41 protein-coding genes, 1 pseudogene and 1 riboswitch (1 of these 43 running past the window's edge) are annotated in these 57671 nt (G+C 66.9%); of the genes and pseudogenes, 19 read left to right on the forward strand and 23 right to left on the reverse strand.

The window, feature by feature from the left end; genetic code table 11:
* Nucleotides 1-133: 133 nt before the first annotated feature.
* The 3 genes from ASD15_RS32235 to ASD15_RS32895 all read right to left on the reverse strand — a co-directional run bounded on the left by ASD15_RS32235 (nt 134) and on the right by ASD15_RS32895 (nt 2049).
* Nucleotides 134-745, reverse strand: coding sequence for a pyridoxamine 5'-phosphate oxidase family protein (locus tag ASD15_RS32235; protein WP_057154783.1), 612 nt, complete (start codon nt 743-745; stop codon nt 134-136).
* A 3-nt stretch (nt 746-748) separates the two neighbouring features.
* Nucleotides 749-1795, reverse strand: coding sequence for a ribonuclease I (locus ASD15_RS32240; protein WP_157200892.1), 1047 nt, complete (start codon nt 1793-1795; stop codon nt 749-751).
* Nucleotides 1796-1872: 77 nt separating this feature from the next.
* Entirely contained in the window at nt 1873-2049 is a 177-nt protein-coding gene (locus ASD15_RS32895; protein WP_200953953.1) for a hypothetical protein, read from the reverse strand.
* Nucleotides 2050-2221: 172 nt separating this feature from the next.
* On the opposite strand from ASD15_RS32895, the gene ASD15_RS10405 reads away from it, so the two are divergent.
* The 7 genes and pseudogenes from ASD15_RS10405 to eno (ASD15_RS10435) all read left to right on the forward strand — a co-directional run.
* Complete coding sequence (locus ASD15_RS10405) at nt 2222-2725, forward strand: (2Fe-2S)-binding protein (RefSeq protein WP_057154784.1); 504 nt, start codon at nt 2222-2224, stop codon at nt 2723-2725.
* The gene (locus tag ASD15_RS10410) at nt 2722-3780 is read left to right on the forward strand and encodes a xanthine dehydrogenase family protein subunit M (RefSeq protein ID WP_057154785.1); all 1059 of its coding nucleotides are present in this window, start codon (nt 2722-2724) and stop codon (nt 3778-3780) included. Before ASD15_RS10405 ends, ASD15_RS10410 begins: the two co-directional genes overlap by 4 nt.
* On the forward strand, nt 3777-6074 hold the full coding sequence (locus tag ASD15_RS10415) for a xanthine dehydrogenase family protein molybdopterin-binding subunit (RefSeq protein ID WP_057154786.1): 2298 nt from the start codon (nt 3777-3779) through the stop codon (nt 6072-6074). Before ASD15_RS10410 ends, ASD15_RS10415 begins: the two co-directional genes overlap by 4 nt.
* Before the next feature lie 235 nt (nt 6075-6309).
* Nucleotides 6310-9177: a phosphoenolpyruvate carboxylase gene (gene ppc, locus ASD15_RS10420; protein WP_057154787.1), complete on the forward strand. Its 2868-nt coding sequence runs from the start codon at nt 6310-6312 to the stop codon at nt 9175-9177.
* A gap of 39 nt (nt 9178-9216) precedes the next feature.
* Entirely contained in the window at nt 9217-10695 is a 1479-nt protein-coding gene (pyk, locus tag ASD15_RS10425) for a pyruvate kinase (RefSeq protein ID WP_229418142.1), read from the forward strand.
* 26 nt (nt 10696-10721) lie between these two features.
* Nucleotides 10722-11791, forward strand: a 1070-nt coding sequence (gene eno, locus ASD15_RS33800) for a phosphopyruvate hydratase (RefSeq protein ID WP_057154923.1), incomplete at its 3' end; no start/stop codon positions are given.
* A gap of 1 nt (nt 11792) precedes the next feature.
* Nucleotides 11793-12145 (forward strand): annotated as a pseudogene (gene eno, locus ASD15_RS10435) (phosphopyruvate hydratase); the annotation flags it as partial.
* Here the strand turns inward: eno (ASD15_RS10435) and ASD15_RS10440 are convergent.
* From ASD15_RS10440 to ASD15_RS10460, 5 genes are all read right to left on the reverse strand, one after another.
* Nucleotides 12142-14346 (reverse strand): hypothetical protein, encoded by a 2205-nt coding sequence (locus tag ASD15_RS10440; protein WP_157200893.1) that lies wholly within the window; start codon nt 14344-14346, stop codon nt 12142-12144. The pseudogene eno (ASD15_RS10435) and the gene ASD15_RS10440 overlap by 4 nt on opposite strands.
* Before the next feature lie 100 nt (nt 14347-14446).
* Nucleotides 14447-16237 (reverse strand): HAMP domain-containing sensor histidine kinase, encoded by a 1791-nt coding sequence (locus ASD15_RS10445; protein ID WP_057154790.1) that lies wholly within the window; start codon nt 16235-16237, stop codon nt 14447-14449.
* A 75-nt stretch (nt 16238-16312) separates the two neighbouring features.
* Nucleotides 16313-18514 carry a TonB-dependent siderophore receptor gene (locus ASD15_RS10450; protein ID WP_057154791.1) on the reverse strand — a complete coding sequence of 734 codons (2202 nt, stop codon included), beginning with the start codon at nt 18512-18514 and terminating at the stop codon, nt 16313-16315.
* 146 nt (nt 18515-18660) lie between these two features.
* Complete coding sequence (locus tag ASD15_RS10455) at nt 18661-22221, reverse strand: pectinesterase family protein (protein WP_082551735.1); 3561 nt, start codon at nt 22219-22221, stop codon at nt 18661-18663.
* A gap of 58 nt (nt 22222-22279) precedes the next feature.
* Nucleotides 22280-22900: a PEP-CTERM sorting domain-containing protein gene (locus tag ASD15_RS10460; protein ID WP_057154793.1), complete on the reverse strand. Its 621-nt coding sequence runs from the start codon at nt 22898-22900 to the stop codon at nt 22280-22282.
* 339 nt (nt 22901-23239) lie between these two features.
* Between ASD15_RS10460 and ASD15_RS10465 the strand changes: the two genes are divergently transcribed.
* The 4 genes from ASD15_RS10465 (at nt 23240) to ASD15_RS10480 (ending at nt 25963) form a co-directional block, all read left to right on the forward strand.
* Nucleotides 23240-23740, forward strand: a complete 501-nt coding sequence (locus ASD15_RS10465) for an RNA polymerase factor sigma-70 (protein WP_057154794.1) — start codon at nt 23240-23242, stop codon at nt 23738-23740.
* Between the two features lie 102 nt (nt 23741-23842).
* Nucleotides 23843-24112 (forward strand): hypothetical protein, encoded by a 270-nt coding sequence (locus ASD15_RS10470; protein ID WP_057154795.1) that lies wholly within the window; start codon nt 23843-23845, stop codon nt 24110-24112.
* Nucleotides 24102-24371, forward strand: a complete 270-nt coding sequence (locus tag ASD15_RS10475) for a hypothetical protein (protein ID WP_057154796.1) — start codon at nt 24102-24104, stop codon at nt 24369-24371. The genes ASD15_RS10470 and ASD15_RS10475 overlap by 11 nt, the downstream gene beginning before the upstream one ends.
* Nucleotides 24368-25963, forward strand: a complete 1596-nt coding sequence (locus ASD15_RS10480) for a PepSY domain-containing protein (RefSeq protein WP_057154797.1) — start codon at nt 24368-24370, stop codon at nt 25961-25963. The genes ASD15_RS10475 and ASD15_RS10480 overlap by 4 nt, the downstream gene beginning before the upstream one ends.
* Before the next feature lie 2 nt (nt 25964-25965).
* On the opposite strand, the gene ASD15_RS10485 is transcribed toward ASD15_RS10480, so the two are convergent.
* Nucleotides 25966-28098, reverse strand: a complete 2133-nt coding sequence (locus ASD15_RS10485) for a TonB-dependent siderophore receptor (protein WP_057154798.1) — start codon at nt 28096-28098, stop codon at nt 25966-25968.
* Nucleotides 28099-28177: 79 nt separating this feature from the next.
* Complete coding sequence (locus ASD15_RS10490; protein WP_057154799.1) at nt 28178-29122, reverse strand: LysR family transcriptional regulator; 945 nt, start codon at nt 29120-29122, stop codon at nt 28178-28180.
* 88 nt (nt 29123-29210) lie between these two features.
* On the opposite strand from ASD15_RS10490, the gene ASD15_RS10495 reads away from it, so the two are divergent.
* The gene (locus ASD15_RS10495) at nt 29211-30515 is read left to right on the forward strand and encodes an NAD(P)/FAD-dependent oxidoreductase (protein ID WP_057154800.1); all 1305 of its coding nucleotides are present in this window, start codon (nt 29211-29213) and stop codon (nt 30513-30515) included.
* Nucleotides 30516-30981: 466 nt separating this feature from the next.
* Nucleotides 30982-32355 (forward strand): MATE family efflux transporter, encoded by a 1374-nt coding sequence (locus ASD15_RS10505; protein WP_057154802.1) that lies wholly within the window; start codon nt 30982-30984, stop codon nt 32353-32355.
* Between the two features lie 15 nt (nt 32356-32370).
* Here the strand turns inward: ASD15_RS10505 and ASD15_RS10510 are convergent, their stop codons facing one another.
* A complete protein-coding gene (locus tag ASD15_RS10510; protein ID WP_057154803.1) occupies nt 32371-33369 on the reverse strand; it encodes a 2-dehydropantoate 2-reductase in 999 nt (332 codons plus the stop codon).
* 88 nt (nt 33370-33457) lie between these two features.
* Between ASD15_RS10510 and ASD15_RS10515 the strand changes: the two genes are divergently transcribed.
* The gene (locus ASD15_RS10515; protein ID WP_057154804.1) at nt 33458-34957 is read left to right on the forward strand and encodes an AMP nucleosidase; all 1500 of its coding nucleotides are present in this window, start codon (nt 33458-33460) and stop codon (nt 34955-34957) included.
* A gap of 65 nt (nt 34958-35022) precedes the next feature.
* Here ASD15_RS10515 and mmsB read toward each other — a convergent pair whose 3' ends face one another.
* From mmsB to ASD15_RS10555, 8 genes are all read right to left on the reverse strand, one after another.
* Nucleotides 35023-35910 (reverse strand): 3-hydroxyisobutyrate dehydrogenase, encoded by an 888-nt coding sequence (gene mmsB, locus ASD15_RS10520; RefSeq protein ID WP_057154805.1) that lies wholly within the window; start codon nt 35908-35910, stop codon nt 35023-35025.
* Entirely contained in the window at nt 35907-37046 is a 1140-nt protein-coding gene (locus ASD15_RS10525) for an enoyl-CoA hydratase/isomerase family protein (protein ID WP_082551738.1), read from the reverse strand. The genes mmsB and ASD15_RS10525 overlap by 4 nt, the downstream gene beginning before the upstream one ends.
* Nucleotides 37043-37825, reverse strand: coding sequence for an enoyl-CoA hydratase (locus ASD15_RS10530; protein WP_057154806.1), 783 nt, complete (start codon nt 37823-37825; stop codon nt 37043-37045). The genes ASD15_RS10525 and ASD15_RS10530 overlap by 4 nt, the downstream gene beginning before the upstream one ends.
* Nucleotides 37826-37834: 9 nt before the next feature.
* Nucleotides 37835-38995 (reverse strand): acyl-CoA dehydrogenase family protein, encoded by a 1161-nt coding sequence (locus tag ASD15_RS10535; protein WP_057154807.1) that lies wholly within the window; start codon nt 38993-38995, stop codon nt 37835-37837.
* A 10-nt stretch (nt 38996-39005) separates the two neighbouring features.
* On the reverse strand, nt 39006-40511 hold the full coding sequence (locus ASD15_RS10540) for a CoA-acylating methylmalonate-semialdehyde dehydrogenase (protein WP_057154808.1): 1506 nt from the start codon (nt 40509-40511) through the stop codon (nt 39006-39008).
* A gap of 151 nt (nt 40512-40662) precedes the next feature.
* Nucleotides 40663-40881, reverse strand: a riboswitch (cobalamin riboswitch).
* Between the two features lie 399 nt (nt 40882-41280).
* Nucleotides 41281-41694 carry a RidA family protein gene (locus ASD15_RS10545; RefSeq protein WP_229418143.1) on the reverse strand — a complete coding sequence of 138 codons (414 nt, stop codon included), beginning with the start codon at nt 41692-41694 and terminating at the stop codon, nt 41281-41283.
* Between the two features lie 142 nt (nt 41695-41836).
* Nucleotides 41837-43624, reverse strand: coding sequence for a thiamine pyrophosphate-requiring protein (locus tag ASD15_RS10550; protein ID WP_057154810.1), 1788 nt, complete (start codon nt 43622-43624; stop codon nt 41837-41839).
* A gap of 65 nt (nt 43625-43689) precedes the next feature.
* Nucleotides 43690-44916, reverse strand: a complete 1227-nt coding sequence (locus tag ASD15_RS10555; protein ID WP_057154811.1) for an MFS transporter — start codon at nt 44914-44916, stop codon at nt 43690-43692.
* A 141-nt stretch (nt 44917-45057) separates the two neighbouring features.
* On the opposite strand from ASD15_RS10555, the gene ASD15_RS10560 reads away from it, so the two are divergent.
* On the forward strand, nt 45058-46371 hold the full coding sequence (locus tag ASD15_RS10560; protein ID WP_057154812.1) for an HD-GYP domain-containing protein: 1314 nt from the start codon (nt 45058-45060) through the stop codon (nt 46369-46371).
* On the opposite strand, the gene ASD15_RS10565 is transcribed toward ASD15_RS10560, so the two are convergent.
* Complete coding sequence (locus tag ASD15_RS10565) at nt 46368-46997, reverse strand: response regulator transcription factor (RefSeq protein WP_307188274.1); 630 nt, start codon at nt 46995-46997, stop codon at nt 46368-46370. The genes ASD15_RS10560 and ASD15_RS10565 overlap by 4 nt on opposite strands.
* A 112-nt stretch (nt 46998-47109) precedes the next feature.
* On the opposite strand from ASD15_RS10565, the gene ASD15_RS10570 reads away from it, so the two are divergent.
* On the forward strand, nt 47110-48645 hold the full coding sequence (locus ASD15_RS10570) for a winged helix-turn-helix domain-containing protein (protein ID WP_082551740.1): 1536 nt from the start codon (nt 47110-47112) through the stop codon (nt 48643-48645).
* A 145-nt stretch (nt 48646-48790) separates the two neighbouring features.
* Here ASD15_RS10570 and ASD15_RS10575 read toward each other — a convergent pair whose 3' ends face one another.
* The 3 genes from ASD15_RS10575 to ASD15_RS10585 all read right to left on the reverse strand — a co-directional run bounded on the left by ASD15_RS10575 (nt 48791) and on the right by ASD15_RS10585 (nt 52542).
* A complete protein-coding gene (locus tag ASD15_RS10575) occupies nt 48791-49540 on the reverse strand; it encodes a tetratricopeptide repeat protein (protein WP_082551753.1) in 750 nt (249 codons plus the stop codon).
* A gap of 8 nt (nt 49541-49548) precedes the next feature.
* The gene (locus ASD15_RS10580) at nt 49549-51681 is read right to left on the reverse strand and encodes a bifunctional 2',3'-cyclic-nucleotide 2'-phosphodiesterase/3'-nucleotidase (RefSeq protein WP_057154815.1); all 2133 of its coding nucleotides are present in this window, start codon (nt 51679-51681) and stop codon (nt 49549-49551) included.
* A gap of 69 nt (nt 51682-51750) precedes the next feature.
* Nucleotides 51751-52542, reverse strand: a complete 792-nt coding sequence (locus ASD15_RS10585; protein ID WP_157200894.1) for an ABC transporter substrate-binding protein — start codon at nt 52540-52542, stop codon at nt 51751-51753.
* A 269-nt stretch (nt 52543-52811) separates the two neighbouring features.
* On the opposite strand from ASD15_RS10585, the gene ASD15_RS10590 reads away from it, so the two are divergent.
* The 3 genes from ASD15_RS10590 to ASD15_RS10600 form a co-directional block, all read left to right on the forward strand.
* Complete coding sequence (locus ASD15_RS10590) at nt 52812-55373, forward strand: TonB-dependent receptor (protein ID WP_229418145.1); 2562 nt, start codon at nt 52812-52814, stop codon at nt 55371-55373.
* A 116-nt stretch (nt 55374-55489) separates the two neighbouring features.
* Nucleotides 55490-56842 (forward strand): MFS transporter, encoded by a 1353-nt coding sequence (locus ASD15_RS10595; RefSeq protein ID WP_057154818.1) that lies wholly within the window; start codon nt 55490-55492, stop codon nt 56840-56842.
* 37 nt (nt 56843-56879) lie between these two features.
* Nucleotides 56880-57671, forward strand: the 5' portion of a protein-coding gene (locus ASD15_RS10600) for a glycoside hydrolase family 43 protein (RefSeq protein ID WP_057154819.1). It continues 153 nt past the right edge of the window; 792 of the gene's 945 nt are visible here — the first part of the coding sequence; the start codon lies at nt 56880-56882; its stop codon lies off the right edge, out of view.

Below are 57671 nucleotides of genomic sequence, written 5' to 3' on the forward strand. Positions count from 1 at the left end.
TATGCAGACGCCATCAACCTGGGCAACTCGCGCATGCACGAGTACGCGCTGAACGAGTCCCAGTTCCTGACACTGGAAGACGTGGGCCGCCGGGTCAACCTCGGCCTGAGGATGGCGTTCTGAACCAGCGCGCCTAGTACAGCGTGCCGCGCTGGCGCGCAGGGAGGGCCTGGTCGTAGGCTGCGCCGTCGATCTCGCCCTTGGTGAGCGCCGTCAGCATGGCGCCGGCCGACGGCACCGCGCCGGCGGGCTGCCGGCCGGCGGCATCCCACAGCCCGGAGCGCAGGATGGCGCGCGCGCACTGGAAGTACGCCGCGTCCACCTTGATCTCGATCACGCATTTCGGTTCGCGCCCGTCAACCGCGAAACGCTGCAGCAATGCCGGCGCGACCAGTATGCGCGCCGTGCCGTTTACGCGCAGCGTTTCTCCCACCCCCGGTATCAGGAACAGCAGCGCCACGCGCGGATCTTCGATGATGTTGCGCAGGCTGTCGGCGCGGTTGTTGCCGCGCCGTTCGGGCAGCAGCAGGGTGTGCTCGTCCTCGACCGCGACGAAGCCCGGCGCGTCGCCGCGCGGCGAGGCATCCAGGCCATCCGGGCCGCTGGTGGCCAGCATCGCGAACGGCGATGCTTCGATCATCGCGCGATAATGCGGATGGATGAAGGAAATTTCCTTCAGCTTCGACGGCGCCGCGATTTCGCCGAACAGCGACTCAAGCTGCGCCAGGCTGGTGATGGTGTCCATGGCTCAGTTCCTTCCGCTGGCTTCAACCCGGATCTCGCTGCCGCAGCGCGAAGTCTGCGGGCCCTGGCCGGGCGTGGCGCCCACCAGGCCGGCCAACCCCTTGTCCACGCTGAAGTCGAGCGGCAACTGCACGCGGATCTCCTGCAGGTAGCTCTGCCCGGCGCACACCAGCATCACGCGGCTGGCGGCCGCTTCGCCGTACTGGCTGCGCAGCGTGGCGAAGAACTTGTCGGCATTGAAGGAGCCGCCGATGTTCTTCAAGATCTGCTCGCCGATGGCGGAGCTGTTTACCAGCTGCACGGCGGCGACGGCCTTGGTAAAGTAGGCGTCCGGGTCCAGCGCCTGGCAGGTGCCGTGCTTGTTCCACTCGTATTTGCCGAAGCTGTTTTCGTAGTAGAAGTTCGGCATCCATGGTGCCACCAGCGCCACGGTTTCCTTCTTCAGCGCGAAGGGCTTGCCATCGCAATTGCCATAGCTGGTGCCGCAGGCCTTCTTGTTCGGCCACAGGCCGTGCAGGGTCAGGTTGGATACCACCAGGCTGCCCTTGTCCATGGCCGCGCACTCCGGCTTGCCGGAAGTGCGCGGCGTGTGCTCGCAGAAACCGGGTTGCCAGCTCATGGCCAGCAGATAGCTGTCCTGCTGGTTGGCGGTGGAGCACATTTCGCGCTTGCCGCCTGGGCTGTCCTGCGGGCCGTCCTGGCCGCCCCGGGAGGATGGAGCTGGGGATGGGGCTGCCGGAGCCGGCGCATTCGCGCCCAGCGAGGCCGCGCCGCAGTCACGGTCCACCCAGCGCAGCGGCGGCGAGGCGCCGGGCACTTCCACGCGCAGGCGTTCGTAGTTGCCCGGCCGGTTGATCTCGCGCACCTGGTAGCTGGTGCCCGGCTGGAGCTGGACCGCGCCGGGATTGGTGCCTTTGGCGAAGGAAGCGAAAGCGTCGCAAGCCTTGCTGGCGGTGAAGCTGCCGCTGACGGTTTCACTGGCCAGTGCCGGCAACTGGAGTGCCGGCAGCAGGGTAATCAGGCATGCGCCCAGGACTGTGGTTTTTTGCATCGCGCGCTCCGGCGTTAATCTTGGGGCACATGATAAAGCCAGATCGAAGCGTTGCAAAACTTATTTATTTAATACTTCTAAAAGGCTTGCGCCGCCTGGGCGGCGGAGATGCGCCCCTTCACCTCGTTGCGGTACTTGGCCTTGGCGGCGGCTTTTTTCACCGCTTCCATCTCGATATTCGAACGCTTGATGCGCGCCTTTTCTTCCTTGCTGCGTTGCTGAGCTACGTCCTTGTTGCCGATGCGGTTGGTCATGATGCTCTCCTGTGGTTGATTGATCTGGCGTCAGCATGCCGCAGCGCACGCCCGTCATCCGTACGCTGACGCACATCCAACCGCCGTGTGAGCGGACGTTATGTGAGCTGCCGCACGGCTGGCCGCCGATGGCTGGTCTAAGGTTTAGGCTCACTGCCGCCGGAGGAATGCCATGGAAAGCCCTGAACGTTATCCCGTGGTGCTGCATGTCAATGGCAGCACCCACCGCATCGAAGTCGAAGCCTGGGTCACGCTGCTGGACTTGCTGCGCGAGCGGCTGCACCTGACGGGCAGCAAGAAGGGCTGCGACCATGGCCAGTGCGGCGCCTGCACAGTGCTGGTGGAGGGCAGGCGCATCAACGCCTGTCTCACGCTGGCGGTCATGCAGGACGGCCGCAGCGTCACCACCGTCGAAGGGCTGGCGCGGGATGGCGAACTGCACCCGCTGCAGCAGGCTTTCATCCGGCACGATGCCTTCCAGTGCGGCTACTGCACGCCCGGCCAGATCTGTTCGGCGGTCGGCCTGCTGGCCGAAGGCCGGGCGCGCACGGTGGCCGATGTGCGCGAGCTCATGAGCGGCAACATCTGCCGCTGCGGCGCCTACCCGCAGATCGTCGAGGCGGTGCGGCAGGCGGCGCGCATTGCGCCCGATCCGCTGGAAAAGGCGCCGCTATGAGGCCGCTGACCTTCATCCAGCCCCGGGACGTGGCGGCCGCCATCGCGCAGCTGTCCCCCTCGGGCAGTCCGCCGCCGGCCGCCGTGGTGGATGCGGCCGGGCTGGAGGAGCGCCGCTGTATCGCCGGCGGCACCAACCTGATCGACCTGATGAAGGAAAGGGTCATGACCCCGTCCCGGCTGGTGGACATCAATGCGCTGCCGCTGGCGGCCATCGAGGCGGCGCCCGGCGGCGGCCTGCTGCTGGGCGCCCTGGCGCGCAACGCCGACACCGCCTTCCATCCGCTGGTGGAGAACGGCTATCCGCTGCTGGCCGCCGCCATCCTGGCCGGCGCCTCGCCGCAGATCCGCAACATGGCCAGCAACGGCGGCAACCTGCTGCAGCGCACCCGCTGCATCTATTTCTACGACGTGGCCATGCCCTGCAACAAGCGCGCCCCGGGCAGCGGCTGTTCGGCCATCGGCGGCATCACCAGACAGCATGCCATCCTCGGCGCCAGCGAGCACTGCATCGCCACCCATCCGTCGGACATGTGCGTGGCGCTGGCCGCGCTGGAGGCCGTGGTGCACGTGCAGTCCGGGGCCGGCAGCCGCGAGATCGCCTTCGCCGGCTTCCACCGCCTGCCGGGCGCCCAACCGCACCTGGACACCACGCTGGCGCAGGGCGAACTGATTACCCACATCACGCTGCCGCCGGCGCCCCGGTACGCGGCGCACAGCGCCTACCTGAAGCTGCGCGAGCGCAGTTCGTACGCGTTTGCACTGGTGTCGGTGGCTGCCGCGCTCGATATCGGCTTCAGCGGCGCCATACGGGGCGCCCGCATCGCGCTGGGCGGCGTGGCGCACAAGCCCTGGCGCATGCCGGAGGCGGAAGCGGCGCTGGAGGGCAGCCGGCCGGATGCGGCGGCCTTCGGGCGCGCGGCAGATATCTTGCTGGCGGCGGCCGTGGGCCAGGGCGGCAACGACTTCAAGATACCGATGGCGCGCAACGCCATCGTGCGTGCGCTGGAGATGGCCGCCGCCGGCACCATTCAACCCCATGGAGGGCCGCGATGACTGACCTGATCCCCGAGCTGAAGCCTCCGGTCGCCGATGCCGGCACCGGCTGCGTGCGCACCGGCATGGCGCTGCCGCGCATCGACGGCCGCGCCAAGGTCACCGGTGCGGCGCAGTACGCGGCCGAATACCATGCCCCGGACCTGGCGCATGGCGTGGTGGTGGGCAGCACCATCGCCTGCGGCCGCATCGCCAGCCTGGACACGCGCGCGGCGCTGGCCGCCCCCGGCGTGATCGAGGTCATCACCCATCTGAACCGCCCCAGGCTGCGCTCCTTTGACCTGTTCTACAAGGACATGACGGCGCCCGCCGGTTCGCCGTTCCGTCCGTTGTACGACGACCGCATCCATTCCAGCGGCCAGCCGGTGGCGCTGGTGGTGGCGCGGACCTTCGAGGAAGCGCGCTATGCGGCGGGGCTGCTGGACATCGCTTACCAACAGAGGCCGCACCAGACCGGCCTGCGTTCGCACCTGGAGCGCGCCAGGGAGCCGAGCCACATGAAGGCGGGCTACACGCCGCCGCCGGACGAGAAGGGCCACGCGCTGCAGGCCTGGGAGGCGGCGCCGGTGCGCATCGATAGCAGCTTTTACAGCGGCGTGGAGCACCACAACCCGATGGAGCTGTTTTCCTCCACGGTGATCCGGGCCCGGGACGGCCACCTGACCATCCACGACAAGACGCAAAGCTCGCAGAACAGCCGCTGGTACGTGTCGCACGTGTTCGGCCTGGCCAAGGACAAAGTCACCGTGCGCAACACCTACGTGGGCGGCGCCTTCGGCTCCGGCCTGCGCCCGCAGTACCAGCTGCCGTTGGCCGTGATGGCCGCGCTGATGCTGAAACGCTCGGTGCGCGTGACGCTCACGCGCCAGCAGATGTTTACCTTCGGCCACCGGCCGGAGACGGTGCAGCGGCTACGGCTGGCCGCAAGCGAGGACGGCAAGCTGCAGTCCATCATGCACGAGGCGGTGGCGGAAACCTCGCGCAGCGAGGACTATGTGGAAGCGGTGGTCAACTGGTCCGGCCAGCTGTATGCCTGCGACAACATCAGGCTGGACTACCAGCTGGTGGCGCTGGACCAGTTCACGCCGCTTGATATGCGCGCGCCCGGCGCCGCGCATGGCATGCACGCGCTGGAAATCGCCATGGACGAACTGTCCTATGCGCTCAAGATGGACCCGCTGGCGCTGCGCCTGGCGAACTACGCAAGCGTGAACCCCACCGACGGCAAGCCGTATTCGAGCAAGCAGCTGCGCCAGTGCTACCAGCAGGGCGCGCAGCTGTTCGGCTGGGCGCGCCGGCCGCCGGCGCCGCGCGCCATGCGGGTGGGCCGCGAACTGGTGGGATGGGGCATGGCCACCGGCATGTGGGACGCGATGCAGATGTTCGCCCGCGCCAGCGCGGTGCTGCATGCGGACGGCAGGCTGGTGGTCAGCAGTGCCGCCACCGATATCGGCACCGGCACCTACACCGCCATGGCCATGATCGCGGCCGAGGCGCTAGGCCTGCCGCTCGAACGGGTGGTATTCCAGTTGGGCGACTCCACGTTGCCGGTGGCGCCGGTCGAGGGCGGATCGTCGCACGTTGCCACGGTGGGCTCCGCAGTGGCCGGCGTGTGCGAGAAATTGTGCAAAAGCCTGCTCAAACTGGCGCACCGGCTGCCGGACTCGCCATTTTCCGGCAAGCGCATGAAGGACGTGGAATTCGCCGGGGGCGCGCTGCGCCTGCGCGCGCGGCCGGAGGTGTCGGTGGGGCTGGCGGCGCTGCTGGCCACGGCCGGCATGCAGCGCATGGAGGAAAAATACCTGATGCTGCCGGCCATGCTCAAGCAGCGCAAGTACACGCGCGCGGTGCATTCGGCGGTCTTCTGCGAGGTGCGGGTGGACGAGGCGCTGGGCACGGTGCGCGTGACGCGGGTGGTGAGCGCGGTGGCGGCCGGGCGCATCATCAACGCCCGCACGGCGGCCAGCCAGGTGTCGGGCGGGGTGGTGTGGGGCATCAGCCAGGCGCTGCACGAGGAAAGCAGCATGGACCACCGCCACGGACGTTTCATGAATCACAACTTCGCCGAGTACCACGTGGCCGTCAATGCCGACATCCACGACATCCAGGTGGTGTTCGTGGAGGAGGATGACCGCATCGTCAGCCGCATCGGCGCCAAGGGCGTGGGCGAGATCGGCATCGTCGGCGTGGCCGCCGCCGTCAGCAACGCCATCTACCACGCCACCGGCCGCCGCCTGCGCAGCACGCCCATGACGCCGGACAAGGTGCTGCCGGGCGAAACGCCTCCCGCCTGAGCCCCGGCGCCGCCTTCCGCAGGCGGCGCGGCGCGTGCGCCTGCGGTGTGGCGCCATTCCAAATACATATACAAATCGGCAAAGAATTCAGTTGCCGACGCTGGGTTTTTTGTCACATAATGTAGTAAATTTACGATATAGCAGGTATCTGGCACGGTGTATTGTGTCTACGTGTCAGTTTTGCTGTAATTCTGATTCTAAACTGAAAAATTACTACATACTGATGAGGCGGGAGATGGACGGTTCAAATTCGGTGGGGTTCAAGGACGAGTTACTGGGGCGCGACATCCGCCAATTGGGCCGCATGCTGGGCGACACCATCCGTGCGCAGCACGGCGATGAGGCATTCAACCGCATTGAAAACGTGCGGCAACTGGCGATCCGCTTCCGCCGCGAGCAGGACGCGGGCGCCCAGGCGCAGCTGGAAGAGGCGCTGCACGCGCTGTCGCCGGACGAAACCAGCCAGCTGATACGCGCTTTCGGCTACTTCTCGCTGCTGGCCAATATCGCGGAAGACCAGCACCACAGCAGGCGCAGCCGCGCGCACTTGCTGGCCGGTTCGGCGCCGCGCCTGGGCAGCCTGGCCAAGGCGGTACAGAACGTGGTGAGCGCCGGCCGCACGGAAGCCTTCGGCGACTTTTTCGCCGAGGCCCACATCAGCCCCGTGTTTACCGCGCACCCGACCGAGGTGCAGCGCAAGAGCACCCTGAACTGCCAGATGGCCATCGCCCGCGAACTCGATGAACGCGACCGCGTGCAGATGACGCCCGAAGAGCAGGAGCAGAACGACGAAGCGCTGGCGCGCGGCATCCACACGCTGTGGCAAACCCGCCTGCTGCGCACGGCCAAGCTGTCGGTGCTGGACGAGGTGGAGAACGGCCTGTCCTTCTTCGACCGCACCATCCTGAGCGGCCTGCCGCAGCTGTACAGCACCCTGCAGGACATGCTGGCCAAGCTGGATGCGCGCTGGGCCGACGAGGAACTGCCGACCTTCATGAAAGTGGGCAGCTGGATCGGCGGCGACCGCGACGGCAACCCCTTCGTTACCGCCACCGTGCTGCGCGCCACGCTGGCGCGCCAGGCCGACGTGGCGCTGGAACACTACCTGGGCGAGCTGCACAAGCTGGCCTCGCAGCTGTCGCTGGCGCAGACCATGGCGGGCTGCTCGGAGCAGCTGCGCCAGCTGGCCGACGCCTCGCCCGACCATTCGCCGCACCGCGTGGACGAACCGTACCGCCGCGCCATCTACGGCATCCATAACCGCCTGGCCGCCAACCGCGCACTGCTGACCAGCGCCGCTGCAGCCGGCCGCGCCGACGCCGGCGCCGCTGCCAGCGCCGCGGCGGGCGCGCGTGCGGCCGTTGCCACCATCTGGCCGGCCGCGGCGGCGGCCGGCTTCGCGCCGGCCGCTCCCGGCGCGGGAGCCCAGCCTTACGCGTCGGCGCAGGAACTGCTGGCCGACCTGGAAACGGTGCACGAATCGCTGGTGGCGCACGGCTCGGCCGTGCTGGCCCGGGGGCGCCTGCGCCAGCTGCGCCGCGCGGTGAAGGTGTTCGGCTTCTCGCTGGCGCCGATCGACCTGCGCCAGAATTCGGACGTGCACCAGCGCGTGGTGGCCGAAATCCTGGCCAGCGCGCGTCCCGGCGTGGACTACGCGTCGCTGTCCGAATCCGAGCGCTGCAAGCTGCTGCTGGAAGAGCTGCACACCCCGCGCCTGCTGATTTCCCCGTACACCACCTATTCCGAAGAGACCGCCGGCGAACTGGCCATCTTCCGCGCGGTGGGCGATGCGCACCGCGCCTACGGCGCCGAGTCCATCACCAACTACATCATCTCCAAGGCCGACAGTGTGTCCGACCTGCTGGAAGTGGCGCTGCTGCTGAAGGAACACGGCCTGCTGCGCGCCGGCTCCGTCACCGAAGTATCGTCGATGGCGGTCAACATCATCCCGCTGTTCGAAACCATCGGCGACTTGCAGGCCGGTCCGGACATCATGGACCGCGCCTTCCGCCTGCCGCTGTACATGGACCTGCTGCGCTCGCGCGGCAGCCTGCACGAAGTGATGCTGGGCTATTCGGACTCCAACAAGGACGGCGGCTTCCTCACCTCCGGCTGGGAACTGTACAAGGCCGAGATCGAGCTGGTGGAAGTGTTCAAGCGCCACGGCGTCAAGATGCGTTTGTTCCACGGCCGCGGCGGTTCCGTCGGCCGGGGCGGCGGTCCGAGCTACGAAGCCATCCTGGCCCAGCCGCAAGGCGCGGTGCAGGGCCGCATCCGCCTCACCGAGCAGGGCGAAGTCATCACCGCCAAGTACGCCAATCCGGAAGTGGGCCGCCGCAACCTGGAGGTGATGGTGGCCGCCACCATGGAAGCGACCATGCTGCCGCCGCGCGGCATCGAGCCGGACGCCGCCCAGCTGGCCGCCATGCAGGCGCTGTCGGACGAGGCAATGCGCAGCTACCGCTCGCTGGTGTACGAGACTGAAGGCTTCGAGACCTATTTCTGGGAATCGACCGTGATCTCGGAAATCGCCGCGCTGAACATCGGCAGCCGTCCCGCCTCGCGCAAGAAGTCCACCTCGATCGAAGACCTGCGCGCCATTCCGTGGGTGCTGAGCTGGGCCCAGTGCCGCGTGATGCTGCCGGGCTGGTTCGGCTTCGGTTCGGCCGTGCAGCAATTCCTGGCCCGGAACAAGGACGGCCTGGCGCTGCTGCGGCAGATGTACCGCGACTGGCCGTTCTTCAACACGCTACTGTCCAATATGGACATGGTGCTGGCCAAGAGCGACATCGCCATCGCCAGCCGCTACGCCACGCTGGTGAGCGACGCCACGCTGCGCGACACCATCTTCGGCCGCATCCGCGCCGAGCATGAGCGCACCATCGCCGCGCTGAAGGAGATCACCGGCCAGGCCGAGCTGCAGGACGCCAACCCGCTGCTGCAACGCTCGATCCGCAACCGTTTCCCCTACATCGATCCGCTGAACCACTTGCAGGTCGAGCTGCTGCGCCGCTTCCGCGATGGCGATTCGGATGCCGCCACGCGCGAGGGCATCCATTTATCGATCAACGGCATCGCCGCCGGCCTGCGCAACAGCGGCTGACGCTGCGCTTATTTCAACCTACAACACGAAAGAGACAACGTGCCACATACTCCAGCAAGCATCGCCCGCCGCGCCACCAAGATCGTATCGACCATCGGCCCGGCCTCGAACGACATTGAAACCCTGATCCGCATGTTCAAGGCCGGTGTCGATGTCGTGCGCCTGAATTTCTCGCACGGCAAGGCGCAAGACCACGTCGAGCGCGCCCGCATGGTGCGCGAAGCGGCTGCGCACTGCGGCCGCGAAGTGGCCATCATGGCCGACCTGCAGGGTCCGAAGATCCGCGTCGGCAAATTCGAGGAAGGCAAGATCCAGCTGGAGAACGGCGCACGCTTCATCCTGGATGCGAAGTGGGGCGAGAATGGCGAACTGGGCAACCTGGAACGCGTGGGCCTGGATTACAAGGACCTGCCGCGCGACCTGCGTCCGCAGGACGTGCTGCTGCTGAACGACGGCCTGATCGTGCTGGTGGTGGACCGCATCTCCGGCAGCGAAATTTTCACCACCGTGAAAATTGGCGGCGAACTGTCGAACAACAAGGGTATCAACCGCCAGGGCGGCGGCCTGACCGCGCCGGCCCTGACGGCCAAGGACATGGAAGACATCAAGACCGCGATGAGCTTTCAGGCGGACTATATCGCCGTGTCCTTCCCGAAGAACGCCACCGACATGGTGATGGCGCGCCAGCTGGCCAATATCGCCGGCGAGCCTTACCAGCACAAGCCGTTCATGATCGCCAAGATCGAGCGCGCCGAAGCCATTCCGGCACTGCAGGAAATCCTGGACGCGTCCGACGGCATCATGGTGGCGCGCGGCGACCTGGCCGTTGAAGTGGGCAACGCGGCGGTGCCGGCGCTGCAAAAGCGCATGATCAAGATGGCGCGCGCTTCCAACAAGCTGGCCATCACCGCCACGCAGATGATGGAATCGATGATCGTCAACGCCGTGCCGACCCGCGCTGAAGTATCGGACGTGGCCAACGCGGTGCTGGACGGCACCGACGCGGTGATGACCTCGGCCGAAACGGCGTCCGGCAAATACCCCGTCGAGACTGTGGAAGCGATGGCGGCGATCTGCCTGGATGCGGAGAAGTGGAACCCGTCCAACCCGGACGTGGACCTGATCAACACCACCTTCAGCCGCATCGACCAGTCCATTGCCTACGGCGCGCTGTTTACCGCGCACCACTTGCGCGTGAAGGCCATCGCCGCGCTGACCGAATCCGGTTCCACCTGCCTGTGGATGAGCCGTAACAATATCGACATCCCGATCATCGCGCTCACGCCGAGCGTGGCCACGCAGCGCAAGCTGGCGCTGTACCGCAACGTGCAGGCGCTGGAACTGAAACAGACGCGCGAGCGCGAAGTGGTGCTGCGCTCGGTGGAGGAACTGCTGGTGGCGCGCGGCATTGCCGAACGCGGCGACACCGTGGTGCTGACCTGGGGCGAGCCCATGGGCCTGGTCGGCGGCACCAACGCACTGAAGATCATGAAGCTTGGCGCACCTGCGCATAACTGATAACTCGTACCCACCGGAGACCTGGAATGACTGCAATTGTTGACGTTATTGCGCGCGAAATCATCGATTCGCGCGGCAATCCCACCGTTGAATGCGACGTGCTGCTGGAGTCCGGCGTCACCGGCCGCGCAGCCGTGCCGTCGGGCGCCTCGACCGGTTCGCGCGAAGCCATCGAGCTGCGCGACGGCGATCCGAAGCGCTACTTCGGCAAGGGCGTGCTGCAAGCCTGCGAGAATATCAACACCGAAATCGCGGAAGCCATCATCGGCCTGGACGCCAATGAGCAGGCGTTCATCGACCGCACGCTGATCGACCTGGATGGCACCGAGAACAAGTCGCGCCTGGGCGCCAACGCCACGCTGGCTGTGTCCATGGCCGTGGCCAAGGCCGCCGCCGAGGAGTCGGGACTGCCGCTGTACCGCTATTTCGGCGGCTCGGGCGGCATGGAAATGCCGGTGCCGATGATGAACGTGATTAACGGCGGCGCGCACGCCGACAACAACCTGGACATCCAGGAATTCATGATCATCCCGGTCGGTGCGCCTTCCTTCCGCGAAGCGATCCGCTACGGCGCCGAAGTGTTCCACACGCTGAAGAAGATCCTGCACAAGCAGGGCCTGACCACGGCGGTGGGCGACGAGGGTGGCTTCGCGCCGTCGGTCTCGTCGCATGAAGAGGCGATCAAGCTGATCATCCAGGCCATCGAAGAAGCCGGCTACAAGCCGGGCGAGCAGATCGCGCTGGGCCTCGACTGCGCCGCTTCCGAGTTCTACAAGGAGGGCAAGTACCAGCTGGAGGGCGAGGGCCTGAGCCTGAGCGCCGCCGAATTTGCCGGTCTGCTGGCCTCGTGGTGCGACAAGTATCCTATCGTGTCGATCGAGGACGCGATGGCCGAAGGCGACTGGGACGGCTGGGCCACCTTGACCGAAGTGCTGGGCAAGCGCGTGCAGCTGGTGGGCGACGACCTGTTCGTCACCAATACCAAGATCCTGAAGGAAGGCATCCAGAAGGGCATCGCCAACTCGATCCTGATCAAGATCAACCAGATCGGCACCCTGACCGAGACCTTCGCCGCCATCGAAATGGCCAAGCGCGCNGCTGTAGCCGTCGTACTGCTTGGTACAAGATCCTGAAGGAAGGCATCCAGAAGGGCATCGCCAACTCGATCCTGATCAAGATCAACCAGATCGGCACCCTGACCGAGACCTTCGCCGCCATCGAAATGGCCAAGCGCGCCGGCTACACCGCCGTGATTTCGCACCGTTCGGGCGAAACCGAAGACTCGACCATCGCCGACATCGCGGTGGGCACCAACGCGCTGCAGATCAAGACCGGTTCCATGTCCCGCTCGGACCGCATGGCCAAGTACAACCAGCTGCTGCGCATCGAGGAAGACCTGGGCAACACCGCCAGCTATCCTGGCCGCGCGGCGTTCTACAACCTGCGTTAATTCTTGGGCGCTTGCGCCGGTATCGGCGCTGGCGCCTGACTCCCGGCGGCAATATAGCGCCGCATCAGCTGCCATTGCTCGCGGAAGGCCAGGTAGGCCTTCTGCGACGCTTCCGGGCGTTCTCCGCCCAGCTTCCGCTCCATGATGTCCCTGCTACCCGCATTCAGGAACCAGCTCATGGGCGGCTCTTTCTCTCCCGTCACCTTGGGATAGCGCAGTTCGACGACGCGCTGCTCCGCGCAGCCGCCCAGGATGCGGATGGCTTCCGCCTCGGCTGCGTGTGCGCGCGCGTTCCTGCTTTGGTACAAGGCCAGCGGCGGTATCGTCAGTTCCGCCAGCAGCGGCGTTTTCGCTGCGGCGGGGCAGGTGCTGGTGCTGCCCGTGGCCGCGCTGCCGGTCGCCGCACCGGCTTGCGCGGTGGCTTGGGCATTGGCTTTGCTGGCCGCCGCGTCGCTGGCGTCGTGCTTGCAGATGTTCTCCTTGTTGCCTTTGCACAGCCATTCGTGTTCCCACGCCGGATCGTTTTCGATGACGATGACGACCACCCGGTCGTTCGGCCCCAGCAGGTCCTTTTCGGCATGCAGCCGGTTGAGGATGGTGTTGATGGTGGCCACGCCCGAGTTCTCGAAGTAGCCGCCGTCCACCAGGTAGTCCCACTGCGCGCGCGGACTGCGGGTGTACACCAGCCCGCCCGGACTGATATAGGGGAAGCGCGCGCTGTTGTGGACCGCGCCTGCCAGCGTGAGGCGGCTGGTGTCGAGCCGCTTGTCGAGCAGGTCGTAGGCTTCCGGCGGCAGGAAATCCAGGCTGGACTGCACCACGCGCTTGCCGTCGCTGACCGAGGCCGCGTTCAGTATCAGGTGGGGCAGGGCGTCCCGGCCCTGCTTCAGCGCGGGCAGCTTGCGCGTGAACCAGTCCGCAGCCGGGTCGTCAGGCATCAGCCGGCGCCAGTCCTCGGCCCAGCTTTCCTCCAGCCCGCGCGAGCGGTCGCAGCCGGTGCAAGGGAGCGGCGAAAAGCGCGCCAGCGCGTCCGGGTAGAGCATGTAGCCGATGGCTGGCGCCAGGAAGTCCTTGCCGAGGAATTCGAGCAAGGTGCGCGGCAGCGGCGCGCTTTCCTGGCCTGGCCTGCTGGCCAGTGCGCCGGCGAAGGCGGCCAGCCCCAGGCTGCCGCCGGACACGCCGCTCATGGCGTAGATATTGGGCGCGAAGCTGCGCCCGCTGGCGCGCGCGAAATTCTCCAGCTCCCACAGCATGGCGCCGGTCCAGTAGGCCGCGCGCGAAGCGCCGCCGGCGGAGGCCACCAGGTAGATCGGCTGGCCGGGTCGTGCAGCGTCGTGCTTCATCTTCCATTCGCGGAAATCGGCGATCAGCTTGTCCGGCGCGCCATGTTCCGCATCCGGGGCGGGCGCTGCCGACTGCGCCACCAGGTGGTTCTCGTTGCTGAACGAGGCGCCCAGGGCCAGTGCGAACGGCAGCAGCGTGAGCGCCGGCCAGCCCAGGCTTTTGGGCACGTACATCAGCGCGATACTGCCGAACAAGGTCCAGCCGCCCAGCGCGGCCAGCAGCAGGGCGGGCGAGCCGACCGCGCGCGCGGCGTCGGCCTTGCCAATCAGCACGGCTAACAGCAGCAGCCAGGAGGTCGCCACCATGGCCGCCATCATCACCACGGCGAGCGTGCCCAGCTTGTCGAAACGGGGATACGGGCAGTCGGGGCGATGCGCCCAGCCTGCAACGCCGAACAGCTTTTTGCGCACCACCACGAAGGCCAGGAAGAGACAGGACAAGATCGCCATCGGCAGCCAGTACAGCGGCGAATGCTGGCCGCCGAAGGCGAAATACAGTGTCATCGGAATGCAGCTCATCAGGCCTAGCAGGCGCGGCAGCCAGCACACCAGCGCTGTCGCGAAGCGCGGGCTGACGCAGTCGCCGATGTCGTCCAGCGGGAAGCGTTTGCCCAGCATGATGCGCGCGCAATACCAGGCGGTGAACGCCCAATAGGCCAACGCGAGCAGGAAGTACCAGTACCTGGCCTCGGTCCAGAATGCGCCGCTGTCGAAGCTTTGCACGGCCTCCAGCGTTTCGCGCGCCTGGGGCAGCTTCAGCAGGACGAAATTGCCCACGCCGACCGTGATCAAGGGAAAGAAGCACAGGGACAATGCGCGGCGCGCAAACGCTGTGCGGGTGACTTGCGTAGCGGGCATGCCAACCTCCACGAAAGCGTGACTGAAGCAGTGCCGCCTACCTTACCGCATAATCGTCATGCCGAGATACGCGAATTGTCACGCTGCGCGCCGTAGCGGCTTAGCCGGGCGTGGATGCGGCCGCCTGCACGTCGTGCAGCGGCAGCCGGATGGCGAAGCGGCTGCCTTTGCCCGGCCCTTCGCTGTGGGCCGCCACGCTGCCGCCGTGCAGTTCGACGATCTTGCGCACCAGCGCCAGACCCAGTCCCAGGCCGCCATCGGCCCGGTCCGGCCGGCGCACGCCTTGCGAGAACAGGTCGAAGATGCGCGGCAGCAGGCCGGCTTCGATACCGCTGCCGTTGTCGCTCACGGTCAGCAGCAGGTCGCCGCCGTCGCGCACGGCCTCGATCCGGATCTCGGATTGCGGCGGCGAATACTTGATGGCGTTGGCCAGCAGGTTGGCCAGCACCTGCACCAGCCGTATCGCGTCGCCGTTCACCCATAGCTCTTCGGCCATGGGCGCCACCGTCAGCGTATGTTGCTGGCCGGCGGCCATGCTGCCGGTCTGCTCGACCGCGCTGGCGATCACCGGCTGGATGCTGAGCGGCTTGCGGTCCAGCGAAATCAGCCCGCGCGTGACGCGCGACACGTCCAGCAGGTCATTGACCAGCCGGTTCATATGGCTGCTCTGGCGTGCGATGACCGCGCTGGCCTGGCGCAGCTGCTGCTCGCTCAGGCCCGGCATGGCCAGCATGTGGGCCGCCACGCTGATGGGCGCCATCGGGTTGCGCAGCTCGTGGCCCAGCATGGCCAGGAATTCGTCCTTGGCGCGGTTTTGCGCGTCCGCCACTTCGCGCGCGTGCTGGGCCTGCACCAGCAGCCGTTCGCGCTCGGCGGCCGCTTCGGCCAGCAGGTGCGCGGCCTGGTAGATGCTCTCGCCCAGTTCGTCCACTTCGGCGATGCCGGATGGCACGGGGCGCTTGGGCGGTGCCGAACCGATGGCGCCCGCCGCTGCGCTGGTCTGCGCGATGGCCTTGGCGATGCGTGCGCTGATGGCCCAGGCGGTGGCCACCGCCAGCAGCAGCGCCATCAGCAGGCCCAGGCCGGATAGCAGCGCAATGCGGCGCGCATTGCCGTCGATGCGGTCTTCGCCGGCGGTGATCACCACCCACCAGTTGGACATGCGGGACGAGGCCAGCACGGCGTAGCCGTCTTCTTGCATGGGCACCAGGCCGGTTTGCCCGGCGCGCATGGCAGCGGCGATGGCCGGCGGCGCCGGCGCGCCGATGTCGGTTTGCGGCCGGTTGGACTGGATCAAGCGGGCCTTGCTGTCGTAGATCCGGTAGGTCGTGCCTTCGTCATCCGGCGGCGGTAATGCCTTGGCCATCAGGGCTGCTTCGAAGGCATAGCTCATCACGTAGTGGCGGTCCTCGGCCAGCGCGAACGGATACTCCAGCGCCACCATGGGCTTGCGCGTGACGGGACCGGTCATCAGGTCCGTCACCGACACCTTGGCCGTGCCCAGCAGCTTGCCGATGCGTTCGCGCTCGGCGCGCGTGTCCGGCAGCACCGAGCCTTCCGGCAGCGCCGTATTGACGCGCTGCTGGCCGTTGGCGTCGTACAGCACCAGGTTGGCGTCGCGCCCGTCCATCAGCGCATGGGCCTTGCCGGCGAACGCTTCCATCTGCTCGGCTTCCAGCTTGCCCGAGGTGCTCAGGGCGCGCATCAGGCCGGCTGCCTCGTTCCACTGCGCGTCCACCGCCACCGAGGTGGCGCGCGCCGCTTCCTGCAGGCTGCGCACGCCCGCGTCGCGCTCGGCGTCGACCAGGCGCGCCAGCGGTGCGGCGAAGAACACCACCACGGGGACCAGGGCAACCGTGATGGTCAGGGCGAGCAGGGAACGAACTTTCATTGCAGCAGTTGCGGCTGAATGCAACTTATAATTATCTTAACTGCAACATTATATATGACACGGGGCGGCGCACCCTTAGAATTTCATCTCCAGGTTGGCCTGGAAGCGCGCCGAACCGGGCGTGCGGGTCCAGGTGCGGCTGCCGCCGTTGCTGTCGAGGTATTGCGAGTCGCCGATGCTGTCCTCGCCCAGCGCATTGCTGACGGCCAGCCGCAGCTGGTAGCCGGGGCGGAGCTTGTACAGCAAATAGGCTTCCAGCTCGCGCCGCGCCTGCAGCTGGCTGCTCTGCTGCTCGGAAACGCGCACCGGGCCGCCCTGGCGGTAGGACAGGCTGGCGCCGGCGCTGTATTTGTCCTCGCGGTAGTCGCTGCCCAGCACCACGCTGAGCGGAATCTGCTGGTCCAGGCGGTTGTCCGGACCGGGCACGGAATCGACCCGCGACCAGTTGCGGTTGACGCTGGCGCGGAAGTCGAAGCCCGGCCCGTCCTTCAGGATGGCCTTGAGCGGGAACTTCAGCTCCACGTCCAGCGAGCGCACGGTGGCGCTGCCGTCGTTGAGCGGCTGCACCAGCCAGTAGCCGCGCCCGTCCTGCGTCAGCTTGCTGCGGATGTAGTCCGAGATGCGGCGCTGCGAGGTGCCGACCGAGAATACGGCGCCGGGTGCGAAGAAATGCTCGTAGGTCAGGTCCACGCCGGTGGCCAGTTCCGGCTTCAGGTCGGGATTGCCGCTGTAGTCCGGGTTGAAGCGCGTGTTCAGGTCGGACTCGTAGCGGCGCGCGCTGAGCTGGCCGGTGTTGGGCGCCTTGAAGGTGCGCGTGAGCGCCAGGCGCAGCTGGCGGCCGCTCTTGTCCGGGAATTTGTAGAGGGTTTGCGCCACGGGACTGAGCACGCTGTTGCGCGACTGCGTGGCTTTCAGGCCGGTGCCGGAACTGTCGGTCTCGATGGATTCCCAGCGCGCGCCCAGGTAGACCGACCAGTCCTTGCTTACGTTCCACTCGTCCTGCGCGTAGACGGCGGCCTTGGTCACGACGGGGTTGAACTCTTCCTCGATACGGTCCGGCGCCAGGCCAATGATGCCTTCCACGCGGCGGTTGCTGTCTTCCGAACCCTGGCGGCTGACTTCCCAGCCTGTGGACAGCGCGTGGCCGTCGAATACGGTGCGGGTGTATTTGCCGGTGGTGCCGGAGTGCGTGAACTGCGACGAGGTGGCGCCTTCCCGCAGCAGCACGGTCCTGCGGTCCGCCGTGTAGGAGGTGGAGCGGCTGTCGCCGTCGGCGCTGGCGCGGCCGATGTTGGCCTTGGCGTCCAGCTTGCCGCCGGCGATTTTCGCCACCCAGTTGACGTCGACATTGCCGTAGGTGGAGCGGTTGCTGCCCGTGCCCTGGCGGTCCACATAGTCCGGCTGCGGGAAGCTGCCGGCACGGTTGCTGGTCAGCGTGCCGGACCCGTAGCCGGACCGCTGCGACTGGATGTAGGAGCTGAGATTGAACTGATCGTCGTTCTCCAGCTTCCAGTTCAGGCGCGGCGATATGCCGATCGAGGCCGAGTCGTTGCTCTGGCGGGTCGCCTTGTCGCGCAGTTGCAGCACCTGGCCGGACGGCGCCGTGAACTGTTCGGTGCTCTGGTTGGGGTTTTTGCCGAGAAAGCGCGAAGCGACGCCATTCAGGTACCAGGACAGCCTGCCGTCGCGGTCGGCCAGCGTGCCGTTGACGAACACATTGCGCTGCTGCCCGGAGCGCGCGGTGTTGATGCGCAGGTCGCGCTGCGGCTTGGACACCACTTTTTTCAGGATGATGTTGATGCTGCCGGCGATGGCCTGCATGGAATGCTCGGCCGTGGCGGCGCGCACCACCTCGATCCGTTCGATCTGGTCCGGCGCCAGGGTGTCCATGGTGAAGCCCGGAGGCGGGCGTTCGCCGTTCACCATGATCTGCGTATAGCCGTTGCCCAGGCCGCGCATGCGGATCGCATTGCCGATCACCGTCACGCCGGGCGCGCGTTTCAGCACGTCGAACACATTGGTGTCGCCGTATTTGATGATTTCCTCGTGGCTCATCACGGTCTTGCTGGCCGTGTCATCGCGGCGCGCATCGTAGGCGTCGGCGCTACCCTTGACCTCGACCTTGGTGATGGCGGGTTCCGGCGCGGCGGCCTTGGCGGGGGCGGCTTGAACAGCATCCTTGACGGCAGGCTTGGCTGCAGGCTGCTGGGCCAGGCCGGCGGTGGCCGTTCCGAGCAGGGCGGCCGCCAGGGCGATGGGGGTGAGGCGCAGGTTCATTTCGTGGCTCGGATATGACAAACGCGGCAATTATCATCCGGGCCTGCTAAATTGGCAACATTCTTTTGGTGCAATACCGAAATGCTCACGCATTTGATCGGGCGGGAAGGGCAGGGGGCGGCCGTGCGCCGCCCCCGCCCCGGCCGTTACGGCTGCGGGTCCCAGCCGGCGCTACTGTTAAATGCGCCGAACACCAGCTTGCGGGTGGCGAAGCCGGCCGCCACGTCGCCCGCGCTGAGCTGGAAGCCGCCCACGCGCGCGGCCAGGTTGAGCGGATTGCCCGCCAGGTCGGTGCTGCCGAACTCGCGCCAGCCGCTGGCGGCGGTCGGCGTCACCGGATTGGGCGCCGGCTGGCCGTTTACGCCCAGGCCGGCCCAGCCGGCAGGGGCCACGTGGCTGTCCATCTTGCAGTTGATGAAAGCGATGTTGTCCCAGGTGGCGGTGCCGCCCGGGCTGCGCGCCAGCCAGGTGGCGCCGTTCGGCACATCGCCGTGCAGCGGACCCGGGCCGGGGCCGTGCGTCAGGCTGCTGTTCAGGAACACGAAGCCTTTGTCGCCCGCATTGGGCACGCGCGCCTGCAGCACGTAGCCGCCGCCGGTGGCGCTGGTGGTGTCGCCCACGGAGCGGACTTCGCTTTCTTCGAACAGCGCGGCGCGGCTGCCGCCCCAGATGAAGTCCACATTGCCCGCCACCAGCGTGCGGTAGAACCAAGACCAGCCTTTCAGCTGCAGCGTGTCCTGCTCGCTGAAGAAACTGGCGTCGATGCCGACCAGGCGGCCGGCGTCGTTGTTGAAGTACAGGGTTTCGGCCTGCGCCGAAATCGAGGACGAGCGCAGCGTGGTGTTGCGGATGGTGAGCGTGTCCAGGCGCAGCATGTCGGACGCTTCCACCAGCATCACCGAGCGGCCGCCGGCGGGGGCGGTGGCCGCGCCCGGCGCCTGGCTGCCGCCGGAGCCGGCGTTCAGCGTGTCGTGGTTGGTGTACTGGATCACCACGCCGTCGCGGCTTTCGCCCTTCAGGGTCACGTTGTCCTTGGCGCGCAGGTAGAGCAGTTCGCGGTAAGCGCCGTTCTTGATGCTGATGGTGACCGGATCGGCCTTGGCGAACTCCTTCATGGCGAAGTTCAGCGCCGCTTGCACGGTGTTGAAGTCGCCGCTGCCGTCGGCGGCCACGGTGAGAACGGAGGACACGGCCGGCGGACCGGAGCGGGTGGCGAAGCTCCAGCCCCCCAGCTTGCCGATGCCTGCGAACGGCACGCCGCCCAGGATGCCGTTGACGGTGCCGTTGGCGATGGCCACGTAGTACTCGGCGCCGTAAGCCAGGCGGTTGCTGTGCGGGCGCACCGTCAGCGTGTTGCCGCTGATGGTGACCGGGGTGCTGTTTACTTTGCGGATGGCGGCCTGGCCTGCGTAGCCGATTTCCTCGGTCTCGCCGCTGATCCTGATCACATCGACCAGCGCGTCGTCGACCTTGCGGAAAATGCGGATGCTGCCGCCGCTGCCCAGCGTGGGCGGGCTGTCGAAGGTCAGCTGCAGGGCGGCGTCCACGTTCACGCCGTCCTGCTGCACGGCGGGGCTGGCGAGGCCGGCCAGGCCGTAGGTCTGGGTCGGCTGGATGAACTGCGCGGCGATGGTGGCAGCGATGCCGCGCTTCAGCGTGGGGTCGGAGTCGCTGGTGACGGTGATGTTGGCCGTGCCCGGTCCTACCGGGGTGATGGTCAAGGTGCCGCCGTTGACGCCCACTGCCACCACGGCCGGATTGCTGGAGCTGGCGCTGTATTCGTCGGCGCTGCCGTCGGCCTTGACGGCGGTGACGGCCACCTGCAGCGGTGCGTCGCCCGCTTCGGCGGCGTAGGTGGTGCCCGATGGGTTGAGGGTGAGCTGGGCCGGTTTCAGCGCCGGGTCGCCGATGCGCACGTCGTCGATCTGGAACGACTTGTTGGCGGTGTACAGGCCGACCAGGCCGCGCGCGGCGAAGGCGGTGTCGGTTACGCTGCCCAGCGATTCGCCGTCCAGGTAGATGGTAAGCGTGCTGCCTGTCATTTCAAAGCGCACGGTGTAGAACTGCGCGTCCATGTTGATGGGCTTTCTCACCTGCTTGGGCCGGCTCAGGGAGTTGTTCAGCATCTTGGCGATTTCCACCTGGGTGCTGGCGGTGGAGCTTTGCACGTTCAGGCCGCCGCCATACCAGTTGCTGGCGTTCTGGTAGCGCGTGATGAGGTAGAGCTGCTTGTTGCCGGTGGTGCCATTGGTGAGCGGCTTGATGCGCGCTTCCACGAAGTAGTCGCCGGACGGCACCGCCGCCATGGCGCTGGACTTGAGCAGCGCCAGTACGCCGCCGGTGCTGGCGGCGGTGTACTGCATCACCTTGTTGGCGCCGCCCACGGTTTCCGCCTTGACGGAGAAGCTGCCGTTCGGGCCGGCCAGCGGCAGCAGGTCCCAGCTGGCGCTGCTGCCGTTCTGGAAGTCGTCGCAGAAATACAGGCCGGTGGCCGGGCAGGCCAGCGTCAGGCCGGGATCGACCGAGACGTCGCCGGTGCCGGTGATGGCGGTGGTGAGCTTGCCGCCGCCCGCCTGCGCCACTGCGTTGGCTTTCACCAGCGCGGCCGGGCGCGGGCTGAAGGTGTACGGCGGCGTCCAGCCAACGGTGTCAGGCACCGTGCAGCCTGCCAGCGGCGCGCCGTTGTGCAGCGAGCCGGTGTCCTTGAAGGCGCCGGTGGGCGTGCCGCCGGGGTTCTTCACGACGTCGCCGCAGTTGCCGGTGCCGGCGATCTCGAACACGTTGGCGTTGGACAGGATCTTGGCGTTGTAGCCCGCGCCCACGCTGTAGTCGTAGCCGTAGATGGCGCCCGTTTTGCTGCCCACGAAGTAGTTGTTGAACAGGTGGACCTGGCCGTAGCGCACGCGCGGCGAGCGGCTGGTGACGTCGCGGAAGACGTTGTTGCTGAAGGTGATGCGCAGTTTGCCTTCGTCGGCCGAGGCGCTGTCGCTGGAGCCGATCAGGTTGTTCTTGTGGTGCTGCGTGAACACGTTGTAGGACGCGGTCACGTAGTCGGACGCATTGGTGATGTCCAGCGAACCGTCGTGGCACTGCTTGACCTTGCCGTTCTCGATGGGCAGCAGGTTGTCGGTCACGGGCACATCGGTGAATGTCACGTGGTCCACCCACACATGGTCGGCGCCGGAGACGGCAATCGCGTCGTAGGCCGAGTTCCAGTTGCCGGTGGCGCCGTCGTTCGGGTCCCACACCGGGCCGACGTCGCAGGGCGCCACGATTTTCAGGTTGCGGATGATGACCTGGGAGATGTTGGTGACCTGGATGTGGCCATTGACGATGCCGGCGTTGGCGCCGTCGCCGATCAGCGTGGTGTTGGGCTTCATGCGGATCACGCCGCGCGCGGCCTGGTCGCCGGTGTTGGCGTAGGGGACGCCTTCGCTCATGTCCACCGTGCCCACCAGTTTGATGATCTTGGGGTTGTTGCCGCCGTTGTTGAGGGCGGCGAGCAGTTGCGCGCGGTTGTTGACGGTGTAGATGTAGCTGCTGATGGCGGCCGCGCCGCCGGCGGTGCCGCCGGCCTGGCCCGCCCAGCCGTCGGCTGGTGCGGTCTGGCGGGCTGCGTCGATGGCGGCGGCATTGAGGGACGATGGCGCCGATGCGGCGAGCAGCATCCCAAGGCATAGCGCGGCCTTGAAACGGAGGTGTCTCATGTGTGCTCCTGTGACAGGAATCTATAGTGGGGAAAGCGAATCCGGGACCAGGCGGCGGCTAAGCGCGCCGGCGGCGCCGGACCAGCGCAATGGCGCCCGCGCCGGCCAGCACTATCGACAAGCTGCCCGGTTCCGGTACGGCCGCTGCCTGCTGCGCTTCGATGCTGGCGGTGACGGGGAAGAAATCGCCGCTCCAGGTCAGCCCGCCCAGGTCCAGCCCGAGTGCGGTGCCGCCGTCGAGGATGGAGAACACGGGCACGCCGGCGACTGCGCTGCCGTCCAGCAGCTTGAAGGCGGTGATGGGGGCAGCCAGGGTGGCGCCGAAGTCGAAGCGGAAGCTGTAGGCGCCGGGATCGAGCGGCGCGCCGCTGTTGTTGAAGATGGACAGGGTGCCGTCGGCGGCGAAGTCGAAGGCGAAGATGGCGTCGGCGCTGATGAACTCCACGCCGGCGCCGAGCGGGTCGAGCGCGCTCCGGTTGCCGCCGGGCGAGCCGCTGAAGCCGTCGTCCAGCCCCAGCATGGCGCCGCCCGCGCCATTGTAGGTGGCAGTGATGACGGCGTTCTGCAGCGGCAGGATGCTAGCGTGCGCGGTGGCAGGAAGGGCCGTGGCGGTGATTGCGGTCATGGCGGATGCGGCGATGGCCGCGCACGCCAGTGTCTCCCATGTTGTTTTTTTCATGTGTGCTCCTGGATTTGTGGGACAGCGGTGAAGAGCAGCGACCCGCGTGCCGGGGCGCTGTGGAGGACACCTCGCGTGTCCGGTGCCGCGTTGACGAGGGCTGGAGGAAGGCGTGCCGAGGTCTCTGCGGGGAGAACTTGCATTTTGCATACGTGACAAATTGATTCTACTTTGGCCTGACCAGTATTTCAAGGTGGACTGGCCAATCATTTTAAACAGTCGCGCGCGATACAAGAAATCCAACACTTTGCTTGTAAAAAATGACAGATTGCGCCATCATCACTAAATGAGAATAAGTCTCATTCAATATAAGAAAATAAAACCTGGATAGCATTTTCAATGGCAACTGGTATCGAAATTCGTCAGCAATTTATTGTCTCCCGCCCTCAGCTTCGCGACGCCGCCGCCCGCATTCTCGGTTGCCGCCAGCGCGCCGAGGACGTGGTGCAAGACGCGTTTTTGAACCTGGCAGATGGCATGGAGGAGCTGCACGTGAAGAACGCGCATCCCTATTTGTATCAACTGGTGCGCAACCTGGCGATCGACCGCTACCGCCGCAGCAGCTTCGAGGCGCAGGTATTTTCCTGCGAGGAGGCGGGCGTGGACGTGGGCTCGGGCGCGGCCACGCCGGAGGCGCATGCCATCCATGCCCAGCAGCTGATGCTGGTGGGTCGCGCGCTGGCCACGCTGCCGGAGCGCACCCGCGCGGCGTTCGAGCTGCACCGGCTGGGCGGCGAGACCCAGCGCGAGGTGGCCCGGCAACTGGGTATCTCGGCCACCCTGGTCAATTTCTTGATACGCGACGCCATGCAGTGCTGCCGCGATGCCCTGCGGGCGTGACTGGCACAAGATATCAAATGAGCAAAATTAGCTTTTGCCGAGAATGATTATCATTTATCATTCCCGTTATTGAGAATAAGTCTCATTTAATCGGAGTGTGCAATGAATTGGATCTGTATCGGCGTGGCCTGCGCAGCCGCGCTTTGTCTCTACCTGGCTTCGCCGCACCAGGCGCTGTGGCGTAGCGTGCCGGCAGCGCTGCGCGGCAAGCTGCGCTGGCTGGCCGTGCCGCTGGGCGCGGCGGCAGTGCTGCTGGCGGCCGCCGAATACGGTTTCTGGTGCGCCGTATTCATCACCCTGTCCGGGCTGATGCTCGCGCTGGTGGCGCTGCCGTATCTGGACGCCTGGAACAGGGGGCGCCATGTGGGGTAAGTCCTTCGCCGCGGCGCTGCTGGCGCCGCTCCTGGCGGTGGCGCTGGTGGGCCTGGCCGCGCTCCTGAGCAGCAACCAGCAGCGCGACACGCTGCCCGCGCTGCTGCTGTTCTTCCCGGTCTTGGTTGCGCTGATGGCGGCCGCCTTCCATTTCAAGTCCGGGCTGCGCGCCTGGCTGTGGATGGGCGGGGCCACGCTCGCCGGCTTCGGCCTGCTGATTGCGCTGAAGGCCAGTGGCCTGGTGAGGATCGCGGCATGAAGGCGTCCACGCTGCGCACCTACATCGCGGTGCATACCTGGGTCGGCCTGGTGGCCGGCTTCGCGCTGTTCATCGCCTTCTATACCGGGGCCATCACGATCTTCACCAAGGAGCTGCATACCTGGGAGACGCCCGCCTCGCAGCGCGCGGCAATGGAGCCGCCGGCGCGCGCCCAGGAGTTGGTCGACGCCGTGCTGCGCCGCCACCCGCAGGCGAAGGAATCGTTTCTGCTGCAACTGCCCACGCTGAACGAGCCGCATCTCTCGCTGCACTGGGACGAACATGCCAAGGACGGCAGCGAGACCGAGCACCTGTTCCGGCTGGCGCCGGACGGCACGCTGCTGGAGGTGAAGCCGCATTCGGCGCTGTCGCATTTCCTGTACCGCCTGCACTATACGGCCGGGTTGCCGGCCAGCTGGGGTGTCTATGTGCTGGGCGTGGTGTGCATCCTGTACGGGCTGGCGCTGGGCACCGGCGTGGTGGCGTACGCGCCCACCTTCCTCAAGGACCTGTTCGCGCTGCGCATCGGGAAGAACCTGAAGCGCATGTGGCAGGACGCGCATAACGTGGTGGGCATCCTGTCGCTGCCGTTCCATATCATTTTCGCGTGGAGCGGCGCGGTGCTGGCGCTGGGCGTGCTGCTGCTGGCGCCGTTCCAGTTCATGGTCTTCGACGGCAAGCTGCTGGAACTGATCCAGCTGGACATCTCGGCCGCGAAGCCGGCCGTGGCGGCAGGCGTGGCGCAGCCTTCGCTGCCGGCCGGCGAGCTGCTGGCGCGCGTGCGGCAGGCGGCGCCGGGCATGGCGGTGGAGTTCGTGCGCTACCACCATGCGGGCGACGCCAATGCGCAGATCGAAGCCTATGGCAGCGTGGGCCAGCGCACCTTGACCAGTTCCGCCGCCGTGGTGATGAAGGCGGCCGACGGCGCCGTGGTGCGTGTGAACACGCCGGAGCAGTTCAGCCCCGGCACCACGTTCCTGCGCGGCCTGCAGGCCTTGCATTACGGGAATTTCGGTCACGCGGCCGTGCAATGGCTGTATTTCCTGCTGGGCCTGGCCGGTGCCTTCCTGTTCTACAGCGGCAATCTGCTGTGGATCGAGGCGCGCCGCAAGCGCCAGGCGGTGCAGCAGCCACGCAGCGGCAAACTGATGGCGCAGGCTACGCTGGGCGTATGCCTGGGCTGCGTGGCGGGCGTGTCGGCGGTGTTCCTGGTGAATAAGCTGTTCCCGGCGTTGCCGGGCCAGTTGCCGCTGTGGGAGGAGCGCGCCTACTACGCGGTGTTCCTGTTGTCGGTGGCGTGGGCTTTTGCGCGCCCGCCAGCGCGTGCCGCCCTCGAGCTGCTGTCGCTGAGCGCCGGGCTGACGCTGGCCATTCCGCTGGCGCAGTGGGCCGACAGCGGCGTCAATCCGCTGCAGTCGCTGTGGCGGGGGGAGTGGGTGGTGGCCGGCGTGAACCTGGTGGCACTGCTGGCCGGACTGGGGTTCCTGAAAATGGGGCGCGCCGCGCTAAAACGCGGGCGCGAAGGCGATCCGTGCAGCGTATGGTCGCTGCGCGCGGCGCCTGCCGCCGCCGAGCGGCAGCGCGCCGCTTAAGATCAGAAGCGGTAGCCCGCGTTGAACTTGATCTCGCGGGAGGCGCCGAAGAAGCAGCCGTAGGTGCAGGAAGCGATGTAGATCTTGTCCGCCAGGTTGCGCACGTTCAGCGCCACGCGCCAGTTCAGGTAGTCGTAGCTGACCATGGCGTCGGCGATGGTGGCCGCCGCGATTTTCCCAGACACCCAGGTGCCGACGGTTTCGCCCACGTAGCGCGCGCCCAGGCCGGCCTTCAGGCCCTGCACGCCGAAGGGCGCGCTGTAGTCGGCCCACAGCGACAGCTGGTTGTATGGCACGCCGCCCTGGCGCTTGCCGATGAAGGAGGGGATGGTCATGCGGGTGATGCGCGCATCCGTATAGGCGTAGGCCGCCAGCAGGTTGATCTGCCTGTTGAGCGCCGTGCGGGCTTCGAACTCAACGCCGCGCGAGCGTACTTCGCCCACCTGGATCTGCGCGCCGGGGTTGCTGGCTGGCGCGTCCGGGTCCGGTGCCAGCACGTCGCTTTGCGTCAGATGGTAGGCGGTGGCGCTCAGCATGGTGCCGCCGTTGCCGGGCTGGTAGCGCACGCCGGCTTCGAACTGTTCGCCGCGCGTCGGCTTGAAGCGCTGGTTGTCCTTGTCTATGCCGCTGGCTGGCTCGAACGACTGGCTCCAGCTGGCGAACGGCGCCACGCCGTTGTCGAACAGGTAGACTGCGCCGGCGCGGCCGGTCCACGCGCTGTTCTTCTCCTTGGACCAGGACGTCGGCGGCGTCAGCGGCGCGGTGGTTTCGCTGGTGTTGTCGTGGCGGACGCCGGCCAGCAGCACCAGGCGGTCCAGCTTCATCTGGTCCTGCAGGTAGGCGCCGGCGCGGCGCTGCTTGGTGTCCGGATACCAGTCGAACAATTGGCGCTGCGCACCCGGCTGCGCGCCGTAGGCCGGCTGGAACATGTTGATCGGCGCGATCTCGCGGTTATACCGCTCGCTGCTGTGGAACTGGTAGGTATAGTCGCCGCCCAGCAGGAAGCGGTGGCGCAGCGCACCGGTGTGCAGCTTGTGTTCGACGAAGACGTCCGCCGTGGCCATGTGCGACTCGTCGGTGCGGTCCTGGGCGCCGCGCGCCTGTGCCACCAGGCCGGCCGCACCGGCGCCCGGCACCCAGCCATACAAGCTGGTGGAGGGGAAGTCGATGTCGGCCTTGAAGTAGCGCAGGCCGTGGTGCAGCTTGGTGTCGTCGCTGAACTTGTGGTCCAGCTGGTAGCCCGCCGAGTACTGCGTGTTCTTGTACTTGTCGTAGCCCGGTTCGCCGGTAAACAGGTGGCGCGACAACGCGCCGTTCGGATTGGCGGCGATGGTGCCTTCTACCGGCAGCGCGTAGTTATAGGCCGTGTTGTCGCGCTGGTAGTGCGACAGCAGGCTCAGACTGGTGTTGGCGCCCAGTTGCCAGGTCAGCGTGGGGGCAATGTAGACGCGGTCGTCGTCCACGTGGTCGGTCATGGTGGCGCTGTCGCGCAGCAGCGCGGTCACGCGCCAGGTCACATTGCCGGCCGGGCCGAGCGCGCCGCCCACGTCGGCGGTGAACTGTTTGCGCGACAGGTTGCCCGCTTCCAGGTTCACCTCGTTCACCGTGCCCGCGCGCGCGCGCTTGCTGACGGTGTTGATGATGCCGCCCGGCGCGGCCGCGCCATACAGCACCGATGCGGCCCCTTTCAGTACTTCGATCCGTTCCAGGCCGTACAGCTCCTGCTTGCCGTCGTAGACGTTGACCATGAACTTGGCGCCGTCGCGGTACATGGAGCCGCCGCCGGCGCCGGTGGAGAAGCCGCGCAGCATGAAGCCGTCGGTGGTCTTGTCGTTCGCTTCCAGGCGTGCCACCCCGGCGGTGTAGCCTAGTGCGTCCATCAGGTCGCCGGCGCCCTGCGTCGAGAACTGGTCCGACGTCACCACCGACACCGACTGCGGCGTTTCGATGATGGGGGTGTCGGTCCTGGCGCCGGCCGAGCTGCGCGAGGCGATGTAGGCGCTTTCCTTGTCGGCGGTGGCCCGCACTTCCACGGTGGGCAGGGTGGCTTCGGCCGCACAGGCGTAGCCGCCAGCGAGGGCCAGATGGACGGAGACTGCCAGCATCCTGGCCGGCGTGTTGGGTTGGGAAATCATGGGGAAGAGGTACCTCAAGGTTGATAAAAGATGTGCTCCTCCCATTAGACGAACCAGGCGGCCGCCTGTTCAGTACTTGCTAGCGCAAGCGGCGGTGCTTGCGGTAGAACGATTCCAGCTCGGCGCCGATCAGCTCCTGGCCGGACGTCACCATGAAATCCTGGAAGGCCGCCGCGATCCTTGGCAGCGGCTGGTCCACCAGGTGCATCACGTGCCATGAGCCCTCCACCGGGCTCTCCTTCATCGGCAGGATGTCGATCAGGCCCGCCTCGAACTCCAGGGCGCAGGCGTGCACCGACACGAAGCCCACGCCCAGCCCGGCCGCCACCATGCTCTTGATCGCCTCGTTGCTCGACACTTCGGAGCCGAAGTGCAGCGTGTGGCCCGCGTCCTTGAACACCCGCTCCACGGTGGTGCGCGTGCCCGAACCGCGTTCGCGCACCAGCAGGTTGGCCTGCACCACGTCGTCGATGGTGACGCGCTTCTTCTTCATCAGCGGATGCCTGGGGCTGGCCACGAAAGCCATGGGATGGTGCGCGAAGCGCGCGGCGTTGATGCGGAACTCGCGCGGCGGCGTGCCCATGATGGCAAGATCGATCTCCTTGCGCGACAACATGGCCACGATCTCGCTGCGGTTGCCCACGTGGAGCTTCATCCGCACGTTGGGGCGTTCGGTGGTGAACTTCACCAGCATGGACGGCAGCAAGTGCTCCGCTGTCACCACCGCGCCGATGCGCAAGGTGCCGCTGCTCACACCGCGCAGTTCGCCCAGCTCATCGCCGGCCTGTTCCCACAGCTGCAGGATGCGTTCCGAAAACTGCAGCATCACTTCACCTGCCGCCGTGAGCTGGATATTGCGGCCGACCTTGCGCGTGAGCGCAGTGCCGGCCAGGTCTTCCAGCGCGCGCAACTGCGCCGAAATGGCGGGCTGTGTGACGTGCATTTCTTCAGCCGCGCGTGACACGCTTTCATGCCGGCCGACAAGAACCAGCGCCTGGAGCTGGCGGAAACTCGCGTGATACATAAGCTATTCCTTATCAATCAGTCGAAAGAAGTAATTTTTGTTTTCTTTCCGAGGGGACTATATTAACAGCCAGAAGGAGGGAAAAACCATGCAAACCATCGTTATCGTAGGCGGAGGCGCAGGCGGCCTCGAACTGGCAACCCGGCTCGGAGACACCATGGGCCGCAAGGGCCACGCACGGGTGATACTGGTCGACCGTTCACCCACCCACTTCTGGAAACCCCTGCTGCACACGGTTGCCTCGGGCAAGCGCGATCCGCAGGTGTTCCAGATTGAGTACTCGGCCCAGGCGGCCGAACATGGCTTCACCTTCATGCACGCCGAGCTGCGCTCGGTGGACCGCGCAGCGCGCGTGCTGGAGCTGGCGCCGTGTCTGTCGGACGATGTGGGCGAAGTGCGGGCCACGCGCGCGCTGGGCTACACCACGCTGGTGCTGGCGCTGGGCGCGGTGACCAACTTCTACGGCGTGCCCGGCGCGGCGGAACATGTCTGCACGCTGGACAATGTGCGCGAAGCGAAGGGCTTCTATCGCCGCTTCTTCGGCGCCTGCGTCAGGGCCAGCGAGGCTGCGGGGAAAGAGGGCAACGCGGTGAACGTGGTGATCGTGGGCGGCGGCGCCACCGGCGTGGAGCTGGCGGCGGAGCTGGGCTACAGCGCCCGTGCGCTGGCCAGGTACAAAATCCACACGCTGGATCCGGCGCGAGACGTACGCATCAGCATACTGGAACGCGGGCCGCGCCTGCTGCCGCACCTGCCGCTGGAACAGTCGGCGCGCGCCGAGGCGTACCTGAAGTCGCGTGGCATCGAGATCCGCACCGGCACGGCCGTTACGCAAGTTGGTGCGGACAGCGTACATGTGAAGGAAGGCGAGGGCGAGACGCAACTGCGGCCGGCCAGCCTGACGCTGTGGGCGGCAGGCGTGGAGGGCCCTGCCATCACCGGCACGCTGGGCCTGTCGCTGAACCGCATGCGGCAGATCATGGTCAGGCCCACGCTGCAATCGGTGGACGATCCCGAGGTGTTCGCCATCGGCGACTGCGCCAGCTTCGTCTGCCCGGTGAAAGGCGCCGCGCCGCCGCGTGCGCAGGTGGCGCATCAGCAAGCAGTGTTTTTGGCCGCCGCGCTGGGCAGGCGCGAAGGCAGGCCGCTGCCCGAGTTCAGCTACCGCGACTACGGTTCGCTGGTGTCGCTCGGCCCGGTGGCGGCGGTGGGCGTGCTGCTGGGCGGCTCGTATGGCAGCAAGCTGCCGGTCAGCGGCGCGTTCGCCAACCTGCTGTACGGCTTGATGTACCAGAAACACCTGATGGCGCTGCACGGCTTTGTCCGCGCCGCCGCCGTCACCCTTGCCGACTGGCTGCGCAAACGGATCTCGCCATCGGTTAAGCTGCATTGATGCAGAGACGAGGCGTCCTTACCCTCGCTGCCCCGGCCTTGTTGCTGGGTGCAGCGTTTCCGTCTTATGCCGTGTTCATGCCAGGCGCCATCACGCTTGCCTGCGGTGGCCTGCAGGACGCGGGCGCGCCGGGCGCGGACGGCGCCGTTCCGGATGCGCGGCGGCGGCTGACGCAGCGCGACGCCGACGCCTGGAGCGAGCGCCTGCGCAGCCACCTCGCGCTGGCCCGCTATCCTTCCTCGTTGACTGCCTCGTTGACCGCCGCCTTGCAGCGGCCGGCGGCGCCGGCTGCGCCACCGGCACCGTGCGAGTGGAAGCCAGGCGCAGGTGGGCGGGGGCGGGTTTTGACCGGACGCGAACCTGGCCGAGATGCGCCTGCGCAGCCCGGACTGCTGGCGTCGCCGACAACCATGTGAGCGATAACATTTCGCCTGCGTATTGGGGCAAAAATCGCTATCATGGCGGGATGACTACCGCCGCCGCTCCCCGTCCTCATATTTTCACCCTCGCATGGCCCCTGTTAATCGAGCTGTTCCTGGCCGTGCTGGCCGGCGTGGTCGGCACCGCCATGGCGGCGCGGCTGTCGGACACGTACGGCGCGGCTTTTGCTATCGCCAACAACATTTCAGTGACCTTGTTCCTGCTGTTCCGCATCGTCGGTTCCGGCATCGGCGTGGTCATCACGCAGAACCTGGGCGGCGGGCGGCGCGATATGGCCAACAAGGTGGCGCTGGCCATGCTCGGCGCGAGCACCTGGCTGGGCGTGTTCACCGCGCTGCTGGCCTTCGCCGGCGCCGGCTGGCTGCTGGAGATCATGCGCGCGCCGGCCGAGGTACTGCCGCTGGCCACGCCGTTCCTGCAGGCGCTGGCCGCCGCCATGCTGCTCGACGCCTGGAACGCCGCCATGGCCAGCGTGATGCGGGCCCACCTGCGCACGCGCGACACGCTGCTGGTGCTGGTGGCCATGCACCTGAGCCACCTGGTGCTGGCCTGGCCGCTGATGTATGGCTGGGGCCCGGTGCCCGCCATGGGCCTGCCGGGTTTCGCCCTCGCGCTGCTCATCAGCCGCGTGCTGGGACTGGTGCTGCACCTGATGCTGTGGCGCCGCCATCTCGGCATCCACCCCGTGGCCAGCGATTGGTGGAAGCTGCGCCGCGCCGAACTGGCCGCTGTGCTGCACATCGGCGTGCCGGCGGCTGCTGAGAATATCGCCTGGCGCCTGGCCTTCATGGCCAGCATGGCGGTGGCCGGAACGCTGGGCGCGCAGGCGCTGGCCACGCTGGCCTATGTGCACCAGGTGGGCAGCGTGGTGGTGATGTTCAGCCTTGCCACCGCCTTCGCAGTCGAGATCATGGTGGGCCACATGATAGGCGCGGGCGAGCTGCGCGAGGCGCATGGCCTGGTGCGCGGCGCGCTGGCGCGCGGCCTGGTGATCAGCGCCGTGATCTCGGGCAGCGTGGCGCTGGCCGGCCCCTGGCTGCTGGGCTGCTTCACGCAGGACCCTGTCATCATCGAGAACGGCTCGGCGCTGCTGTGGATCGCGGTGCTGCTGGAGCTGGGCCGCACCTTCAACCTGGTGGTCATCAACGCGCTGCGGGCGGCGGGGGATGCGCGCTACCCGGTGGCGGCGGGCGCCGCGTCGATGGCCATCGTGCTGGCCGGCGGCAGCTGGCTGCTGGGGATCTACTTCGGGCTGGGGCTGGTCGGGCTGTGGATTGCCTACGCCACCGACGAATGGATACGCGGCCTGACCATGTGGCGCCGCTGGTCGGTGCACGCCTGGGTGCCGCACGCGCGCGCCGCGCGGCGCCGGCTGCGGGCGAAAACGCCGCCGCTGTAGCCGATGCCCCGGCGCTCAGGCGTCCGGATACAGTCCGTGCGTGCGGGCGAACAGGCGCGTGAGGCCGAGCAGGGCGTCGATATTGGGCGTGGCTACGCCGACCCGCTGGCCTATTTCGCGCACCGCCGACACCAGCGCGTCGATCTCCATCGGCCGGCCCGCCTCCGCATCCTGCAGCATCGAGGTCTTGAATGCGCCCAGCTTGCGCGTCACCTTGTGCCGGTCCTCCGGCGTCTCGTCGATGACGCAGCCGATGCGGCGGCCGATCGCCGCCGCTTCATGCATGGCCGAGATGCAGAAGCGCGCCACCAGCGGGTCATCCAGCACACGGTCGGCGGTGGCGCCGGTCATGGCGGAGACCGGGTTGGTGGTCATATTCCCCCACAGCTTGTACCAGATGTCGTAGCGGATGCGCTCCGACAGGGTGGCGCTGAAGCCGGCCCGCGCGAACAGCGCCACGACGCGGCGCGCACGCCCGGACACGCCGCCTGCCGGTTCGCCGATGATAAGTCCCTGGCCCATCTTGTGTACCACCAGCCCTGGCTCGGCGGTCGAGGTGCTGGCATGGACCACGCAGCCCAGCACCAGGTGCTGGGGGATGGCGGCGGCGATGCGCCCGCCCGGGGCCACGCTGGCCAGAGGCGTACCGGTGAAGCCTTCCCCGAACCACCACGGCACGCCATTCATGGCCGGCAGCACCACGGTGTCCGGCCCGAGCAGGGGAGCGATGGTGGGCGCCACCGCGCCCAGCGACTGGCCTTTCACGGCGATGATGACGAGATCCTGTACGCCCAGCGCTGCGATGCCGGCCGGGCTGGCCGCATCCACCGTGGCGGCCGGCGCCTGCAGCAGGCCGTCGGCGGTTTGCATGCGCCAGCCATGCTCGCGCAGTGCGGCCAGCGTGGCGCCGCGCGCCAGCGCAGTCAAGCTACCGTCCTCAGCGGCGCCCGCACCGGCCAGCCGCACACCCAGAAATCCGCCGATGGCGCCCGCGCCAACGATGCACACCTTCATTCCCGCCTCCTCAAAAAAATCAGAATGCTGCACTGCAATGTAAACGCCGATACAATAGAATAGAGCTTACTAGTAAAGGAGAACGACCATGCAGAACCGTCCCTTCATCGCGCCCGAGCGCTTCAACGACCCGGCAGCGGCGCTGGCCCAGGTCCAGGCGCTGTACGACGGCAGCATACGGCATCTGCGTGAATCGCTGCAACGCTTCGTCGACGGCGAAACGCCCGACGAGCATGTACGCGCCTGCTACCCCTACGTGCGGGTGCACACCGATACCGTGGCGCGCGCCGATTCGCGCCTGTCCTACGGCTTCGTGGCCGGTCCCGGCACCTACGAGACCACGCTCACCCGGCCCGACCTGTTCGCGCGCTACTACCACGAGCAGTTCCGCCTGCTGCTGAAGAACCACGGCAGCAAGCAGCAAGTGCAGATCGAAGTGGGCATGAGCGCGCAGCCGATTCCCATCCATTTCTCGTTCGCCGAGAACGACCATATCGAAGGCAGCATGAGCGCCGAGCGCCGCCTGCTGATGCGCGACGTGTTCGACCTGCCCAACCTGGCAGCGATGGACGACGGCATCGCCAACGGCACCTTCGAGGCGCCGTTCGGCGAAGCGCAGCCGCTGTCGCTGTTCACGGCGCCGCGCGTGGACTACTCGCTGCAGCGCCTGCGCCACTACACCGGCACCTTGCCGGCCTACTTCCAGAAGTTCGTGCTGTTTACGAACTACCAGTTCTACATCGACGAATTCATCAAGCTTGGCCACGAGATCATGGGCCGCTCCGCGCAAGGGGAGGATGACTATGTGGCCTTCGTGGAACCGGGCAACCTGGTGCTGCGCCGCGCCGGCGCGCCGTCCGAGCCGGGCGACGAACTGGGCTCGCCCCTGCCGCGCCTGCCCCAAATGCCGGGCTACCACCTGGTGCGCAAGGACGGCAGCGGCATCAGCATGGTCAATATCGGCGTGGGCCCGGCCAACGCCAAGACCATCACTGACCACATCGCCGTGCTGCGCCCGCATGCCTGGCTGATGCTGGGCCACTGCGCCGGCCTGCGCAACACGCAGGAACTGGGCGACTACGTGCTGGCGCACGGCTACGTGCGCGAGGACCACGTGCTGGACGAGGACCTGCCGCTGTGGGTGCCGATCCCGCCGCTGGCCGAAGTGCAGGTCGCAATCGAGGCCGCCGTGGCGGAAGTGACGCAGCTGACCGGGCATGACCTGAAGCGCGTGATGCGCACCGGGACCGTGGCCAGCACCGACAACCGCAATTGGGAGCTGCTGCCACAGCGCACGCCGGAGCGGCGCTTCAGCCAGAGCCGTGCGGTGGCGCTGGACATGGAAAGCGCCACCATCGCCGCCAACGGCTTCCGCTTTCGGGTGCCGTACGGGACGCTGCTGTGCGTGAGCGACAAGCCGATGCACGGCGAGATCAAGCTGCCGGGCATGGCCAACGCGTTCTACCGCGAGCGCGTGGACCAGCATCTGCGCATCGGCATCCGCGCGGTGGAGATGCTGCGCGAGCTGGGCGTGGACAAGCTGCACAGCCGCAAACTGCGCAGCTTCGCCGAGGTCGCGTTCCAGTGATGGCGGCGTGATTGCCGGCGCACCGCCGGGCGGGACAGGCGGCAGGCCGCCACCCGCCACCGCCGTCACTCCCTGAGCAGCGGCTGGATAATGCTGCTGAAATCCAGCCCCCCGGAGCCCGACAGGCTATGCATCCCATACAGGTTGCGCGCCAGTTCGCCCAGCGGGACCGCGCAGCGCGCCGCGATGGCCGCTTCCGCCGCCAGCCCCAGGTCCTTGTGCATCAAATCCACGCCGAATCCGCCGCTGTAGCCGCGCGCGGCCGGCACGTTCTCCATCACACCCGGGTACGGGTTATACAGTTCCAGCGCCCAGTTGCGCCCCGAGCTCTTGCCCATGATGTCCGACAGCACCTTCGGGTCCAGCCCGTGCGCCGCGCCCAGCGCCAGGGCTTCGGCGGTGCCCGCCATCAGTATCCCCAGCAGCATGTTGTTGCAGATCTTGGCCACCTGGCCCGCGCCGCTGGCCCCCGCATGGAAGATATTCTTGCCCATGGCGGACAAATAGGGCCGCGCGCGCTCCAGCGTGGCCGCCTCGCCGCCGACGATAAAGGTCAGCGTGCCGGCCGCCGCGCCTGCGGTGCCGCCTGACACCGGCGCGTCCAGCGCCGCCAGTCCGCGCGCCGCCAGCGCCTGCGCCACCGCCTGTGCCGTGGCGGCGGCAATAGTGCTGCAGTCGACTACCAGCGCGCCGTCCGCAATATGCGGCACGATGCCTTGCTGGCCGAGGTAAAGGCTGTGCACGTGCGCGCTCGCGGGCAGCATGGAGACAACGACGTCCGCGGCTTCCACGGCGGCGCGGGCGGACGGCGCGCTGCGGGCGCCGGCGCCGGCCAGGCTTTGCACGGCGCCGGCGGACAAGTCGAACACGGTCAGCTCATGGCCGGCCTTGAGCAGGTTGTGCGCCATCGGGGCGCCCATGTTGCCCAGGCCGATGAATGCGATGTGGCTCATGCGGTTTTCCCTTCGAGGTTCAGCGGGGCGAAAAAGCCTTCGCCCCAGGTTTCACTCACGTCGGCCAGGCTGGCGGGCTGCCAGCGCGGCTGATTGTCCTTGTCGATGATGAGGGCGCGGATACCTTCGGCGAAGTCCGGCCGCGCCGCGCATACCAGCGAGACGCCCAGTTCCAGCTGGAATACCTCGGCCAGCGAGAGGTGTTTGGCGCGCTGCTGGATGGCGAAGGCCAGCCAGGCAGCGCCCGGCGAGCCTTTGCGAAGGGCAGTGGCCGCCTTCTGCAGCCAACGGTCCTCGCTTTCCAGCGTTGCGATGCGCAGCACCATGTCGCCGAAATTGCCGCTGGCGCACAAGTCGTTGATCAGGTCGTAGTGCTCGCGCAGCGGGCTGGCGGGGGCGGGCGGTGCGCACTGCTGCAGGCGAGCGAGCAGGCCGTTCAGATGCTCGTGGTTGGCGGCCGGCGCCTTGGCCCATTCCTGCGTTTGCAGCATGTCGATCAGCCGCGCCTTGTCCGTGTGGGCCGCGCGATAGTCCGCCAGGCGGGCAAACTGCGCGTCCGCCGCGCTCAGCGCGGCGCCGGTGAGCGCGAGGAAGGGGCCGGTGTGGCCGGGCGCGCGGTTCAGGAACCAGCTGCCGCCCACGTCCGGATACAGGCCGATTGCCACTTCCGGCATCGCCAGCCGCGAGCCTTCGGTAACCACGCGATGGCTGGCGCCCGCCATCAGCCCGATGCCGCCGCCCATCACGATGCCGTGCCCCCACACCAGCACCGGCTTGGCATAGGTATGGATGCGGTAGTCCAGCGCGTACTCGCGGCTGAAGAACTCCAGCGCGTAGCTGTTGGCCAGCGGATCGGCGGCCTGCGGCGAGGCGTGGTGCTCGCGCATGGAACGGTACAGCTGCTGCAGGTCGCCGCCGGCGCAGAACGCCTTGTCTCCCGAGCCCTCCAGCATCACCAGCATGACGGCCGGATCGGCATCCCAGGCCGCCAACTGCTCATCCAGCAGCGTGATCATCTCCAGCGATAGCGCGTTCAGCGTAGCAGGCGCGTTCAGCGTGGCCACTCCGATCAGCGACTCGCCGCCGGCTTGGCTGCGGCAGGGCAGGGTGCGGAACAGTACCGGCGCCTCGCTCATGCCTGCCTCCACACCGGCTGGCGCTTCTCGAGGAAGGCCTGCACCCCTTCGCGCTGGTTGGCGCCGCCGAACAGGCCGACGAAGGCTTCGCGCTCGGCCGGCAGCACATGCGCCATCGGCTGGCGGCGCGCGCCCTGGATCAGCTGCTTGCAGGCCTGCACGCTGGCAGGGCTTTGTCTGGCCGCCTGCGCCGCGAGCGCCAGCGCGCGCGGCAAGGCGCCGCCGGTTTCCACCACTTCCTCCACCAGACCGATGCGCTGCGCCGTGGCCGCATCGACGCGTTCGCCGCACAAAATCATGCGCTTGGCCCAGCCTTCGCCCACCAGCCACGCGAGGTTCTGCGTGCCGCCCGCGCAAGGCAGCAGGCCCACGGCGGCTTCCGGCAGTGCCATCTGCGCCTGCGTTTCGGCGATGCGCAAGTCGCAGGCCAGCGCGCATTCCAGTCCGCCGCCCATGGCATAGCCGTTGATGGCCGCAATCGACACGCCACGGAAGTCCGACAGCGCCTCGAACGCCGCGCCGAACAGGCGCGCCATCTCATGCGCCACCGCCACGTCGCCGTCCGCAAACAGCTTCAGGTCGGCGCCGGCCGAGAAGAACTTGGCGCCGCCGCCGGTCACCACCAGGCTGTAGACGTCCGGATTGGCGTTCAGGTCTTCCACCAGCCGGCGCAGCTCGCGCAGGCTGTCCGTGGTCCAGGTGTTGGCCGGCGGGTTGGCCAGCGTGAGCACGGCGGTGTGCTCCATGATCTGCAATTGCAAATTGGTGTAGGTAGTCACTGGGTCTCCTCAGAGGTTTTCTTCGGTTGGTGCATGCTGCAATAAATGGCGCGCCACGATCACGCGCATGATCTCGTTGGTGCCTTCCAAAATCTGGTGCACCCGCACGTCGCGCAGGAAGCGCTCCAGCGGATAGTCGCGCAGGTAGCCGTAGCCGCCGTGGATCTGCAGCGCTTCGTTGCAGACTGTGAAGCCGGTATCCGTCGCCAGCCGCTTGGCCATGGCGCAGTAGATGCCCGCGTTGGCCGCGCCCGCATCGAGCTTGGTGGCGGCCAGCCGCACCATCTGGCGCGCCGCCACCAGGCCGGTCTGCATATCGGCCAGCTTGAACTGCAAGGCCTGGAAGTCGCCCAGCACGCGCTTGAACTGCACCCGCTCGCCCATATGGCGCTGTGCGCTGTTCAGTGCAGCCTGCGCCGCGCCGATGGAGCAGGTGGCAATGTTGATGCGGCCTCCGTCCAGTCCGCGCATGGCCAGCTTGAAGCCGTCGCCTTCGCGGCCCAGCAGGTGCGAGGCGGGCACGGGCACGCCGTCAAAGCTGATGGCGCGCGTGGGCTGGCTGTTCCAGCCCATCTTCTCTTCCTCCCGGCCGTAGCTGATGCCGGGCGTGTTGGCGGGCACCAAAAAGGCCGATATGCCGCCCGCGCCGGCCCCGCCGGTACGCGCCATCACCACCAGCGCGTCCGTCGCGCCGGCACCTGAAATGAAGGCCTTGCCGCCTGTGATGACGTACATGCCGTCCTCCAGCGCGGCGGCGGTGGTCAGCGAAGCGGCGTCCGAACCTGCGCCGGGCTCGGTCAGGCAATAGGAGGCCAGCTTGCGGCCCGCCGCCAGGTCGGCTATCCATTCCTCGCGTACCTCGGGCTGGGCCCACTGCGCGATCATGGCGCTGGCCATGTTGTGGATGGTGAGATAAGCCGTGGTGGAAGGGCAGGCGCGCGCCAGCTCCTCGAACACCACGGTGGCGTCCAGCCGCGACAGGCCCAGCCCGCCCATGGCCTGCGGCACATACAGGCCGCAGAATCCGAGCTCGCCGGCATGCGCGATGGTCTGGCGCGGAAAGATGCTTTCCGCGTCCCAGCGTGCAGCCTGCGCCGCCATTTCGCGCGCGGCGAACTGGCGCGCGGCGTCCTGGTAGGCGCGCTGGTCCTCGTTCAGTTCGAAGTCCATGACGGGCTCCTTACTTGAGCGAGATGGTCGTGTTCACGCCTGCTGTCACCGCCGCGTCGTCGAACCAGCGTGCGGTGATGGTTTTGGTCTGGGTGTAGAAGGCCACTACCTGCTTGCCGTAGGGGCCAAGGTCGCCCAGCTTGGAGCCGCGCGAGCCGGTGAAGGAGAACAGCGGCACCGGTACCGGGATTGGCACGTTGATGCCGACCTGGCCCGCATCCACGTCCTCCTCGAAGGTGCGGGCCGCCGCGCCGGACTGCGTGAACAGTGCCGTGCCGTTGCCGTTCGGGTTGGCGTTGATGATGGCGATGGCTTCCTTCAGCGTGGCCGCGTGCATCACGCACAGCACCGGGCCGAAGATCTCCTCCTTGTAGACCGCCATGTCCTGCGTCACGCCGGAGAACACGGTGGGGCCGACGAAGTTGCCGCTTTCGTAGCCGGGCACGGTCGGCGCTCGTCCGTCCAGCTCCAGCTTCGCGCCTTCCTCGACGCCCTGGCCGATCAGCTGATGCACGCGGGCCTTGGCCTTGCGCGAGATCAGCGGACCGATGTCGGTGCCAGGCTCAGCGCCGGCGTTGATGGACAGCGTCTGCGCCTTCTTCACCAGGTCCGGCAACCACTGCTGCGCTTGGCCGACCAGGATCACCACCGACAGCGCCATGCAGCGCTGGCCTGCCGCGCCGAACGCCGCTCCAGCGAGATTGTTCAGGGTCTGCTCGCGGTGCGCGTCCGGCAGCACGACGGCGTGGTTCTTCGCGCCCATCATGCACTGCGCGCGCTTGCCGGCCAGCGTGGCGCGCTGGTACACATGCGTGCCGACCGTAGTGGAGCCGACGAAGGACACGGCCTTGATATCGGGATGGTCGCAGATGGCGTTGACCACGTCCGCGCCGCCGTGCACCACGTTCAGCACGCCCGCCGGAATTCCCGCCTGCAGCGCCAGCTCGGCCAGGCGCATGGTCACCATCGGGTCCTGCTCGGAGGGCTTGAGGATGAAGGTATTGCCGCAGGCGATAGCCATCGGGAACATCCACAGCGGAATCATGGCCGGGAAGTTGAACGGCGTGATGCCGGCGCACACGCCCAGCGGCTGGTGCACGGTATAGGTGTCCACGCCGCCGGCCACGTTGCTGGCCAGTTCGCCCATCTGCAGCTGGCCGATGTTGGCCGCGTGCTCCACCACTTCCAGGCCGCGAAACACGTCGCCCTCGGCGTCGGCCAGGGTCTTGCCCTGCTCGGCGGTGAGCAGGGCGGCCAGTTCGGCCATGTGCTCGCGGATCAGGGCCTGGTACTTGAGGAAGATGCGGGCGCGGGCGCCGATGGGCGTTTTGCGCCAGGTCTGGAAGGCCGTCTTCGCGGCGGCGACGGCTTGCGCCATTTCGCCGGGCGTGGCGTGCGGCACGCGGGCGATCACTTCCTGGGTGGCGGGGTTGACCACATCGCTCCAGTGCTCGGTGCGCGAGTCGATGAAAGCGCCGTTGATGAGGAGTTTGACGGTGGGAATAGCAGTAGCCATGGTGTGCGTTCCTTGTTGGGCGGCGCGGGCACGTCTCAAGCGCGCGTTGTGCCGCCAGTCTGCAAAAGTAAGCCGAACGGCGTCTCCCGCCGCGCGGCACCCGCCACGCGCCTTCCGCACGTGGCCAGACCCTGCGCCGCCATGGAGCGGGCGGCGCTGAAGATCAACAGGCCGGTATCCGGGCTTGCAAGTCTTGCTGCTTCGCCTTCCCAGTCTGGTGGACCAGTGGCGTGAATGAAGCAGCCGCACTTGCCTACCGTTGCGGAGGCAGCAGGGGCTTGGGGCACGCGATGATGGGTACGCGCCGACCACTTTCCCGTTTAACGCAGGACAAGAACTTGCCCGGCGCACCTGTTAAATAAAGATTAGCACAACACATGACGTTTACGTAAACGTAATTTGTTTTTTACGCATGACCTTGCAAAGTATCGCCTCACGAAAACGCGTGCATCGCGTGCAAGTCATTGAATTGACTGAATATTCGTGGGAGTGTCGTTTCATGAATCGTTTCATCGAATCCGGCCCTGTGGATGTTTTATCCGCGCTGCGGCAGTCGCGTCCCTCGCTGAACCGGGCAACCACGATGCGCATGGTGAAGGCGCTGGGCAGCCAGGTGGTGGTGCGCGGCGCTGCCCGACGGCCGCTTCCCCGGCCTGCCATACCCCTTCGAGGACATGCGGCCGCAAGGCTTCCCGGGCCGGAGTCTGGCGCACGGTTTAGCTGGCGTGCTGCAGGTGCCGCAGCAGTGCATTTGCAGGCCACAACCGCGTCAGCCGCGATCAGGAAGAACCGCACGGAAGGTGACTTCCACCAATTGTGAAGGAAATGCGAGCCTTGATACACCGATGATATTGCTTGCGCACTGGGGCTGGTCGCAACCATACATCGCCTTTCTGACTTTTGCGCCGGCAGTAAAGGCGGCATCAACATCGAGCACGTACAAAGTTTCTTCGACAACGTCGTCCAGGGTGGCGCCGTAGCGGGCCAGCAGCGCTATGCCATTGAGGTAAGTCTGGTGCAGTTGCGCTTCCATGTTGGAAAAATCGACAGGCTTGCCATGTGCATCGAGAGCGGCCGGCGCCACTAGCGCGCCCTCGCCATCATGGCTCAGTTGGCCCGAAATATAGATCGTGTCCTTGACCTTGACGGCTTGCACGTAGCCAAAGGCCTTTTCCCATGCCACGCCTAAGTTCTCACATCTCTTTTCTACTGACATCTTGGTTCGCTCTCTGGAATGAATGAGGTGCGGCTGGGCTGCCTTGCACCGGGTACCGAAGAATAGCGTTCCATTTAAAGCGTCGCCTCCCTCAATAGTCAGAGAAGCGCTATGGCTTTGGCGGGAACCACGAATCCCAGGTCTCCTTGATCGTCGCCTTGATAATGGCAATCGAATCCGGGTCGCCCTTGAGCAGCGCAGAAAAGTAGGCGCGGGCCTGCTTGAGCGACACGTCCGGCGGCAGCGGCGGCACGTTCGGGTCGGTCACCATCTCCAGCACGCAGGGCCGGTCGCAGCGCAGCGCTTCGTCCCAGGCTGGGCCCACGTCGTTCGGGTGCGAGACGCGGATGCCTTTTAGCCCGAGCAGCTCGCCGTACGCCGCGTACGGAAAATCCGGCAGGCCTTGCGACGGCGCGTAGCGCGGGTCGCCGCCAGTGCCGCGCTGCTCCCAGCTCACCAGGTTAAGGTCGCCGTTGTTCAGCACCATCACCACCAGGCGCGGGTCGGCCCATTGCCGCCACAGGCGCGCCACGGTGATCAGGCCATTGATGCCGTTCATCTGCATGGCGCCGTCGCCGGCGAGCGCGATCACGGGCCGCTCGGGCCAGGCGAATTTGGCGGCGATGGCGTAGGGCACGGCCGGGCCCATGGTGGCGAGGCCGCCGGACAGGCTGGCCATCATGCCGCGCCGCAGCCGCACGTCGCGCGCGTACCAGTTGGCCGACGAGCCGGAGTCGATGGTGAGGATGGCGCTATCCGGCAGGCGCGACGACAGTTCCCAGAATACGCGCTGCGGGTTGAGCGGATCGGCCTCGTTCATGGCGCGCGCCTCCAGCACGCGCCACCAGCGCTGCACGTTTTCCTGGATCAGCTGCTGCCAGCTGCGGTCTGTCTTCCGGTGCAGCAGCGGGATCAGCGCCGCCAGGGTGGCCTTGGCGTCGCCCACCAGGTTCAGTTCCATCGGATAGCGCAGGCTGGTGCGGCGGGCGTCGATGTCGATCTGCACGCCGCGCGCCTGGCCTTCTTTCGGCAGGTACTCGGCATAGGGGAAGGACGAGCCCACCATCAGCAGCGTGTCGCAGCCGTTCATCATGTCGTGGCTGGGTTTGGTGCCGAGCAGGCCGATGGCGCCCGTCACATATGGCAGGTCGTCCGGCACGGCGGCTTTGCCCAGCAGGGCTTTGGCGATGCCCGCGCCCAGCAGGTCGGCCACGGCGATCAGCTCGTCGGTGGCGTGCAGCGCGCCGGCGCCGGCCAGGATGGCGACTTTGCCGCCGGCGTTGAGGATGCCGGCAGCGTGCTGCAGGGCGTCGACGGACGGCTGCATGCTGGCGCTGAGCGCGCCGATGCCGGTGTGTAGCGAGCCGTGTTCGCGCGGCGGCTTGGGCACGGCGGGCAGGTCTTGCACGTCGTTGGGGAAGATAATGCAGGTGACGGTGCGCTGCTCCTTGGCGATGCGCATGGCGCGGTCGACCAGGTGGCGCACTTGCGCCGGGTCGTTCGCCACGTGCACGTATTCGTGCGCCACGTCCTTGAACAGGGAAAGCAGGTCCACTTCCTGCTGGTAGTCGCCGCCCATGGCCATGCGCGCCTGCTGTCCGATGATGGCAACCACGGGCTGGTGGTCCATCTTGGCGTCGTACAGGCCGTTGAGCAGGTGGATGGCGCCGGGGCCGGAGGTGGCCAGGCAGACACCGGTCTCGCCGGTGAACTTGGCGTGGGCGGTGGCCATGAAGGCGGCCATTTCCTCATGGCGGGGCTGGATGAATTCGATCTGTTCCTGCCGCCCGAAGGCACCGACGATGCCGTTGATGCCGTCGCCGGGATAGCCGTACACGCGCCGCACGCCCCATTCGCCCAGGCGCTGCAAGAGGAAATCGCCCACTGTCGAAGACATGGCTGGCCTTCCGCAAGGTTTGCAATGTGGCCATGGTAGTGAGCCGGGCGCTGCGGCGGCGCACGCTACTCCTCGGAAACTTGGACGCGGATGGCGAGCAGGTAGAAGGCGAGCGACGCCAGCGCCACGGCCAGCAGCACCAGCAGCAGGATGGTGGGTACGCCGTAGTGCACCAGGCCGGCCACGGCCAGCGGGCCGGCGGCGCGCGAGATCAGCGCGGGGCCGGCCAGGGCGCCGGAGATGGCGCCGTAGTGGCGGCGGCCGAACATGGTCTGCGGGATGGTGCCGCGCACGATAGTGAGGATGCCGTTGCTCATGCCGTACATCATGCAGAACAGGGCGGCGGCCCAGGCGTGGGAGCCGAACAGCAGCAGCGCCAGCAGGGCGGCTGGCAGGGCGCCGAAAGTGACCTTGCCGACCGTGCGGGGCAGGGCGTTGCGGCCTACGGTCATTTCACCGATGCGGCCGGCCACCTGCATGGGGCCGACCAGTGCGGCCAGCCAGACCGCCAGCGCGGCGGTGTGGCCGTACTGCTGCAACAGCGGGATCAGGTGCACGGATAGCGCGGAGAAGATGAAGCTGTTGGCGGAGAAGGCGAAGGCGAGCTTCCAGAAGGCCGGGTGCCGGATGGCTTCCGGCAGCGTGTGCTCGCGCGGCGTCGCTTCCACGGTGGGCGGCGCGGCGGCCGCTGCCGCTGCCGGTTCCGGTGCGGCGGTGGGGTGCGGCGGCAGGTGCTTGCTGCCTGGGAGCAGCAGGTGCAGCGGGAAGCTCAGGAGCAGCTGCGCGGCGGCGTATACCAGGCAGGTGTCGCGCCAGCCGGCGCGGGCGTCGAGATACTGGGTCAGGGGCCAGGAGACGGTGCTGGCGAAGCCGCCAAACAGCGTAAGCGTGGAGATGGCTTTGCGGCTGTCCATGCCGAACTGGCGGTTGATGGCGGCGAAGGCCGCTTCATACATGGTCATGGCCATGGCCAGGCCGAGGATGGTCCAGGCCAGGTAGTAGGCGGGCAGGCTGTGCATACGGCTCAAGATGGCGAAGCCCAGCGCGCCCAGCACGGAGCCGGCACCCATCACGCTGCGCCCGCCGTGCCGGTCCAACAGCGCGCCGATGGGCGCGGCGGCCAGGCCGGACACCAGCAGGCTCCATGAGAACGCGCCCACCACCGATGCGCTGCTCCAGCCCGTCTCGCGCCGGATCTCGGGCGCCAGGATGGCGATGGCGTAGTACAGCGCGCCCCATGACATGATCTGCGTGCAGGCGAGGATGGCGAGGGTCTTCCAGCGTAGGTGCATAAACGGTTCGGCAAATGGTGTAGCCGACAGTGTAGCGTCGGCCTTGCCAGCTTGTCAGCATTGCTGGACTGACCTTTCAGCCTGGCCTGGTTCGCGCTAGGATAGGCTGGCTGGTTCGCTGGCTTCCGTTAAGGGTTTCGTATGCTGAAAAAAATTCCGGTTGCACAACTGAAAATTGGTATGTACATCGACCGCATCTGCGGCTCGTGGATGGCATGGCCGTTCTGGCAAAAGACGATTTTACTGGAGCGCACCGAGGATCTGGAGAAGATCCAGGCGAGCAGCTTGCGCGAGGTCTGGATCGATACCGCCAAGAGCCGTCCCGCTGCACTGGCCGGGATGGGCGGCGCCGGCGGCGAGGGCGGCGCGGAGGAGGACGCGGAGGGGGACCCGGGGGCGCCGGAAACGCAGCCGGAACCGGAGCCCAAGCAGGCGCAAGCGGCGGGCCGCGCAGGGCTGTCCACGGCGCCGCGCCGGGCGCTGGCGTCCATCGCGCCGGTCGGCATGGGCGACGAGGTCCAGCATGCCGTCAAGCTGCTCAGCAAATCGCGCGACGCGGTGCACTCCATGTTCAACGAGGCGCGCATGGGCAAGGCGGTCTCGGTATCGGACGCCGTGCCGCTGGTGGAAGAGATCGCGGGATCGGTGATGCGCAACGCGGGTGCACTGATCGGCCTGGCACGCCTGAAGACCGTCGATGACTACACGTACATGCATTCGGTGGCCGTGTGCGCGCTGATGATCGCGCTGGGCAAGCAACTGCAGCTAAGCGATGAGGAAATCCGCCAGGCTGGGTTGGCTGGCCTGCTGCACGACATCGGCAAGATGGCAGTGCCGGCTGGCATCCTGAAAAAGCCCGGCAAGCTGACGGACGAGGAATTCGGCGCCATCAAGGCCCACCCGGCCGAGGGCCACAGGATGCTGGCGGCTACTCCGGGCATGGCAGCCATGGCGCTCGATGTTTGCCTGCACCACCATGAAAAGGTCGATGGCAGCGGCTATCCCGATGGCCTGAAGGGCGACGAAATTTCACTGTACGCGCGCATGGGCGCGGTGTGCGATGTGTACGACGCCATTACCTCGAACCGCCCTTACAAGCCCGGCTGGTGCCCGGTCGAGTCGCTGCGGCGCATGGCTGAATGGAGCAAGGGGCATTTCGACCCGGTGGTGTTTTCAGCGTTCGTCAAATGCGTCGGCATTTACCCGGTGGGCACGCTGGTGCGGCTCAAGTCCGAGCGCCTGGGCGTGGTAGTGGAGCTGACGGCGGGTCAGTCGCTGATCCAGCCCAAGGTGCGGGTGTTCTATTCAGCCAAGGGGCACGCCTACCTGCGCCCGGAGCTGGTGGACCTCGCTTCGAAGTCGGCAAACGACAGTATCGTCAGCCGCGAGGACGCCGCGGCCTGGGGCTTGCAGGATATCGACCGCTATTGGTCCGGCCATACGCAGTTCGCTTAAATCTCGATGATACCGCGCCGGATGGCGATGGTGACGGCGTGCGTGCGGTCGTTGGCGCCCAGCTTGGCCAGCAGGCCGCTCATGTGCGCCTTCACGGTTTCTTCGGCGATGCCCAGTTCCGCCGCCACGCGCCGGTTGGAGTTGCCCAGCGCGACCAGCCGCAGCACGTCGATTTCGCGTGCGGTGAGTGCGTCGGCGGCGAAATAGGCGGCCATTTCGGCGGCGATCTCGGGCGGAATGTGCTGCTGCCCGTCATGCACCTTGCGTATCGTGGCCAGCAGGTCGTTGCGCAGCATGCTTTTCAGCAGATAGCCGGCCGCCCCGGCTTTCAGCGCGCGCAGCACCTGCACGTCGCCCTTGTAGGTGGTGAGCACGATGATGCGCGCCAGCGGGTCTTGCGCGCGGATGGCGGCGATGGCGTCGATGCCGTTCATGACCGGCATCTGCAGGTCCATCAGGGTCACGTCCGGCCGGTGCTGCAGGTATTGCGCCACCGCCTGGGCGCCGTCGCCGGCCTCGGCCACCAACTGCACGTCCGGGCAGTGTTCAAGCACGGCGGACAGCCCCTCGCGCAGCAGGGGGTGGTCGTCGGCAACGAGAACGCGGATGGGAGGCGGATGATTCACGGTCAACAACTTTGTTAAAGGCAAACATTTTACACGAGACAAGCGACTTTTACGGTCTGTATACCCCAATCGGGGGTAGGGCATTGTGCAGTGCCGCGTTACGCTGCGCCATATGGATACATTGCTGGAACAGGACACAGATGCGATCGCATTCGGCCGCTACACCTTGCTGCCGGGACGGGGCGAGCTGCACGCCGGATGCGGAGAGGACGACGGGGCCGCTGGCCGTGTCGTGGCCCTCGGGCCGCGCGCCACGGCGGTGCTGATGGCGTTGATCGCGTCGCGCGGCACCGTGGTGAGCCAGAACGAGCTGCTGGCGCTGGCCTGGCCGGGGCAGGACATCCACGCCAGCAATTTACGGGTGCAGATTGCTGCGCTGCGCAAGGCGCTGGGCGAGGACCGTAACCTGATCGGCACGGTGGCGGGGCGGGGCTATGTGTTTTCGGGGCGGCTCAGCGCCGTGCCGGCCGCCGCCGCCGCGTCCGCGCGCGGCGCGGCGCGGCCCTGCACGCGCCAATTGCCGCTGCCGATGGCGGAAATGATCGGGCGTGAAGCCCAGTTGCAGGATGCGCTGGCACGGCTGCAGGGCTGCCGCCTGCTCACGCTGGCGGGCACCGGCGGCATCGGCAAGACGTTGCTGGCGCTGGCCATGGCGCACCGCACCGCCGCGGCATCCACCGGCAGCGTGGCCTGGGCCGAGCTGGCCGACGTATGCGACGCGCCCGGCGCCGGCGCCGCCGTGGCCTGCGCACTGGGCATGGGCGCACGGATTCCGGCCGAGGCGGGCGACGCCGCAGCCGGTACCGCAACCCGTGCTGCATCCAGTGCCGCATCCGGTGCCGCGCCAGGCGCGGCCGCTGCCCGCGCCGAAGCCGGCTTCGCCCATACCTTGGCCACGCTGGCTGCCCACATCGGCGATCAGCCTATGCTGCTGGTGCTGGACAATTGCGAGCACCTGGCCGATGCGGCTGCGCGGCTGGTGGAGGAACTGCTGCAGCGTTGTCCGCAACTGCGGCTGCTGGTCACTAGCCGCCAGCCCTTGCTGGCCGCCGGCGAAACCGTGTGGCGCGTGTCGCCGCTGGCGGTGCCGGACGTGGACGTGGTCGATAGCGCGCACCTGCTGCAATACAGTGCGCTGCAATTGTTCGTGGCCCGGGTGCGGGCGGCGGACAGCGGCTTTCATCCCACGCCGCGCATGGCAGTGCAGATCGCGGCGATATGCCGCAGGCTGGAAGGCTTGCCGCTGGCGATAGAGCTGGCGGCGGCTTGCGTGCCGGCACTGGGCGTGGAGCAGACCGCGTCCGGCCTGGATGACATGCTGCGGCTGCTGCGCCGTGGCCGCCGCAATGCGCCGCTGAGGCACCAGTCGATGCGCGCGGCGCTGGACTGGAGCTACGCGCTGCTGGCCGAGCCGATGCGCTGCGCCCTGCGGCACCTGTCCGCGCTGCCGGATGGCTTTACGATGGAGGCGGCGGTCACAGCGCTCGCGCCGCAGGGTTTTTCCCTGTACGAGGCGATCGATGCGCTGGCCGGGCTGGTGAGCCATTCGCTGGCGCTGGTGGACCATGGCGGGCCGCGCGCCCGCTACCGGCTTTCGGCCACCACACGGGCGTATGCGCTGGAGCTGAGGAGTGGGGTGGCGGGGTGAGGCTGGCCTGACCGGTTACGGCGCGTGGTGGCGCCTGACCCGCGCTACCGGCGAGCAAGCAGGCGCCACGGCTCAGCAATGGCGACGCGGCAATTCCCCGGGACGATTGAACGTGCGCGTAAGCCGGCATGAGCCGCCAGCGGCCCTAGTACTTGTTCCAGTTGTTGCGGCGGTGCTCCGACGCTTCCTTCAGCAAATGGCTGGCGCGCAGCGCGTCGTCGTTCTGCACCGCCAGCGCCAGGTCTTGCAGCGCGGGCGGGTACTCGTGTTCGGCCGCGTCTTCCAGCAATTCGAGTCCCCTGGCTTCGTCGCGTTCCACGCCCACGCCGTAGCGGTAGGCGTTCGACAGCAGGAACATGGCGTGCGCGTTGCCCAGCTCGCTGGCCAGGGCCAGCCACCTGGCCGACACCGCCGCGTCCTTACGCACGCCGTCGCCGTTGGCGGCCATCTGGCCCAGGGTCAGCGCGGCCTTGGCGTGGCGCGCCTCGGCGGCCTGCCGGTACCACGGCCAGGCCTGTTCCGGCGCGCCCGGCTGGGCGGCCAGCCCGGCCTGGGCCGGCAGGCCGCCGCGCAGCAGCTCGCCTAACTGGTAAGCCGCTTCCGCGTCGCCGGCGCGCGCCGCGTGCTCCAGCAACTGGCGCGCCGCGCCCTGGCGCTCCGGCTGCTTGCGGTACAACGTGCCCAGCTCCCGCTCGGCCACCGGCAAGCCTTGCCGGGCCCAGCGTTGCAGCTGCTGGCGCGCCTGCGGATCGCCGGTCTGCGCCGCCGCCATGGCGGCCGCTTCGATCTGCGCGGCCGACGGCGCCTCCGCTGACGCGGGCGCCTGCGTGCTCCACACCAGCACCGCGCCCGCCAGGATCACCGATGCACCGGCCAGCAGATGTGCGCTTTTCATGGCCGGCATCACTTGCTCAGGTCTATCGTGTACTTGGCGAAGCCGCTGGCATCCAGCCCGCCTTCCGCCGCCACGCTGGCCAGGCCGCTGGCCTTGGCCTGCGCCAGGTGGCCCGGCGCCGAGCGCAGGATCACCGGGCCGGCGGTGGCCACCTTCACAAAGCTCCAGCTGCGCGCGCTGCCGTTGGCCGCCAGGGTCACCTTGCCGCTGGCCTTGCCCAGCGCCTGCAGGTAGTTGCTCACCACGGTCTGGTTCGCGTCCGGCGACTTGATGATGGTCTTGCTGCCGTCGATGCCGGGCACCGCGCCGCCGCCGCCGGCGCGGTAGTCGTTGGTGGCCACGATGAAGTCCTCCGCGTCCGCCACCGGCTTGCCCTTGTACGTCAGGCCCACGATGCGGCTGCCGGCCGGCTTGGTCACATCGATCTGGTATTTCAGCTCGTTGTTCTCGGCGTAGAACACGTCGTAGTTATAGATGGTGCCGTAGCTCGGCACCAAGTCCTGCTCGGCGGTCTTGGCCGGGTCGATCTGGCCGAACTGGCGCGCCGCCGTTTCCAGCCAGGCTTTCAGGTCCGAACCCTTGATCTTCACCGCCTGCAGGTTGTTGTTGCTGTACAGGTAAAGGTCGCCCGGATTGCGCACCTGCAGGCCCACCGGCGCCGCCGCGCTGGCGCCCGGCGCCACGTCGGTGAAGTCGGATGGGCCATTGCGGCCCGCCTTGAATGGCGCGCTGCACGAGATGACGGGAATCGCTTTGTAGCTTGCCAGCGTGGCGTCGGTGCTGGTGGCGATAAAGTTCTTCACGTAGTCGATCTGCGCCTGGTTGACCAGCTGGATCGCGCTCACATCGCCTGCCAGCGCGAAGTAGGCCGACATCTGGAAGTCCGTGCTCACGCCCAGCGGCTGCTTGGCGTAGGCGATGGTGGCCGCGTGCTCGCTGGCCACTTGTGCGGCGATGGCCGGATCGGCCTTGACGTTGGTGCTGCCGTCGGTGTACTTGAAACCGCGCGATTCCACCGTGGTCTTGTCCGGGACAACCACCCATTTCGCACCCTGGTACACCAGCTGCAGCTTGATGATGCCCAGGCGCCGTCCCCAGCTCTGCGCCATCACCGTCGGCACGCCGTTGACAAAGCCGTTGGCGCCGTCCACGTTGGCGCTGGCCGGAAGGCTGGAGAAAGACGGGTCCAGCGCGGCCGCGCCGGTCTCTTTCCCTTTCGGGAAGATCAGGTGCGAGTGGCCTATCATCAGCGCGTCGATGTCCATGCCGGGCGAGGTCAGGTGGTAGCTGGCGTTCTCCATTTTCGGGCTGTAGGCGCTGGTGTCGATGCCGCCGTGCGACAGCGCCACCACCAGGTTGGCGCCCTTGGCGCGCAGCTCGGGCACGTACTTGCGCGCCGCTTCCACCGCGCCGCTCACGGCCACCTTGCCGGCCAGGTTTTTCTGGTCCCATTCCAGGACCTGCGGCGGCACAAAGCTCATCACGCCGATATTGAGCTTCACGCTGACCGGCTTGCCGTCCGGGCCGGTGCCCGTGAAGTCGCGCGCCAGCATGGTGTAGGGCTGGAAAATCGGCTTGTCGCTGGCCACGGCGGTCACGTTGGTCAGCACCAGCGGGAAGGCGGGCGCGCCGCAGTTGCCGGCCGGCTTGCTCACGCCGGGGATGCCGAATTCGGTATTGGTCACCTGGCTCAGGTAGGGCAGGCCGTAGTTGAACTCGTGGTTGCCCATGCCGCCGGCGTCGAATTTCATGCTGTTCATGGCCTTGTGGATGGCCAGCGTGGCGCTGCACGCTACCGGCGTGGTGACCGCCTGCAGGTCGCCCAGCAGCGTGCCCTGGATGGTGTCGCCGTTGTCGAGCAGGATATTGTTGGGGAACTCGGCACGGGCGGCCTGCACCAGGGTGGAAGTGCGCTCCACGCCCAAGGTGGCGTCTTCGGCCAGCGAGTAATAGTTGTAGCTCATGACGTTGGCATGCAGGTCGGTCGTCTCCAGCAGCGCCAGGGTGACGGTGGTGCCTTCCGCATAGGGCGCCGGCGCCGGGGCGGGCGGCGCGGCGTCGTTTGAGCAGCCTGCCAGGCCGGCAGCGGTCATGGCAGCCAGGGTGGCTGCGGCGGCCGCCAGGATCTTGTTGTTGGTCATTGCAATGCTTCCGTCGGTTGATAACGGCAAGACTTTACATTGCTCTAATGACAAGCGCGTGACAGTTTCCTATCGTGCGCAGGGCGCCAGCGTAATCTGGTGGCGGGCGGTGCTGGCGCGCCACAGGGCGTCGCAGGGCAGGGAGGCCAGCGCGGCGTTCAGGCGCAGCAGCAGCGCCTTTTGATGCGGGCCCACGAACAGGCGCCGCGCGAACGGCGGCGCGCCCGGTTCGGGGATGGCGGCCAGCTTGCCGGCAAACTCCGCCTCGCCCTCGATGGCGCCATACAGCAGGCGGTTCATCTGCGTGAAGTCCACCCGGCCGAGCGCCACCTTGCGCAGGTTCAGGCGCTCGGCGCCCGTGTCCTGGCGCTGCAGGCCGCCGTCCTCCACCAGCCGCTCCAGGTTCAGGTAGCGGTAGCCGATGATGGCGCCGAAGCGCAGCCCGCGCAGATCCTCCACCGATTCCAGCTGTGGTGTGGAACTGGCGGCAAATATCAGCACGTTATGGTCGTAGAAAACCGGCTCGCTCCACAGGAAGCGCGGATTGCGGTCCTCGTTTACGAAGCCGGGCGACAGCAGCAGGCCCACGCCGTCGAAGGAGGCCGGATTGCGCATGCTGGCCAGCATCAGGCGCTGGCGCGGCACGTGGCGCAGCCGCAGCCGGTAGGCGCCTGCCAGATGGACATTCAGCCGCGCCACCAGGTCGGCCGCGATACCGCTGCCGTCCGGGTTCAGGAAGGGCGGCGATAGATAAGTGTTGTACGCATCCAACTGCTGCTCGGCGCACCGCGCCGGGACGGCGCCCGCCAGCGTGGCGAGCAGCACAGCCAGTACGGCCAGCAGCGTGGGCATTTTCCGCACGGGCGTCCTTTATCCATAGGCTAGTTTGGTGCAGTATAGTGCGGCGCCATGGTAATGTCTCGGCGCGCACGCGCTGGCAACGATACCGAAAACGATATCGGAAACGGTTAAAATTTGATTGGATTGAATTCGCACTGCCGTCATAAGATGGCTTCGAACTGGCAGGGCTGGCAAGTTGGCAGGTTGCCTTGCATACATAATTAAAACAGACGGAGACCTTTATGGAACGGACCACCGGCCCAATCGCGGCCAAAACTTCTACTTTTATCTTGAAAGCCTCTGTCGGGTCGCTGCTCGCAGCGGGCTTGCTGAGCAGCGCCTCCGTCTGGGCGCAACAGGCTCAAGCCGCAGCCGATGCGGCCGGACCGGTCGTGACCGTGACCGGCGTGCGCAAGGCGGCGCAAAGCGCGCAAACCATCAAGCGCAACGCCGATGAGGTGATCGACTCCATCGTCGCCGAGGAAGCCGGCAAATTCCCGGACAAGAACGTGGCTGAAGTGCTGGGCCGCGTGTCCGGCGTGCAGATCCGCCGCGAATCCGGCGAAGCCAGCTCCATCATCGTGCGCGGTCTGCCCGGCCTGGTAACCCTGTTGAACGGCCGCGAGATCTACACCTCCAACGGCCGCAGCTTGTTCCTTGCCGACATCCCGACCACCATGCTGCAGCGCGTGGACGTCTACAAGACCCAGAGCGCGGACATGGTCGAAGGCGGCACCGCCGGCGTGATCGACGTGCGCACCTCGCGTCCGTTCGACTTCAAGGGCTTCACCGCCAACCTGGCCGGCCGCGTGGAAAACCGCAACCGCGCCGAGACCAACGACCCGCAAGCGTCGGGCATGGTCTCGAACCGCTGGAAAACCGGCTTTGGCGACGTCGGCGCCTTGCTGGGCCTGTCCTACCAGAAGGGCAACTACCACGACGAAGTGACCTGGAGCGCGCCGCCGGATCACCTGGTGCCGGGCGACCCGGCCGCCACCGGCCCGATCGACGTGGGCCACGTCAACGCCCTGGGCAAGCGCGTGCGCCTGTCGGCTAACTGGGCCTTGCAATGGCGTCCGTCGAACACGGTGGAACTGTACGCCGAAGGCTGGTCCACCCGCATCGACCACGACATGGAGCGCCAGTTCTTCCTGGGCGGCGTGGGCTGGAACCCGAACTCGACCTACACCTTCTTCCCCGGCACCAAGCAGGTGGCCACGTTCTCTTCGACCAACCCGAACGGCCTGTTCGCGCTCAGCTCCAACCAGGCGCCGCAGGACGATTCCGAGAGCCACCAGGGCGCCATCGGCGCGCGCTGGGACGTCACCCCGGACCTGCGCGTGACCACGGAATTCTCGCGCGTCAACAGCCGCTGGAAGCAGGAATTCCCGATCCTGGAAATGACCGCCAGCCCGACCAAGATCGAAGGCAGCACCTATGTCAACGGCGGCGCGTACTTCAACTACCCGGGTTACGACATGACCAACCCGGCCAACTACAAGCTGGGTGCCTTTATCGACAACTGGCAGGCCTCGGGCGGCCAGTCGAACGACTGGCGGGCGGACGCCATCTACAACAACGGCGAAGAAAATTTCTTCCGCGAATTCAGCGCCGGTGTGCGCCTGGCCCAGCGCAAGGCCTCGTACCAGCATGAAAGCATGAACTTCCTGCCGGTGCCGGCCAACGCGCCAGCCGTGACCGCGCTGCCGGGCATGCTGTGCCCGTCGATGAACCTGGCCAACGACTACGGCATGAACCAGTGGCTGGTGGCCTGCGCCGGTTACCAGCACAGCAATATCGACGCAATCCGCAAGCTGTATGGCCGCGATGGCCGCACCGCGCCTGATCCTTACTCGCTGTACCGCAATGCTGAAGACACCACCGCCTTCTACGGCAAGACCCGCTTCGGCTTTGACGCCTTCGGCGTGCAGTTCGACGGTACCGCCGGCGTGCGCGTGGTGCGCACTCAGTTGGACGTGAACGGCTTCAGCAACATCAACGGCAATCCGGTGGCCGTCAACCGCGACGTGTCCACCACCGACGTGCTGCCCAACATGACCCTGAAGGCCACGCTGCGCAAAGACTTGATCGCCCGCCTGACCGCCGGCAAAGCGGTCCAGCGTCCGAACTTCGGCGACTTCAATCCGGGCGTCTCGCTGGGCGCCACGCCGGATGGGGCAGGCATCTATGGCGGCAACGGCGGCAACCCGGACCTCAAGCCCATCACGGGCAAGAACGTAGACGCGGCGCTGGAATGGTACTTCGCCCCGACCGGCAGCGTGACGGCCACCGTCTTCAAGCACAAGTTCGAGGACTACGTGATCCGCCGCCTGAGCCTGGAACAGATCGACGGCAAGACCTACCGCATGGACCGTCCGCGCAACGTGAACGACGGCCAGCTGGAAGGCATCGAACTGGGCTACCGCCAGTTCTACGATTTCCTGCCCGGCTGGCTGAGCGGGTTCGGCCTGGAGGCGAACTACACCTACATGAAGGGTCACCTGATGGAGGACGGCAAGAAGAATCCTTTCCAGGGCATGTCGAAGAACGCCTACAATATCGTCGGCCTGTATGAGCGCGGCCCGTGGTCGGCCCGCGTGGCCTACAACTGGCGCAGCCGCTTCGTTGACACCTACAACTACCGCGCCCTGGGCCTGGACCTGATCGTCAAGCCGATCAAGACCGCCGATGCGTCGCTGTCGTACAAGATCAACGACAACATGGGCGTGACGCTGGACGTGGAAAACCTGCTGGACCGCACGTACAACGACTACCACGGCATCGAGACCAACCCGCGCGACGTGCGCCGCTACGACCGCACCATCGGCCTGTCGCTGCGCTGGAAGATGTAATTCGCGTCACCGCAGGGCGGGTTGGCGGGGCGATGCCCCGCCGCCCGCCGGAGCCGCCGCGCCGCAAAGCCCGGCGGCTTTTGCAGTTTTTGATTCGCACCTGTATCGGAAGAAATATGCATACCCAAAAGCTAAGCACGCTGGAAAAAATCGGCTTCGGCGCCGGCGACATGGCGCTGAACGTGGTGATCTCCTCGATGATGCTGATCATCACCTTTTTCTACACCGACATCTACGGCCTGCACACGGCCGACCTGGCGATGCTGTTCCTGGTGGTGAAATTCGTCGGCGCCGCCGCCGACCTGGTGATGGGCCAGATCACCGACCGGTTCACCAGCCGCTGGGGCCGCTACCGCCCTTACTTCCTGCTGCTGGCCGTCCCGTACGGCATCAGCGTGTTCTTCGTGTTCTCGACCCCGGACTGGGGCTACGACGCCAAGCTGCTGTGGGCCTACTCCACCTACATCCTGATGACCATCATGACGGCGGGCGTGGGCATCCCCTACATTTCGCTGCCGAGCAGCCTCACCAGCGACCCGCAGGAACGCCTGTCGGCCAACGGCTACCGCCTGTTCTTCGCCAAGATCGCCGGCTTCCTGGTCACCATCGTGGTGCCGGTGCTGGCCGAACGCTGGGGCAGCGGCAATCCGGCGGCCGGCTACCAGGCCGCCATGGCCGTGATGGCCGCCATGGGCGTGGCGCTGTTCCTGTTCTGCTTCTTCACCACCACCGAGCGCGTGACCCACGTGGTCGAGCGCCAGTCGCTGTGGGTGCAGCTCAAGCTGCTGCTGCGCAATGACCAGTGGCTGATCCTGTGCGGCGTCTGTGTTACCGGTACTATCGGCTACGTGCTGCGCGGCTCGGTGGCCATCTACTATGCCAAGTACTACCTGGGCGGCAACACCGCCGTGGTGTCCACCTTCATGTCCATCGGCGTGGGCGCGGCCATCCTGTCGATGATCGCTTCCACCTGGATCACCAAGTTCTACTGCAAGGTCAAGCTGTTCCGTTACAGCCAGATCGGCGTGGCCATCATCAGCGTGCTGATCTACGCGCTGGTGAAGCCGGGCGACATCATGCTGGCCTTCGTGCTGTACTTCCTGCTGTCCTTCGTGGTGGACCTGCACGCGCCAGTGTTCTGGTCGGCCATCGCCGAGACCATCGACTACGGCCAGGTGAAAACCGGCAAGCGCGTGTCCGGCTTCGCCTTCGGCGGCATTTCCGTGTGCCAGAAGGCGGGCATGGGCGTGGCCGGCGTGCTGGTGGGCGTGCTGCTGACCTATTTCAACTACCAGCCCAACCAGGAGCAGACCCCGTTCGCGCTCACCGGCATTGCGCTGATGCTGTCGATTATTCCCGGCTTCTTCCACTTCCTGATGGGCCTGCTGATGTTCAAATACCGCATCAGCGACCAGTACTACACCGAAGTGAAGGCCGAAATGAAAACGCAAGGCTATGCCGCTGGCTGACCCTTGCAGGCAAAATTTTTAGAAAACGGAGAACCACGTGGCTGAAACCCTCAAGCCCCTGATCGAGCAACGCGCCGATCCCTACATTTACAAGCACACCGACGGCTACTACTACTTCACCGCCTCGGTGCCGCAGTACGACCGCATCGAGCTGCGCCGCGCGCGCACCATCGCCGGCCTGGCCGAGGCCGAGAAGGTCGACGTCTGGTTCAAGCCGGACAGCGGCGCCTGGAGCGAGCTGGTGTGGGCGCCCGAGCTGCACTACAACCAGGGCGCCTGGTACGTCTACTTCGCCGCCGCGCCCAGCCGCGAGATCAAGCACAAGCTGTTCCAGCACCGCATGTACGCCATCCGCAACCAGAACGCCAACCCCCTGGAAGGCCAGTGGGAATTCATGGGCCAGATCGACACCGGCATCGACACCTTCTGCCTGGACGCCACCACCTTCACGCACCAGGGCCAGCTGTACTACCTGTGGGCGCAGAAGGACGTCGACATCGAAGGCAACTCCAACCTCTACATCGCGCCGATGAAGACGCCGTGGCAGCTGGGCGGGCCGCCGGTCATGCTCAGCAAGCCGGAATTCGACTGGGAGATCCGCGGTTTCTGGGTCAACGAAGGCCCGTCCATCCTCAAGCGCAACGGCAAGATCTTCATCAGCTACTCGGCCAGCGCCACCGACGAGAACTACGCCATGGGCCTGCTGTGGGCCGACGAGAATGCCGACCTGCTGGACCCGGCCTCGTGGACCAAGTCGCCGGAGCCGGTGCTGCGCACCTGCTACGAAGGCAAGATCTACGGTCCCGGCCACAACAGCTTCACCTACGGC

This window comes from Massilia sp. Root351 (assembly GCF_001425045.1).
GTDB lineage: Bacteria > Pseudomonadota > Gammaproteobacteria > Burkholderiales > Burkholderiaceae_D > Rugamonas.

Coding starts and splice junctions, on each gene's coding strand:
- ASD15_RS10410 (WP_057154785.1), top strand. CDS start 2,722: ATGAGGCCGCTGACCTTCATCCAGCCCCGGGACGTGGCGGCCGCCATC.
- ASD15_RS10485 (WP_057154798.1), bottom strand. CDS start 28,098: ATGATTTCCCAACCCAACACGCCGGCCAGGATGCTGGCAGTCTCCGTC.
- ASD15_RS10480 (WP_057154797.1), top strand. CDS start 24,368: ATGAAGGCGTCCACGCTGCGCACCTACATCGCGGTGCATACCTGGGTC.
- ASD15_RS10490 (WP_057154799.1), bottom strand. CDS start 29,122: ATGTATCACGCGAGTTTCCGCCAGCTCCAGGCGCTGGTTCTTGTCGGC.
- ASD15_RS10455 (WP_082551735.1), bottom strand. CDS start 22,221: ATGAGACACCTCCGTTTCAAGGCCGCGCTATGCCTTGGGATGCTGCTC.
- mmsB (WP_057154805.1), bottom strand. CDS start 35,910: ATGAGCCACATCGCATTCATCGGCCTGGGCAACATGGGCGCCCCGATG.
- ASD15_RS10440 (WP_157200893.1), bottom strand. CDS start 14,346: ATGCCCGCTACGCAAGTCACCCGCACAGCGTTTGCGCGCCGCGCATTG.
- ASD15_RS10415 (WP_057154786.1), top strand. CDS start 3,777: ATGACTGACCTGATCCCCGAGCTGAAGCCTCCGGTCGCCGATGCCGGC.
- ASD15_RS10495 (WP_057154800.1), top strand. CDS start 29,211: ATGCAAACCATCGTTATCGTAGGCGGAGGCGCAGGCGGCCTCGAACTG.
- ASD15_RS10535 (WP_057154807.1), bottom strand. CDS start 38,995: ATGGACTTCGAACTGAACGAGGACCAGCGCGCCTACCAGGACGCCGCG.
- ASD15_RS32240 (WP_157200892.1), bottom strand. CDS start 1,795: ATGCAAAAAACCACAGTCCTGGGCGCATGCCTGATTACCCTGCTGCCG.
- ASD15_RS10515 (WP_057154804.1), top strand. CDS start 33,458: ATGCAGAACCGTCCCTTCATCGCGCCCGAGCGCTTCAACGACCCGGCA.
- ASD15_RS10450 (WP_057154791.1), bottom strand. CDS start 18,514: ATGAACCTGCGCCTCACCCCCATCGCCCTGGCGGCCGCCCTGCTCGGA.
- ASD15_RS10540 (WP_057154808.1), bottom strand. CDS start 40,511: ATGGCTACTGCTATTCCCACCGTCAAACTCCTCATCAACGGCGCTTTC.
- ASD15_RS10475 (WP_057154796.1), top strand. CDS start 24,102: ATGTGGGGTAAGTCCTTCGCCGCGGCGCTGCTGGCGCCGCTCCTGGCG.
- ASD15_RS10405 (WP_057154784.1), top strand. CDS start 2,222: ATGGAAAGCCCTGAACGTTATCCCGTGGTGCTGCATGTCAATGGCAGC.
- ASD15_RS32235 (WP_057154783.1), bottom strand. CDS start 745: ATGGACACCATCACCAGCCTGGCGCAGCTTGAGTCGCTGTTCGGCGAA.
- ASD15_RS32895 (WP_200953953.1), bottom strand. CDS start 2,049: ATGACCAACCGCATCGGCAACAAGGACGTAGCTCAGCAACGCAGCAAG.
- ASD15_RS10460 (WP_057154793.1), bottom strand. CDS start 22,900: ATGAAAAAAACAACATGGGAGACACTGGCGTGCGCGGCCATCGCCGCA.
- ASD15_RS10550 (WP_057154810.1), bottom strand. CDS start 43,624: ATGTCTTCGACAGTGGGCGATTTCCTCTTGCAGCGCCTGGGCGAATGG.
- ASD15_RS10465 (WP_057154794.1), top strand. CDS start 23,240: ATGGCAACTGGTATCGAAATTCGTCAGCAATTTATTGTCTCCCGCCCT.
- ASD15_RS10575 (WP_082551753.1), bottom strand. CDS start 49,540: ATGAAAAGCGCACATCTGCTGGCCGGTGCATCGGTGATCCTGGCGGGC.
- ASD15_RS10570 (WP_082551740.1), top strand. CDS start 47,110: ATGGATACATTGCTGGAACAGGACACAGATGCGATCGCATTCGGCCGC.
- ASD15_RS10470 (WP_057154795.1), top strand. CDS start 23,843: ATGAATTGGATCTGTATCGGCGTGGCCTGCGCAGCCGCGCTTTGTCTC.
- ppc (WP_057154787.1), top strand. CDS start 6,310: ATGGACGGTTCAAATTCGGTGGGGTTCAAGGACGAGTTACTGGGGCGC.
- ASD15_RS10505 (WP_057154802.1), top strand. CDS start 30,982: ATGACTACCGCCGCCGCTCCCCGTCCTCATATTTTCACCCTCGCATGG.
- ASD15_RS10510 (WP_057154803.1), bottom strand. CDS start 33,369: ATGAAGGTGTGCATCGTTGGCGCGGGCGCCATCGGCGGATTTCTGGGT.
- ASD15_RS10525 (WP_082551738.1), bottom strand. CDS start 37,046: ATGAGCGAGGCGCCGGTACTGTTCCGCACCCTGCCCTGCCGCAGCCAA.
- ASD15_RS10555 (WP_057154811.1), bottom strand. CDS start 44,916: ATGCACCTACGCTGGAAGACCCTCGCCATCCTCGCCTGCACGCAGATC.
- ASD15_RS10580 (WP_057154815.1), bottom strand. CDS start 51,681: ATGACCAACAACAAGATCCTGGCGGCCGCCGCAGCCACCCTGGCTGCC.
- ASD15_RS10445 (WP_057154790.1), bottom strand. CDS start 16,237: ATGAAAGTTCGTTCCCTGCTCGCCCTGACCATCACGGTTGCCCTGGTC.
- ASD15_RS10595 (WP_057154818.1), top strand. CDS start 55,490: ATGCATACCCAAAAGCTAAGCACGCTGGAAAAAATCGGCTTCGGCGCC.
- ASD15_RS10560 (WP_057154812.1), top strand. CDS start 45,058: ATGCTGAAAAAAATTCCGGTTGCACAACTGAAAATTGGTATGTACATC.